This is a genomic window from Ruegeria sp. SATB027 (genome assembly GCF_059613825.1).
Window position 1 is genome coordinate 1 of record NZ_JBXWTH010000047.1, and the last position, 54,925, is coordinate 54,925.

At 57.1% G+C, this 54,925-nt stretch carries 58 protein-coding genes (1 of these 58 cut by a window edge); 29 read left to right on the forward strand and 29 right to left on the reverse strand.

All coding sequences use genetic code 11. The annotated features are described in order from the left end of the window. Positions 1-26: 26 nt before the first annotated feature. The gene (locus AC2FPW_RS13645; RefSeq protein WP_496814134.1) at positions 27-443 is read right to left on the reverse strand and encodes a hypothetical protein; all 417 of its coding nucleotides are present in this window, start codon (positions 441-443) and stop codon (positions 27-29) included. 2 nt (positions 444-445) lie between these two features. Then, positions 446-1,648, reverse strand: coding sequence for a pyridoxal phosphate-dependent aminotransferase (locus tag AC2FPW_RS13650; protein WP_496814136.1), 1,203 nt, complete (start codon positions 1,646-1,648; stop codon positions 446-448). A 92-nt stretch (positions 1,649-1,740) separates the two neighbouring features. Here AC2FPW_RS13650 and AC2FPW_RS13655 point away from each other — a divergent pair, with 92 nt between their 5' ends. The 3 genes from AC2FPW_RS13655 (at position 1,741) to AC2FPW_RS13665 (ending at position 2,963) form a co-directional block, all read left to right on the forward strand. Further along, on the forward strand, positions 1,741-2,133 hold the full coding sequence (locus tag AC2FPW_RS13655) for a helix-turn-helix domain-containing protein (protein ID WP_496814137.1): 393 nt from the start codon (positions 1,741-1,743) through the stop codon (positions 2,131-2,133). Between the two features lie 29 nt (positions 2,134-2,162). Then, a complete protein-coding gene (locus tag AC2FPW_RS13660; RefSeq protein WP_480558342.1) occupies positions 2,163-2,387 on the forward strand; it encodes a succinate dehydrogenase assembly factor 2 in 225 nt (74 codons plus the stop codon). Between the two features lie 78 nt (positions 2,388-2,465). Next, complete coding sequence (locus tag AC2FPW_RS13665; RefSeq protein ID WP_480484207.1) at positions 2,466-2,963, forward strand: MarR family winged helix-turn-helix transcriptional regulator; 498 nt, start codon at positions 2,466-2,468, stop codon at positions 2,961-2,963. Here the strand turns inward: AC2FPW_RS13665 and AC2FPW_RS13670 are convergent, their stop codons facing one another. The 3 genes from AC2FPW_RS13670 to AC2FPW_RS13680 are packed head-to-tail and all read right to left on the reverse strand — an operon-like array spanning position 2,964 to position 4,800. Then, on the reverse strand, positions 2,964-3,677 hold the full coding sequence (locus tag AC2FPW_RS13670) for a DUF1194 domain-containing protein (RefSeq protein ID WP_480909799.1): 714 nt from the start codon (positions 3,675-3,677) through the stop codon (positions 2,964-2,966). Then, a complete protein-coding gene (locus tag AC2FPW_RS13675) occupies positions 3,674-4,375 on the reverse strand; it encodes a DUF1194 domain-containing protein (RefSeq protein WP_480564108.1) in 702 nt (233 codons plus the stop codon). The genes AC2FPW_RS13670 and AC2FPW_RS13675 overlap by 4 nt, the downstream gene beginning before the upstream one ends. Next, on the reverse strand, positions 4,372-4,800 hold the full coding sequence (locus AC2FPW_RS13680; protein ID WP_480504605.1) for a VOC family protein: 429 nt from the start codon (positions 4,798-4,800) through the stop codon (positions 4,372-4,374). The genes AC2FPW_RS13675 and AC2FPW_RS13680 overlap by 4 nt, the downstream gene beginning before the upstream one ends. Before the next feature lie 176 nt (positions 4,801-4,976). On the opposite strand from AC2FPW_RS13680, the gene thyX reads away from it, so the two are divergent. Both thyX and AC2FPW_RS13690 read left to right on the forward strand, forming a co-directional pair. Next, the gene (gene thyX / locus AC2FPW_RS13685) at positions 4,977-5,885 is read left to right on the forward strand and encodes an FAD-dependent thymidylate synthase (protein WP_480484204.1); all 909 of its coding nucleotides are present in this window, start codon (positions 4,977-4,979) and stop codon (positions 5,883-5,885) included. A 61-nt stretch (positions 5,886-5,946) separates the two neighbouring features. Beyond that, positions 5,947-6,255: a hypothetical protein gene (locus AC2FPW_RS13690; RefSeq protein WP_496814139.1), complete on the forward strand. Its 309-nt coding sequence runs from the start codon at positions 5,947-5,949 to the stop codon at positions 6,253-6,255. Between the two features lie 84 nt (positions 6,256-6,339). Here AC2FPW_RS13690 and AC2FPW_RS13695 read toward each other — a convergent pair whose 3' ends face one another. After that, positions 6,340-6,546, reverse strand: coding sequence for a cold-shock protein (locus AC2FPW_RS13695; protein ID WP_008758035.1), 207 nt, complete (start codon positions 6,544-6,546; stop codon positions 6,340-6,342). 214 nt (positions 6,547-6,760) lie between these two features. On the opposite strand from AC2FPW_RS13695, the gene AC2FPW_RS13700 reads away from it, so the two are divergent. Both AC2FPW_RS13700 and AC2FPW_RS13705 read left to right on the forward strand, forming a co-directional pair. Further along, positions 6,761-7,078, forward strand: coding sequence for an ArsC/Spx/MgsR family protein (locus tag AC2FPW_RS13700; RefSeq protein WP_496814141.1), 318 nt, complete (start codon positions 6,761-6,763; stop codon positions 7,076-7,078). Between the two features lie 41 nt (positions 7,079-7,119). Continuing rightward, the gene (locus AC2FPW_RS13705; protein ID WP_480564117.1) at positions 7,120-7,488 is read left to right on the forward strand and encodes a hypothetical protein; all 369 of its coding nucleotides are present in this window, start codon (positions 7,120-7,122) and stop codon (positions 7,486-7,488) included. Position 7,489: 1 nt separating this feature from the next. Here the strand turns inward: AC2FPW_RS13705 and AC2FPW_RS13710 are convergent, their stop codons facing one another. The 5 genes from AC2FPW_RS13710 to thrS all read right to left on the reverse strand — a co-directional run bounded on the left by AC2FPW_RS13710 (position 7,490) and on the right by thrS (position 12,175). Beyond that, complete coding sequence (locus tag AC2FPW_RS13710) at positions 7,490-8,008, reverse strand: DoxX family protein (RefSeq protein ID WP_480504609.1); 519 nt, start codon at positions 8,006-8,008, stop codon at positions 7,490-7,492. Continuing rightward, positions 8,005-8,766: an HvfC/BufC family peptide modification chaperone gene (locus AC2FPW_RS13715; RefSeq protein WP_480919971.1), complete on the reverse strand. Its 762-nt coding sequence runs from the start codon at positions 8,764-8,766 to the stop codon at positions 8,005-8,007. Before AC2FPW_RS13715 ends, AC2FPW_RS13710 begins: the two co-directional genes overlap by 4 nt. Beyond that, positions 8,763-9,620 carry an MNIO family bufferin maturase gene (gene bufB, locus AC2FPW_RS13720; RefSeq protein WP_496814143.1) on the reverse strand — a complete coding sequence of 286 codons (858 nt, stop codon included), beginning with the start codon at positions 9,618-9,620 and terminating at the stop codon, positions 8,763-8,765. Before bufB ends, AC2FPW_RS13715 begins: the two co-directional genes overlap by 4 nt. Positions 9,621-9,692: 72 nt before the next feature. Beyond that, entirely contained in the window at positions 9,693-9,995 is a 303-nt protein-coding gene (locus AC2FPW_RS13725; protein ID WP_267365389.1) for a BufA1 family periplasmic bufferin-type metallophore, read from the reverse strand. A gap of 221 nt (positions 9,996-10,216) precedes the next feature. Further along, positions 10,217-12,175, reverse strand: a complete 1,959-nt coding sequence (gene thrS, locus AC2FPW_RS13730; protein WP_496814144.1) for a threonine--tRNA ligase — start codon at positions 12,173-12,175, stop codon at positions 10,217-10,219. A 211-nt stretch (positions 12,176-12,386) separates the two neighbouring features. Between thrS and AC2FPW_RS13735 the strand changes: the two genes are divergently transcribed. The 4 genes from AC2FPW_RS13735 (at position 12,387) to AC2FPW_RS13750 (ending at position 15,584) form a co-directional block, all read left to right on the forward strand. Then, positions 12,387-13,136 (forward strand): alpha/beta fold hydrolase, encoded by a 750-nt coding sequence (locus AC2FPW_RS13735; protein ID WP_496814145.1) that lies wholly within the window; start codon positions 12,387-12,389, stop codon positions 13,134-13,136. Further along, positions 13,136-14,128 (forward strand): alpha/beta hydrolase, encoded by a 993-nt coding sequence (locus AC2FPW_RS13740; protein WP_496814146.1) that lies wholly within the window; start codon positions 13,136-13,138, stop codon positions 14,126-14,128. The genes AC2FPW_RS13735 and AC2FPW_RS13740 overlap by 1 nt, the downstream gene beginning before the upstream one ends. 41 nt (positions 14,129-14,169) lie before the next feature. Then, complete coding sequence (locus tag AC2FPW_RS13745) at positions 14,170-14,784, forward strand: hypothetical protein (RefSeq protein WP_496814346.1); 615 nt, start codon at positions 14,170-14,172, stop codon at positions 14,782-14,784. Between the two features lie 83 nt (positions 14,785-14,867). After that, positions 14,868-15,584, forward strand: a complete 717-nt coding sequence (locus AC2FPW_RS13750; RefSeq protein ID WP_496814148.1) for an alpha/beta fold hydrolase — start codon at positions 14,868-14,870, stop codon at positions 15,582-15,584. On the opposite strand, the gene AC2FPW_RS13755 is transcribed toward AC2FPW_RS13750, so the two are convergent. Together AC2FPW_RS13755 and phaZ are read right to left on the reverse strand one after the other, a co-directional pair. Next, a complete protein-coding gene (locus tag AC2FPW_RS13755) occupies positions 15,575-16,162 on the reverse strand; it encodes a DUF6151 family protein (RefSeq protein ID WP_496814149.1) in 588 nt (195 codons plus the stop codon). The genes AC2FPW_RS13750 and AC2FPW_RS13755 overlap by 10 nt on opposite strands. Positions 16,163-16,167: 5 nt before the next feature. After that, positions 16,168-17,439, reverse strand: a complete 1,272-nt coding sequence (gene phaZ, locus AC2FPW_RS13760) for a polyhydroxyalkanoate depolymerase (protein WP_480473454.1) — start codon at positions 17,437-17,439, stop codon at positions 16,168-16,170. 111 nt (positions 17,440-17,550) lie between these two features. Here phaZ and AC2FPW_RS13765 point away from each other — a divergent pair, with 111 nt between their 5' ends. From AC2FPW_RS13765 to phaR, 3 genes are all read left to right on the forward strand, one after another. After that, on the forward strand, positions 17,551-19,353 hold the full coding sequence (locus tag AC2FPW_RS13765; protein WP_496814151.1) for a PHA/PHB synthase family protein: 1,803 nt from the start codon (positions 17,551-17,553) through the stop codon (positions 19,351-19,353). 131 nt (positions 19,354-19,484) lie between these two features. After that, positions 19,485-19,931: a phasin family protein gene (locus AC2FPW_RS13770; RefSeq protein ID WP_209503426.1), complete on the forward strand. Its 447-nt coding sequence runs from the start codon at positions 19,485-19,487 to the stop codon at positions 19,929-19,931. A 135-nt stretch (positions 19,932-20,066) separates the two neighbouring features. After that, positions 20,067-20,618: a polyhydroxyalkanoate synthesis repressor PhaR gene (gene phaR, locus AC2FPW_RS13775; protein WP_267365377.1), complete on the forward strand. Its 552-nt coding sequence runs from the start codon at positions 20,067-20,069 to the stop codon at positions 20,616-20,618. A gap of 48 nt (positions 20,619-20,666) precedes the next feature. Here the strand turns inward: phaR and AC2FPW_RS13780 are convergent, their stop codons facing one another. The 9 genes from AC2FPW_RS13780 to AC2FPW_RS13820 form a co-directional block, all read right to left on the reverse strand. After that, positions 20,667-21,881: a DegT/DnrJ/EryC1/StrS family aminotransferase gene (locus tag AC2FPW_RS13780; RefSeq protein WP_496814152.1), complete on the reverse strand. Its 1,215-nt coding sequence runs from the start codon at positions 21,879-21,881 to the stop codon at positions 20,667-20,669. A gap of 113 nt (positions 21,882-21,994) precedes the next feature. Next, positions 21,995-23,299: an NAD(P)/FAD-dependent oxidoreductase gene (locus AC2FPW_RS13785; protein WP_496814153.1), complete on the reverse strand. Its 1,305-nt coding sequence runs from the start codon at positions 23,297-23,299 to the stop codon at positions 21,995-21,997. Between the two features lie 8 nt (positions 23,300-23,307). Continuing rightward, positions 23,308-24,666, reverse strand: coding sequence for a glutamine synthetase family protein (locus AC2FPW_RS13790; protein WP_209596891.1), 1,359 nt, complete (start codon positions 24,664-24,666; stop codon positions 23,308-23,310). After that, entirely contained in the window at positions 24,666-25,346 is a 681-nt protein-coding gene (locus AC2FPW_RS13795; protein WP_480473448.1) for a type 1 glutamine amidotransferase, read from the reverse strand. The genes AC2FPW_RS13790 and AC2FPW_RS13795 overlap by 1 nt, the downstream gene beginning before the upstream one ends. A gap of 59 nt (positions 25,347-25,405) precedes the next feature. Further along, complete coding sequence (locus tag AC2FPW_RS13800) at positions 25,406-26,725, reverse strand: glutamine synthetase family protein (RefSeq protein WP_496814154.1); 1,320 nt, start codon at positions 26,723-26,725, stop codon at positions 25,406-25,408. 809 nt (positions 26,726-27,534) lie between these two features. Then, positions 27,535-28,779 carry a HipA domain-containing protein gene (locus AC2FPW_RS13805; RefSeq protein ID WP_496814155.1) on the reverse strand — a complete coding sequence of 415 codons (1,245 nt, stop codon included), beginning with the start codon at positions 28,777-28,779 and terminating at the stop codon, positions 27,535-27,537. Between the two features lie 10 nt (positions 28,780-28,789). Beyond that, entirely contained in the window at positions 28,790-29,053 is a 264-nt protein-coding gene (locus AC2FPW_RS13810) for a helix-turn-helix domain-containing protein (protein ID WP_496814157.1), read from the reverse strand. 226 nt (positions 29,054-29,279) lie between these two features. Then, positions 29,280-29,585, reverse strand: coding sequence for a pyocin activator PrtN family protein (locus tag AC2FPW_RS13815; protein WP_496814158.1), 306 nt, complete (start codon positions 29,583-29,585; stop codon positions 29,280-29,282). A gap of 54 nt (positions 29,586-29,639) precedes the next feature. Further along, positions 29,640-29,873: a hypothetical protein gene (locus tag AC2FPW_RS13820; protein ID WP_496814159.1), complete on the reverse strand. Its 234-nt coding sequence runs from the start codon at positions 29,871-29,873 to the stop codon at positions 29,640-29,642. 275 nt (positions 29,874-30,148) lie between these two features. Here AC2FPW_RS13820 and dusA point away from each other — a divergent pair, with 275 nt between their 5' ends. From dusA to AC2FPW_RS13840, 4 genes are read left to right on the forward strand one after another with little or no spacing between them, the layout of a single operon-like run. Then, positions 30,149-31,174: a tRNA dihydrouridine(20/20a) synthase DusA gene (gene dusA / locus AC2FPW_RS13825; protein WP_496814160.1), complete on the forward strand. Its 1,026-nt coding sequence runs from the start codon at positions 30,149-30,151 to the stop codon at positions 31,172-31,174. Positions 31,175-31,192: 18 nt separating this feature from the next. Beyond that, positions 31,193-32,017: a sulfite exporter TauE/SafE family protein gene (locus tag AC2FPW_RS13830; RefSeq protein ID WP_496814161.1), complete on the forward strand. Its 825-nt coding sequence runs from the start codon at positions 31,193-31,195 to the stop codon at positions 32,015-32,017. After that, a complete protein-coding gene (locus tag AC2FPW_RS13835) occupies positions 32,014-32,796 on the forward strand; it encodes a hypothetical protein (protein ID WP_496814162.1) in 783 nt (260 codons plus the stop codon). Before AC2FPW_RS13830 ends, AC2FPW_RS13835 begins: the two co-directional genes overlap by 4 nt. A 36-nt stretch (positions 32,797-32,832) precedes the next feature. Further along, on the forward strand, positions 32,833-33,561 hold the full coding sequence (locus AC2FPW_RS13840; protein ID WP_496814163.1) for a SpoIIAA family protein: 729 nt from the start codon (positions 32,833-32,835) through the stop codon (positions 33,559-33,561). A 621-nt stretch (positions 33,562-34,182) separates the two neighbouring features. On the opposite strand, the gene AC2FPW_RS13845 is transcribed toward AC2FPW_RS13840, so the two are convergent. The 3 genes from AC2FPW_RS13845 to ccmI are packed head-to-tail and all read right to left on the reverse strand — an operon-like array spanning position 34,183 to position 36,116. Beyond that, entirely contained in the window at positions 34,183-34,416 is a 234-nt protein-coding gene (locus tag AC2FPW_RS13845; RefSeq protein WP_496814164.1) for a DUF1289 domain-containing protein, read from the reverse strand. Between the two features lie 18 nt (positions 34,417-34,434). Further along, complete coding sequence (gene ruvX / locus AC2FPW_RS13850; protein ID WP_267365234.1) at positions 34,435-34,899, reverse strand: Holliday junction resolvase RuvX; 465 nt, start codon at positions 34,897-34,899, stop codon at positions 34,435-34,437. Beyond that, a complete protein-coding gene (gene ccmI / locus AC2FPW_RS13855) occupies positions 34,896-36,116 on the reverse strand; it encodes a c-type cytochrome biogenesis protein CcmI (RefSeq protein WP_496814165.1) in 1,221 nt (406 codons plus the stop codon). Before ccmI ends, ruvX begins: the two co-directional genes overlap by 4 nt. A 176-nt stretch (positions 36,117-36,292) precedes the next feature. On the opposite strand from ccmI, the gene AC2FPW_RS13860 reads away from it, so the two are divergent. The 5 genes from AC2FPW_RS13860 to AC2FPW_RS13880 all read left to right on the forward strand — a co-directional run bounded on the left by AC2FPW_RS13860 (position 36,293) and on the right by AC2FPW_RS13880 (position 42,407). Continuing rightward, positions 36,293-37,537 carry a sarcosine oxidase subunit beta family protein gene (locus tag AC2FPW_RS13860; protein ID WP_267365236.1) on the forward strand — a complete coding sequence of 415 codons (1,245 nt, stop codon included), beginning with the start codon at positions 36,293-36,295 and terminating at the stop codon, positions 37,535-37,537. A gap of 75 nt (positions 37,538-37,612) precedes the next feature. Next, positions 37,613-37,942: a sarcosine oxidase subunit delta gene (locus AC2FPW_RS13865; protein WP_496814166.1), complete on the forward strand. Its 330-nt coding sequence runs from the start codon at positions 37,613-37,615 to the stop codon at positions 37,940-37,942. A gap of 67 nt (positions 37,943-38,009) precedes the next feature. Beyond that, on the forward strand, positions 38,010-41,024 hold the full coding sequence (locus tag AC2FPW_RS13870; RefSeq protein ID WP_496814167.1) for a sarcosine oxidase subunit alpha family protein: 3,015 nt from the start codon (positions 38,010-38,012) through the stop codon (positions 41,022-41,024). Beyond that, complete coding sequence (locus tag AC2FPW_RS13875; RefSeq protein WP_496814168.1) at positions 41,017-41,583, forward strand: sarcosine oxidase subunit gamma; 567 nt, start codon at positions 41,017-41,019, stop codon at positions 41,581-41,583. The genes AC2FPW_RS13870 and AC2FPW_RS13875 overlap by 8 nt, the downstream gene beginning before the upstream one ends. Before the next feature lie 263 nt (positions 41,584-41,846). Continuing rightward, positions 41,847-42,407, forward strand: a complete 561-nt coding sequence (locus AC2FPW_RS13880) for a hypothetical protein (RefSeq protein WP_496814169.1) — start codon at positions 41,847-41,849, stop codon at positions 42,405-42,407. Between the two features lie 33 nt (positions 42,408-42,440). On the opposite strand, the gene AC2FPW_RS13885 is transcribed toward AC2FPW_RS13880, so the two are convergent. Next, positions 42,441-43,181, reverse strand: coding sequence for an FkbM family methyltransferase (locus tag AC2FPW_RS13885; RefSeq protein WP_496814170.1), 741 nt, complete (start codon positions 43,179-43,181; stop codon positions 42,441-42,443). A gap of 121 nt (positions 43,182-43,302) precedes the next feature. On the opposite strand from AC2FPW_RS13885, the gene AC2FPW_RS13890 reads away from it, so the two are divergent. Continuing rightward, on the forward strand, positions 43,303-43,902 hold the full coding sequence (locus AC2FPW_RS13890) for a superoxide dismutase (protein WP_170704218.1): 600 nt from the start codon (positions 43,303-43,305) through the stop codon (positions 43,900-43,902). A 4-nt stretch (positions 43,903-43,906) separates the two neighbouring features. After that, positions 43,907-44,785: a metallophosphoesterase gene (locus AC2FPW_RS13895; RefSeq protein WP_496814171.1), complete on the forward strand. Its 879-nt coding sequence runs from the start codon at positions 43,907-43,909 to the stop codon at positions 44,783-44,785. Positions 44,786-44,889: 104 nt separating this feature from the next. On the opposite strand, the gene AC2FPW_RS13900 is transcribed toward AC2FPW_RS13895, so the two are convergent. Further along, a complete protein-coding gene (locus tag AC2FPW_RS13900; RefSeq protein WP_496814172.1) occupies positions 44,890-45,441 on the reverse strand; it encodes an LOG family protein in 552 nt (183 codons plus the stop codon). Between the two features lie 127 nt (positions 45,442-45,568). On the opposite strand from AC2FPW_RS13900, the gene AC2FPW_RS13905 reads away from it, so the two are divergent. Genes AC2FPW_RS13905 through AC2FPW_RS13915 form a run of 3 tightly spaced genes read left to right on the forward strand, consistent with a single transcriptional unit; the run spans position 45,569 to position 49,314 of the window. Beyond that, the gene (locus AC2FPW_RS13905) at positions 45,569-46,975 is read left to right on the forward strand and encodes a LysM peptidoglycan-binding domain-containing protein (protein ID WP_496814173.1); all 1,407 of its coding nucleotides are present in this window, start codon (positions 45,569-45,571) and stop codon (positions 46,973-46,975) included. A 58-nt stretch (positions 46,976-47,033) separates the two neighbouring features. Next, positions 47,034-48,857, forward strand: a complete 1,824-nt coding sequence (locus AC2FPW_RS13910) for an ABCB family ABC transporter ATP-binding protein/permease (RefSeq protein ID WP_496814174.1) — start codon at positions 47,034-47,036, stop codon at positions 48,855-48,857. 58 nt (positions 48,858-48,915) lie between these two features. Beyond that, a complete protein-coding gene (locus tag AC2FPW_RS13915) occupies positions 48,916-49,314 on the forward strand; it encodes a DUF2147 domain-containing protein (RefSeq protein WP_480564186.1) in 399 nt (132 codons plus the stop codon). Between the two features lie 43 nt (positions 49,315-49,357). Here AC2FPW_RS13915 and AC2FPW_RS13920 read toward each other — a convergent pair whose 3' ends face one another. Further along, positions 49,358-53,137 carry an efflux RND transporter permease subunit gene (locus tag AC2FPW_RS13920; RefSeq protein ID WP_496814175.1) on the reverse strand — a complete coding sequence of 1,260 codons (3,780 nt, stop codon included), beginning with the start codon at positions 53,135-53,137 and terminating at the stop codon, positions 49,358-49,360. Further along, the gene (locus AC2FPW_RS13925) at positions 53,134-54,360 is read right to left on the reverse strand and encodes an efflux RND transporter periplasmic adaptor subunit (protein ID WP_480564192.1); all 1,227 of its coding nucleotides are present in this window, start codon (positions 54,358-54,360) and stop codon (positions 53,134-53,136) included. The genes AC2FPW_RS13920 and AC2FPW_RS13925 overlap by 4 nt, the downstream gene beginning before the upstream one ends. A gap of 225 nt (positions 54,361-54,585) precedes the next feature. Between AC2FPW_RS13925 and AC2FPW_RS13930 the strand changes: the two genes are divergently transcribed. Continuing rightward, positions 54,586-54,925 carry the 5' portion of a hypothetical protein gene (locus AC2FPW_RS13930; RefSeq protein ID WP_480480318.1) on the forward strand. 332 nt of this gene lie beyond the right edge of the window, so only the first 340 of its 672 coding nucleotides appear in the window; its start codon is at positions 54,586-54,588; its stop codon lies beyond the right edge, outside the window.

The following is a 54,925-nucleotide window of genomic DNA, read 5'->3' on the forward strand; positions in this document are numbered from 1 at the left end:
CGATGTTGTCCCATTCGGTGCCCCTTTCATGGACAGGGGTAAAGTACCCCAGTGTCCGGAAACAGGGACGAAGTCCACAATACCGTACGCAGGTCGTGCATGGCCATCAATAACCTGTCTGTCACATCCTCCAGCTGCGTGTCGCTTGCCTTGGACTGTGCCCATTGCGTGGTCAGATTCAGATAGTCGACCGCGCGATGGATATCGTCAATGTCGCGCTGGGCCAGCAGGGCCCGGCGCTCTTCCATCCATTGGGCAATCTCGGCCTGATCCCGGTCTGACAGCGTCCGCTGCCCGTGCGGCTTGACCTCGCCATTGCGGATATTGATGACGGCAATCTGGTCCATCTCGATCCGGCGCTGACGGTTTTCCGTATCGATCCGAAACACCGCAGCACCGTTTTCACGTATGCGAAAGTAATACTCAGGCAGTTCGGCGGACATGGTCACCTCAGAGAAGCACAAAAACGCTGGATGCGGCTGCAAGCTTCGGTCAGTGCCGCGTCGGACGTAGCATAGCTGACGCGGAAATTCGGCGACAGGCCAAAGGCGGCGCCAAATACAACGGCCACGTCGGCCTCTTCCAGAAGTGCGGTTGCAAAGGCTTCGTCGTCTACCAGAACTGTCCCGGCGGGCGTCGTCTTCCCGATCAATCCGGCGATAGACGGATAGACATAAAAGGCCCCTTCGGGTGTGGGGCAGGTGACGCCGTCAATCTCGTTCAGCATCCGAACCACCAGATCGCGTCGGCGCCTGAATGTCTCGTTATTCGGGGCCAGAAAATCCTGAGTTCCGTTCAGGGCCTCGACGGCAGCCCACTGACTAACCGAGCAGGGGTTCGAGGTGGATTGCGACTGGATCTTGCGCATGGCCGCGATGATTTCGACCGGACCGGCAGCATAACCAATGCGCCAACCGGTCATGGCATAGGCTTTTGAAACCCCGTTGCAGGTGAGGGTTCGGTCAAATAGACCGGGTTCAACCTCGGCCGGGGTGCAGAACTCAAACCCGTCATAGGCCAGATGTTCGTACATGTCGTCCGACATGATCCAGACATGCGGGTGACGCATCAGAACATCGGTCAGCGCCTTCAGTTCATCCCAACTGTACCCTGCGCCCGTCGGGTTCGAGGGCGAGTTAAAGATGAACCACTTTGTCTTGGGCGTGATGGCGGCTTCCAGTTGTTCTGGGGTCAGCTTGAAACTGTTTCCCAGCGTTGTTTCGACCACAACAGGGGTGCCCCCGGCCAAAAGCACCATATCGGGGTAGCTGACCCAGTACGGTGCAGGGATGATCACCTCGTCGCCTTCATTCATCGTCGCCATCAGAGCATTGTACAGCGTTTGCTTGCCACCGGTCCCGACCGAGATCTGGGCCGGCGAATAGTCCAGCCCGTGGTCACGTTTCATCTTGGCACATGCCGCTTGTTTCAGCTCGGGGATGCCGTCCGGCGCGGTGTATTTGGTTTTGCCTGCTGCGATGGCCGCAACAGCGGCGTCTTTGATGTTCTGGGGCGTGTCAAAATCCGGCTCACCAGCGCTTAGGCCGATGACATCACGTCCGGCGGCCTTCAGCTCGGCTGCCTTGGCTGTCATGGCGATGGTGGGTGAAGGTTTGACGCGTGACAGTGTCGCAGACAGAAAACTCATGCTCGGCCTCGGTTTGTATGTTCAGCCCGACTGTCATAGGGTGCGTCCGAGTGACGATCAAGCAGTATAGACAATGTGAGATGGAGACCCGAATGAATGATAAAAACGACTGGTACGGTCCGGATTCTGCGACATTCGGAGACCGTCTGGCAGGCGCACGCGAAGCCGCGGGAATGACGCAGGCGCAACTGGCGCGGCGTCTTGGGGTCAAAAAGGCGACAATTTCAGATTGGGAAAACGATCTGTCCGAACCCCGGGCCAACAGGCTGTCAATGATGGCGGGCATGGTCAATGTCTCAATCATGTGGTTGTTGACCGGCGAGGGCGACGGCATGGATGCGCCCGTGGATGAGGGCGAAGGCGGTATGGAACTGTCCTCTGCCGTGGCCGAACTGCGCGCCATCCGCGCTGAGATGCGCGCCTGTTCTGAACGCGCAGCGCGTCTGGAAAAGAAAATGCGTCAGATGCTGGAGCAGAAGAATTGAGCGAACCCCGGGATGTGCGCATCAAGCGCATGCAAATGCGGTCGATGCGACGCGGCATCAAAGAGATGGACATTATCCTGTCCGCCTATGCCGGTCGCAATCTGGCCGACATGGATACCGCCGGGCTGGATGTCTATGACGCGCTGTTGCATGAAAACGATCAGGACCTTTATCAATGGGTTACAGGGCAGGTGCAGCCTCCGGCGCGATTTGCCAGCCTGATTGCAGACATAGCGCAAACCTTTCAGAAATAAGGCAAAGTTCCGCTTAACCGATTTTTCGGATTTTCGGTTCATCGTGTGTCAAACAGCGCGACTGAATCGGAGGGTCGGATGAGTATGGAAATGCAGGTCTCCACACCAGAGACCAAGGGCTTCATAACCAGCTATCTTGAGGCGCTGGCCCTTGTGGAGCGACTGCACCGGTTGTTGCTGGATGTCATCAAGGATGAGTTTGAGCGCGTCGGCGTATTGGAAATCAATGCGGTTCAGGCGTTGTTGCTGTTCAATATCGGTGATCACGAAGTCACGGCAGGCGAGCTGAAAAGCCGTGGGTACTATCAGGGCAGCAATGTCAGCTATAACCTCAAGAAACTGGTTGAGATGGGCTATATGCACCACCAAAGATGCGAGATTGATCGCCGTTCAGTTCGCGTGCGCCTGACGCCGCAAGGCAGGGAAATCCGCAATATCGTGTCCAAGCTGTTTGCACGTCACGCCGAAGGCCTGCAAGGCAGGGGGGTGCTTGGGCTTGAAGGCATCGAAGATATCACCAGTTCGCTGCGTCGCGTTGAACGGTACTGGACGGATCAGATAAGGTATATCTATTGATCAGTGGCGGGCGTCAGACAGGACAAGACTGTCCAGCTCACGAAGAAGTTTGCGAGTCATGGCCTCTTCATACGCCTCAAAGCCCAGTGCCACTTCTACGAACGCGTTTGGCCCCAAAATGACCCAGGCTGAATAATAAGCTGAAAGTTCACCCACCTGAACATATCTTCGATCACCTTCTTTCGGATCGTCAGCGCCGATCACCAGCCCGTTAATTGTGATTCCGTCATGTCGTAAACTGGCTTTCACATCCCGTGGATGCGGTCCAAGGTTATGTTTACCATCTCCGGACAGATCCAGCGTACGGCGCCAGCACTCCCTTTGCTGATCAAGCAGGGAAGAGCCAAATAACATGGCCGACCCTACCGCCGTTCCTTGCGGTGCTGTGCTGCGCGAGGTCCGGATCAAGCGATCACTGATTGCGATCAGGTCGGCGGGGGACCGTACTTCTGTCCACTCCAGCAGCATCCGTTCATGTCCCCGCTCGCTCCATTCGAAGATCGCCAGACGTAAGGAGGTTGCGCCGTCCGACAACATCAGCTGGCTGACTTCGGGGCGGCTCAGGGCCGACGCCAGCCCGTCCAGTTGCAGCCTGTATTCCCGGCTGTCCACCGAACCCGACACATCCAGCCCCAGCGCAAGGGCCTGCCGGCATTCGCCAAAGGCAGGTCCTGATATCAGGCAAGCCAGAAAGACGACCACCTGACGTATCATGGGCCTTCATTCCGTAATGCACCGATTTGCAGACCGCTCAGTTCCCGTTTCAGTTTCTTTCGCATGGCGCGCTCGAAATCTTCAAACCCGGTGGCAATTTCCAAAAAGGCGCCGGGCCCGTGCAGGACATTATTTTCGAAGAAAGGGATCAGGAACAATTCTCCCTCGAAATCGGCTGCGTTGATCACAAGCCCATTCACGACAGTGTTTTGAAAGGGAAAGTGCCGATAGGCGATCTGCGGCCCATAGCCATCGTTGTTAGTGCCGTCGCCGGACAGGTCAATGGTTTGAAACAAGCATTGCGGCGCTTGCTCCATAAGACTTGCACCGTATGCCAACGCATAGCCCATAGCTGTTGCCGATCCGCTGTCAGATCGGACGGATTGGCTGACCTGGCTGGATGCGAACAGCAGATCACCCACGTCATCGATCATTGTCCAGTTCAGGACGACATTTTGGGTTGAGCGGCCACTCCACTCATATACCGCCAGGGCAACGGGCATCGGTGAAGAAAAGAAGGCCTCCTGCACTTCGGGCGCAATCAAGGCGGCGGCCAACCCCTGCCGTTGCAACACATCTTCAGCCTCATCGACTGAAACGGAAATATCCATCGCCAAGGCCAGCGCCAAGCGACATTGCTCGGCCTTAACAGGGCTGGCCTGAACGACCAGCCCAAACGCTATCAGCCAACGGATCACCAGTGACCACTGCTCTCCATGCTGGCCCAGGGTTCGGCTGGTTCCAGTGCTTCTCCATTCTGCAAAAGCTCAACCGAGATGTTGTCGGGCGATCGAACAAAAGCCATGCGACCATCCCTTGGCGGGCGATTGATCGTAACGCCATTGTTCTGAAGATGTTGGCAAACCTCGTAGATATTGTCGACACCGTAGGCCAGATGGCCGAAGTGGCGGCTGTCGGCTGGCAACGCGTCATCGCCGTCCCAGTTGTACGTCAACTCGATCGGCGCGTCTTCCTGTCCCGGAGGGGCCATGAAGATCAGAGAAAATCGCCCGGCTTCACTGTCATACCGACGTGTTTCTTTCAGACCCAGAAGCTCGTAAAATGCCATGGATTTTTCCAGATCCTTCACGCGGACCATGGTGTGAAGATATTTCAGCGCCATTTCGGCCATCCTTTTTCGACTCACATTGCCAAGAGCTTAGCGCTCAGCCTCGATGTGTCGATAGAGCCCTCGGCAGCAATTTGTTTTTTGCGCCCGCTGCGGCATATATCGCGGTTCCTGTGTCGAAATTGGCGATATATAGTAGGGGGCGACTCATTGCCAGAAAGGAAGATTCGATGCCGCTGTCCCCTGATCAACAGGCCGAGATCGACGCGCAACGCGCGCAATCGCATCCCACGCGTCGAGTTGTCTCGGCGGGAATGGAAGACCACCTGTACACAGCGCATCAGGTTCTGGATCATGGCTTTGTCCGCGTGATCGACTATATGGGGGACGATGCCGCCATCTGTCAGGCTGCGCGCGTTTCATACGGCACAGGCACCAAATCCGTTCAGAATGACGAGGGGTTGATCCGGTATCTGATGCGGCACTGGCATTCCACGCCATTCGAAATGTGCGAAGTCAAATTGCATGTGAAATTGCCTGTGTTCGTGGCGCGGCAGTGGATCCGGCACCGGACCGCCAATGTGAATGAATACTCGGCACGGTATTCAATTCTGGATCGGGAGTTTTATATCCCAGCCCCAGAACATGTGGCGGCACAGTCCGAAGTGAACAATCAGGGCCGTGGGGCAACGTTGGAAGGCGAAGAGGCCGCGCGCGTATTGGAAACCCTCAAGGCCGACAGCACGCGGTGCTATGACAATTACGAGTCCATGATCAGCCAGGACGGGCAACAGGGGCTAGCACGTGAACTGGCCCGCATGAACCTACCCGCAAACGTTTATACGCAATGGTATTGGAAGGTGGATCTGCATAATCTGTTCCACTTCCTGCGCCTGCGGGCCGACCCGCATGCTCAGTATGAAATCCGCGTTTATGCCGAGGCGATGTGCAAGATCGTCGCTGATTGGGTGCCGTTTGCGTATAAGGCGTTCGAGGATTACCGGCTGGGTGCGGTGAACCTGTCTGCCCAGATGGTCGAAAGCCTGCAACGCATGCTGGCAGGAGAGGCGGTCACGCAAGAAAACTCGGGGATGACAGCGCGCGAGTGGCGTGAGTTCGAGGCGATCATTCGCAAATAGAGCTGACGATCTGCATAGCTTTTGTCTATACGTGTAGTCATGGAATTGTTACACTTGTTCCATGGCCCGCATTTTGCATCTTGCTCTGTTATGTCAGTTTTTTGGTCTCGCCTTGCCTGCGCAGGCCAAGTCCCCCATAGCTGAGGTTTTGTGCGAACCGACGCCCCGGTTGCACCAGAAACTGGAAAGGCAGTTCGGTGCGCGGCGCGTGGCATCGGGTGTTCGCGGGCCGGAACAGATTATGGAAGTCTGGGCAAGTCAGCACGGGGACTGGACACTGGTTGTCACCTACGCAACGGGCACATCCTGCATCGTTGCCATGGGCGAAAACTGGAATACCCACGCCGACGCAAAGCCCGCGCGAGGGTAATGGAACGAAACCGGTGGGGGATGGATAACGGCCGGAAATTGGCCGTCATCCTTAATGATCTACCGCGTGTTTAGCGGGATGTCGTTACAGTGGTTTCAAATCAGCTGCCATTTGGCGGCCGTCGCGTCCGTCCTGCAACTCGTACGAAACTTTTTGGTTGTCTGCGAGTCCGGTGAGGCCGGACCGTTCTACGGCCGAGATATGTACAAACACATCTTTGCCCCCTTCGTCAGGGGCAATAAATCCATAGCCTTTAGTGGTATTGAACCATTTCACGGTGCCGGTTGGCATGTCCCGTGTCTCCTTCTACTTACGCATTGTCCCACAAATTGGTGGGGGCTGTGGTCAGCGTCACCACGAAAAAGTTGTTTTGGCACTGGCTGAACAGTCCAATTCGTGTGTTTCGCCTTTTTCAACATTGCACGGTGAAGTAAAAAATCAAGAATAACCGCAAGAAGCGGGCAAGATTGCTTAAAAAGGAAGCAAGGGCAGGAGCGTCAAAGACATGCAGCTTTATGGATTGAAAAACTGTGACGCCTGTCGCAAAGCATTGAAATCGCTGCCAGACGTCAAATTTTCTGATGTACGCAGCGACGGTGTGCCGGATTCGGTGCTGTCACGGGCCTTTGCCGAGTTCGGCAATGACTTGCTTAATACCAGATCGACGACATGGCGCGGATTAGACGAAACCCAGCGTGCCAAGCCCCCTTTGGAGCTTTTGAAAGAGCACCCGACCCTGATGAAACGCCCATTGATCGAAGTCGATGGCAGGCTGTTGTTGGGTTGGACAGCTGAAACCCGTGCTCAGCTTGGCATTTCCTGAACGGGTGCTTATCTGCGTGAAAGCTACAATGAGGATTTTCAATGCGTAATGCCGCAATGTTATTGGGTGTAATCGCCGGGTTGATCGGAATGATCGTCGGGTTCTTCGGCTATGCGAAGGTGGTCGTGGTCGACCATGTCGGTGAAATTGACGGAGTTCTAAGCCAGGTCGACAATCCCGATATGGTACAAGCCATTTCGATTATCGCGCCCTTGCTTGCAATCGCGGGCGGGGCCATGGCGCCAGCGCGCGCGTTGATTGGCGGGGTCTTGTTGCTGGGGTCAGCGGCTGCGATGTACTACGCCTTTGGTTTTGGTGTTTTCACCATGTTCCCGATCACATTTGCCGGGATCGCCGGGATACTTGGACTGGCCGCGGGAAAACCGGACCAGCCCAAGGCACATTTCTAAGTTACTTAAGGCGCAGGATCCGGTCGAGCGAGATCGGCCCTGCGCCGTTGATGACGATCACCAGCATCAGGAAGGTCCACATCGTGCGCTGATCCATCAGGGACGGCGCCGCGTCGAACAGGCTGCCCAGTTTCACGCCATGGCCGGTGACGTCGACAAGTGTCTGTACCCAGATAAAACCGATCATGCCCAAAGCCGCCAGACGCGAGAATAGTCCAACCAGAAGAAGGGTCGGAAGAACAAATTCGGCAATTGTTCCCATGAAAATGACGATGCGTTGGAAGAACGTCATTTGGGAGACGTCATAAAGAACAGCCTCGGCCGCTTTTGGGAATATCTGACCAAAGGCACCTGCCGAAGGCGAAAAGATCGATCCGTCGATCTTCAGCATGGCTGAGTTCCAGTAATAAACCAGAAGAACCGCAACAAAGACCAGTCGTGCCAGCGTAGGGGTCAACCAGCCAGACGCAAGGTCCAGTTTTCCCATGGTGTTATTGTAGGTTGAGATCAAAGCAGTCATGTCTCCAGCCTTTCGATAGTCACAGAGGTTATTGCACCGCCCTGCAACAGCAGTGCCAGAGTGGTTCCAAGATCAAATTCAGGCAGTTCGGCAGTCGTTTTTTCAAATGCTTCACCGATTGTGTCGCCGCTCAGCATATGGGCGATCCAATCTGCACCACCTGCCGGAAGCAGATTGGGTGTGGGATCAAATTCGGCGCGGGTGATCAACACATCCTCGGCCCGTGCATCCGGTTTCGGAGCATTGGTTTCCATGTTGAAGCGCCAGATTGCGTGAATGGGCCAGTCCGAGCGGATCAACTGCATGGCCGGTGCAAACTGCAACCGGGCCTGCATGACCTGTTCGGGCTCGACGGCTAGAACATCTGCCGGTGCAGGTTCGCTGTCGGCGGCGTGGTAGGACTTGCGCAAGGCAATCTCCAACCGGGCCACGTCCGGCAGGTATCCAAGGTGGGAAAGTTGAGGCATTCCGGCCAGAAAATCAGGAAACGCCTCGCCATAAAACATCATCAGCGGAGAGGAGGGCGGATGTTGACGCAGGAAAATCCCGGCCAGCCCATCCATGTTCTGCGCCCCTAGCAATTTGGCAATCACGGGAAACGCCTGATGCATCGCCTCGGTCAGCGACACCGCAACATTGTTGCGGTACACGCTGAACCTGCGACCGGCAGGGCGCGCGCCGCCATCCAGTAATCCACCGGGAACGGGCGCTGACGCATCCATCATGGCCGCGCGGAATTCAGATTGCGAAACGCTCATACCGGTATCCGGTCCAGTGCGGATTGCGCGCGAACGGCCTCATCCCGCAGAACGGGCCAATCCGGCACATCCGTGTCCCATTCGATCAGAACGGGTTTTCGCCCCGAACGCTCCAGCACATAATCCAGCAGAGTCCACACCGGGTCGACCACTTCTCGTCCGTGACTGTCGATTAGCAGCGGATGACCGTGATCGTCTTCATCCTCATCATGGCCGCCAAGGTGAATTTCCGACACTTTTTCAAGCGGATAAGCGTCAATATAGCCTTGCGGCGAGAAATCCAGATTGGTGGCTGAGACAAAGACATTGTTTACGTCAAGCAACAGGCCGCATCCGGTGCGCTTGGCAATCTCCCTCAGGAAATCAGGTTCGGACCAGGTGCTTTCCTCGAAGGCCAGATAGCTGGACGGATTTTCCAGCAGCATCTGCTGCCCGACAGTGTGCTGGACCTGATCGATATGTTCACAAACCCGCGCTAGAGTTTCGTCTGTATAGGGCAGGGGCAGCAGGTCGTTGTAGAAATGGCTGTCATGGGTGGACCAAGCCAAATGTTCGGAAAAGCTTGCGGGGTTCAGCCAGCCGACCAAGTGTTTCAGCCGGGCCAGATGATCGGGGTCCAGCGCGCCTTCACCGCCAATGGACAGGCCAACGCCATGGACCGAGATTGGGAAATGTTCGGAAAGGTGCCGCAGCTGCGCCAAGGGCCGCCCGCCGTCGCCCATATAGTTCTCGGCATGGATTTCCAGCCATGCAACGGGCTGTGCGTGTTCAAGTATCTGAGCAAAATGCTGCGGCTTGTAGCCAACGCCCGGTGCTGCGGGCAGGCGGTTTGACCGGTGGGTGTCATCCAACATGGGCCAGTTCCTTGATCACGAAAGGGAAAGGGCGGGCGATGGTGCCCGCCCCTTGAAATCGTCAGGCCGATCTTATGCCGGCAGGTCGCGTTCCAGCGCTTCCAACGAACCTTTGCGCGGCGTGCCGTTTGCTTCCGCAGGCAGTTCAATGTCGGCGCAAGTGCCTGCGTCAACCAGGGTCCATGCGTTGCCCTGATAATCAACGGTCGAGGTGCCTGCGCAGGTGGTGCCGGGGCCTGCGGCACAGTCGTTCTGACCGGCCAGCGATACACCATAGCACTTTTCTTTTGCTTGTGCGCTGGCTGTGGTTGCGGCACCCGATACGGCGGCTGCGACTGCGGTTGCGATAACCAGGGATTTAGCTGTTTTCGACATCTCGGTAATCCTCTTGATGACTGGGTATGTCTGCTTGTGACAATGACAAAGGTAGTGGCTTGGTGGGCAGAGTTGAATTCACGAGCCCGTGTCTCACAAGCGCGTCATGGGGCGGCCTGCCCCCTTGCAGCGTAATACACTGTTTTTGATGAAGAAAGGGTGAAATGTTACAATCCGACCCCATATGAGGGGTCGGATTTTTTTGGATATGGCGCTGTTTGTTACAGCAGATCTGGCGGGGTGGCGGCGCGTGCCAGCTCATTTGTTACAGCATCAAGCGGTTGTACCTGGGTCTGTTTTTCACCCAGTCGCCGCACGCTTACGGTGCGTTCGTCAACTTCGCGGTGACCGACGGCCAGAATGACAGGTACTTTGCCGACCGAATGCTCACGGACCTTGTAGTTGATCTTTTCATTGCGGATGTCAGCCTCGGCCCGCACACCCGCAGAACGCAGGGTTTCGACCACTTCGGCGACATAGTCGTCCGCGTCGGATGTGATGGACGCGACGACGACCTGACGCGGGGCCAGCCAGAACGGCAATTTGCCTGCGTGTTCCTCGATCAGGATACCGATAAAGCGTTCGAAGGATCCCAGCGTGGCGCGATGCAACATGACAGGACGGTGCTTGGCCCCGTCTGCGCCGATATAGGTGGCGTCCAGCCGTTCGGGTAGAACGAAATCGACCTGGAAGGTGCCGCATTGCCAGTCACGCCCGATGGCGTCCGTCAGCACGAATTCCAGTTTCGGCCCGTAGAATGCACCTTCGCCCGGGTTCAGTTCCGGTTCGATCCCGGCGGCACGGGTGGCGGACAAAAGCGCTGCCTCGGCCTTGTCCCAGACCTCGTCCGATCCGGCGCGGGTTTCGGGGCGGTCAGAGAACTTCACCGAAAAATCCTCGAATCCCAGATCCTTGTAGATCACGCTGAGGAAACGGATGAACTCGGCGGTCTCCGCCTCGATCTGTTCTTCGGTTGAAAAGATATGGGCGTCGTCCTGCGTGAACCCACGCACCCGCATGATGCCATGCAATGCGCCAGACGGTTCGTACCGGTTGCACGATCCGAACTCGGCCATACGTAGCGGCAGGTCGCGATAGGATTTCAGACCTTGCTTGAAAATCTCGACATGGCAGGGGCAGTTCATCGGTTTGAGCGCGTTGACGGCCTTTTCGCGGGCATGCTCCTCGTCGACTTCGACAATGAACATGTTTTCCTGGTACTTGTCCCAGTGGCCTGAACGTTCCCACAGCTTGCGGTCAACGACCTGCGGGGTGTTCACCTCGACATACCCACCTCTGCGCTGCTGACGGCGCATGTAGTCCTGCAACTGGGTGTAGATGGTCCAGCCATTGGGGTGCCAGAAAATCTGACCGGGGGCTTCTTCCTGCATGTGAAACAGGTCCATCTCGCGGCCCAGTTTGCGGTGGTCGCGCTTTGCGGCCTCTTCCAGCATATGCAGGTGGTCTTTCAGCTTTTCCTTGCCGGTGAAGGCCACGCCGTAAATGCGTTGCAACATCGCGCGGTTGCTGTCGCCGCGCCAATAGGCGCCAGCGATGGACATCAGCTTGAACGCATCACCGGGAACCTGACCGGTATGTTGCAGATGCGGACCGCGGCACAAATCCTGCCAGTGGCCGTGCCAGTACATGCGCAACGGCTCATCCCCGGGAATGGCTTCGATCAGCTCAACCTTATAGGGCTCATTGTTGGCCTTGTAGAACTCGATGGCCCGCTCGCGATCCCAAACCTCGGTGGTGACAGGGTCGCGCTTGTTGATGATCTCTTTCATCTTTTTCTCGATGAGGCCAAGATCTTCGGGCGTGAACGGTTCTTCCCGGTCGAAGTCATAATACCAGCCGTTTTCGATAACGGGGCCGATGGTGACCTTGGTCGCAGGCCAGATTTCCTGCACGGCGCGGGCCATGATGTGGGCCAGATCGTGGCGGATCAGTTCGTTGGCCTGTGCGTCATCCTTCATGGTGTGGATGGCAATCTGTGCATCGGCTTCGATCGGCCATTGCAGGTCCCAGTGTTTGCCGTCAACGGTGGCCGAGATGGCCTTTTTGGCTAGCGAACTTGAAATATCGGCAGCCACCTGCGCAGGCGTAACCCCTGCGTCATAAGAACGTGCATTGCCATCTGGGAAAGTGAGAGAGACGGATTTTGAATCCAGGGCCATGTCGGCTCTCCTCGTCGGTTTGGCGCCCACTGAACGCCCGGTTGCGGGTTATTTGCGTCTGGCTGATGTGGCAGGTGGATATGCCTGTGTCAAGTGTAGGGGCGAGGGGCCAGCCCCTCGCGCTCCCCGGAGTATTTGAAAAAAGATGAAGTGGGCGGAATTGCACTCGGGGGTGGGGCGTGCATGATGCAGTAAAAGGAAAGAAGGTTTCATGGCAGCGACGAATTTTCTGGAGACGCCGCAGGGGCGGCGACTGGCTTATCACAAGACCGAAGGGGCAGGGCCGACCATCGTTTTTCTGGGTGGGCTCATGTCGGATATGGAAGGCACAAAGGCAGTCCATCTGGAAGCTTGGGCGCAGGCGCGGGGGCGGGCCTTTTTGCGGTTTGATTATTCCGGTCACGGCGAAAGCTCTGGTGCTTTCACGGATGGCTGCATTGGGGATTGGCATGAGGACACTGTTGCTGCGGTCGATGCCTTGACCAAGGGGCCGCTGATCGTTGTCGGCTCGTCCATGGGCGGGTGGCAGGCGCTTTTGCTGGCCAAGGCCATGCCGGACCGGATAGCAGGTATGGTCACGATCGCCGCCGCGCCGGATTTTACGGAAGATGGTTATTGGGCTTCACTCAATGATGACCAGAAAGCCGCCCTGGAAACGGTCGGGCATGTCGAGTTGCCGTCCGATTACATGGAGCCTTATATCGTCACCAAACGGATGATCGAAGATGGGCGGCAGCGTCTTGTTCTGCGCGACACGTTGAACCTGCCGTTCAAGGTTCGTTTCCTGCAGGGAACAGCGGATACAGCGGTATCGACTGAAACGGCCGTTCGGTTGCTGGACCACGCAACAGGGCCGGACATGCAGCTTCTTTTGGTCAAGGATGCCGATCACAGATTCTCGGATGATGCATGTCTTGGCTTGATCGAGGCGGCGGTTCTGGACGTGTTGGGAGACGCGTAATGCGGCGTTTGGGACGGCTTCTGGGGCGCTTGTTCCTTGCGTTGATTGCCCTCGGCGGCCTTGTCTACTGGTTTGGTCCGCGCGAGGTGGTGAACCTGAGCCCAAGCTTTGATCCGCGCAAGTTTGGTGAGGGCGTACAGGTTTACTTCGAAAGCACCGAAGCCGCGTTTGACGATATCGTTCCGGGTGTCGAAAAACGAGTAATCTGGCAAGATGGCCATAACGAGCGGCGCACCCCGTATTCCGTTCTTTACATCCATGGCTTTTCAGCAAGTTCCGAGGAAATCCGGCCAGTACCAGACCTTGTAGCAGACGCGTTGGGGGCCAATCTGGTTTACACACGTCTGCAAGGTCACGGGCGAAGCGGATCAGCGATGGCGGAAGGCACTGCCTCGGGCTGGATGCAGGACACCGCCGAGGGATTGGCAGCCGCGCGTGCTGTTGGGGACAAGGTGATTGTGATCTCAACGTCGACCGGTGCGACGCTTGCAGCCGCCGCCGCTTTGGATGCCAGCCTCAGCGAAGATGTTGTCGGCATGGTCTTTGTCTCTCCCAATTTCGGGGTCAACACGTCTGCGGCCTGGATCCCCACTTTGCCATGGGCAAGGGATTGGTTACCGGTCCTGATGGGGGACGAACGCGATGTATCGGGGCCAGACCCGGAAAAGAACAAATATTGGTCTACCGTCTATCCGTGGGAGTCGGTCGTGCCGATGTCCGTTCTGGTTGAGAAAGTCTATGCGCTGGATTTCTCGAATGCCCTGGTGCCCGTGCTGTTCTGGTTCTCGGACAACGATCAGGTGGTGCGCCCTGACCGAACCCACGAGGTCGCCAAAGTGTGGGGTGCGCCAACATCCGTCAAACTGGTGACAATGGGCCCCGAGGATGATCCGTCATCTCATGTCATAGCTGGCCGCCTGATGTCTCCAGGGCAGACCGACGCGGCTGTGGACGGTATTCTGGATTGGCTAAAAGGGCTGGGGGTGGAATGATGGCGGCCTCGGGTCGTGGGACGATGCGAAAGCCGGGCAGTATGTGGAGCCTTGAGACGTTGGGGCGCGTTCGTCTGTCCCGGTATTTCTTCATGCGCGATTTCCTCTATTCCGAGATCGGGAACTTTCACCAGAAACAGAACATTCCAGACAACCCGGATCTGGCTATCGAGACAGGACGTGCGTTCTGTGAAACTCTGCTGGACCCTCTGGAAGAGACCTTTGGCAGGATCGCCGTGCGCTCGGGCTATCGCTCACCGTCGCTAAACAGGTTTGGCAATGAAAACAAACTGAACTGCGCCCGGAATGATCACCCGTTGGAATGCCACATCTGGGATCGTGGGGCCGGTGATGCGCGGATTGCCGGGGCGTCTGTTGTAATTCCCTGGTTCGCGGATCAGTATGCGCAGGGCAGGGATTGGCGGGATCTGGCATGGTGGATGCATGATCACCTGGATTACTCCGAGATCTGGTTTTTTCCGAAACTCTGCGCTTTCAATCTGGTGTGGCGCCCTAAACCGCAGCGCCGGATTGACAGCTACATTGCGCCACGCGGATGCCTGCTGAAACCGGGCGCTGAGCCCGAGGAAAGTGCAGCTTCACGACGGTCCCGCTATGCTGACTTTCCGGCTTTTCGGGCAATCGCCTATCCGTGACGTTCCGCTGGTTTGAATGTGATAAACTCTCGACCTGACTACAAACCCAAAGGCTCGGAATACCGAGCGCATGGAGGCCCCGTGTGATCGAGCCGCTGGTACTGCTACCTGGACTGATGTGCGATGCCCGACTGTATCGCCCTCAGATCGAGGTGTTTTCGCGGACGCGACCCGTAACCGTTGCGCCGATTTCCGCAGGTGAGCGTATCGAAGAGATCGCCTCGGGTCTGCTGGACCAGCTTCCACATCGGTTTGCACTGGCTGGATTAAGCATGGGTGGTGTGGTGGCGTTAGAGCTGATCCGCCGGGCACCGGAACGTGTGTCACGCCTGTGCCTGATGGCCACTGATGCACAGGCGGACACGCCTCAAATGGCTGCCAGTCGCGAAGACCTGATCATTGGCGCGCAGGGTGGCCGGTTGGAGGAGGTCATGCGGAAACTTGTGGGGTCCGACACGCTGGCACCGGGCCCGCAGCGTATTCCCATCCTGAACGGCTTGTTGGCAATGGCACAGGATTTGGGTGTTGAAACCTTCGTGCGTCAGATGCGTGCTCTGCAACGCCGCCCGGATCAACAAGCCGCATTGCGTCGCATCAAGGTTCCCACGTTGGTTCTGTGCGGTGCGCATGACACTCTGACACCGGTCAAACGGCATTCTTTCATGGCAGAGCTCATACCCGGAGCGGAACTGCTGGTTGTTGAAAAGGCTGGTCACTTGCCGCCCCTCGAAACGCCCGACCTCGTCAATGAGGCGCTGCAAACCTGGTTGGACGCCCAGCAACGGTTTGATTATTGGTAAAGCGTCGCGCGTTCGGTCTTTGAAATGACGTTTGGCGTCACCACGGGTTTACCAGTTTTTTGGTCGAAAAACGGTGTGTTCTTCCACCGCCCGGACAGGCGCGATCCGGCGGCCCTGCGCAACAGCCCAAGAATGGCGGGGCCAGGTTTTTCGTGCTTCTGCTTTCCGTCCGGTTGGGGAACAAACCCACGTGTCGTGACGGGTCCCAGCGCCGAAGCTCCACCCGCAACCCGGCCGACGATAACGCCAGCAAACGGGAATTTCGCGGTTTTGGGCGTTGCTGCCAAAGGTGCGTTACAGCAACTGGCGTACCAACGCAGCATACCCTTGGGGCTGAGTTGCATCGCCGCAAGATACTGTTTTCCGGTGCTGATTTCGATCTCATCCGGTGCGATCTGAAAAATCTCGACAGGCCCGGGTGCCGGGTCCGGCTGCTTGAAAAATAGTTGAGCGGCCCGGCAATCATGGCAGAAACACTCAACATGTGTACCTTGCCGAACACCGCGGGGTGAAATACGCCCCTGCAACGCGCCGCATTGGCAGGAAAAGGTAAGGCCCTCTTGCGCTGACCCGCTCATGTCGCTTAGGCAACCTTGTTGGAATTGGCCGCGCGACGGTTTGGTTTTCGCGCATTTTCGTTCATGAAATCAATCACAAGGGGACGAATGTTGTCGCGCCAGCTGCGGCCTGCGAAGATACCATAGTGACCGGCGCCGGGTTCGACGTGGCTTGCCTTTTTGCTGTCGGGCAGGCCGGTGCACAAATCCAGCGCGGCAATACACTGGCCGGGTGCAGAGATGTCATCATTTGCACCTTCGACAGTCTTCACCGCAACATCAGTAATCTTACTGATGTCCACCTTGTGACCCGCGACCACGAACTCGTTTCTCGCAATCTCTCGATTCTTGAAGACCCGCTCGACCGTCGAAAGATAGAACTCGGCTGTCATGTCCATCACGGCCAGGTATTCATCGTAGAAACGGTTATGCGCATCCTGATCCGAGGCTTCGTCCCGCATGACGCGCTGGATCTGGTCGGAAAACGCTTTAGAGTGACGATCTGCATTCATGGACATGAACGAGGCCAATTGCAGCAGTCCCGGATAGACCATGCGCCCTACGCCCTTGTACTTGAAGCCAACGCGCTGAATCATTGTTTCTTCCAACTGGCCCATAGTGACGCGACGGCCGAAGTCTGTCACATCGGTCGGCGTGGCGTCCGGATCGACGGGGCCACCAATCAGCGTCAGGGTGCTTGGCTGGGCTTTGGGTTCAATCTCGGCCAGGTACGCCGTTGCAGCCAATGTCAGAGGCGCAGGTTGGCAAACGGCAACAACATGGGTGTCTGGCCCAAGCTCTTTCATAAAATCTACAAGATAGAGCGTGTAGTCTTCGACATCGAATTTGCCTGCGGATACAGGGATGTCGCGCGCATTATGCCAATCTGTGATGTAGACTTCACAATTGACCAGAAGGCTTTTCACCGTCGAGCGCAGCAACGTTGCATAGTGCCCGGACATCGGTGCAACCAACAGCACTTTGCGCGGTTGTTCTTTCCGGCCATTGACGCGGAAATGCACCAGATCACCAAAAGGGCGTTCCAGAACAGTCGTGATTTCAACCAGGTGGTCCTTGCCATCTTCGCAGGTGAATGTGCGAATACCCCAATCGGGCTTTGCAACCATCCGCTGGAACGTACGCTCGGTCACTTCACCCCAGGCGGCCATCCAGTTGAATGCGGGGTTCGGCACCATGGAAAACATCGGATAAGACGCCATCGCGCTGGCGGTTGCACCAAGCCACTGGTTGGTGTTTCGCGCAGTTTCCATCAGGTCGTAGGTCATCATGTAGCGCATAAATGGGGCCTCCTGAGTGTCAGCCTGATAGTTCGGACCATTCGTCGCTTTGCCCCCCAGCACCCACGACGTTATTCTGCATAGCAGCGAGGTTAGGGGGGAATTGTTAAAATGACAACTAGTGAAGACCACATGCCAGACGTATCCGAAGAACACATTGAACGCCTTAAAGAAAATATGGAAAAGGTTGAGAAGTTGTCGAAGCGCCTGATTGAGGTCATGGCTGTAAAACGGCCCCACACGCCCGCGCTGGACGGCCCGAATCAAGAGCTTTTCGCACGAGCAGCAAGTGCCTATTGGGCCGAGGCTTGGCAAAATCCCGCCAAATTGCTGGAACAACAGATAGAATTTTGGGGCAAGTCAGTGTTGAACTTTGCCGAGGCGCAGAAAGCGCTGACTGCGTCTGACGCGGAAAGCGAAGCACCCAAGCCAGAAGACAAGCGATTTTCGAACCCCCTTTGGGAGACCAATCCCTATTTCCGTCTGATCCGCCAGCAATACCAGACCAATGCGCAAGCAATCGCGCAGGCTGTTGCGTCCGTGGATGATCTGGATGCCAAAGACAAAAGGCGGCTGCAATATTTCTCGCAACAAATCGTCGACATGATGGCGCCGACAAATTTTCTGGCGACCAATCCGGATGCCTTGCAAAAAGCGGTCGAAACCGAGGGCCAGTCACTGATCAAGGGGTTGGAAAACCTTGTGTCAGATCTGGAGGCCAATAATGGAGAATTGGTCGTCAAACTGGCAGATGAAAGTGCCTTTGAGGTCGGCGGTAACCTGGCGACGACGCCGGGGGAGGTGGTTTATCGCAACCGGATGATGGAACTGATTCAGTACAAGCCAGCGACCGAAACGGTCTACGAGACTCCGATTGTCCTGTTTCCGCCCTGGATCAACAAGTTCTATATTCTGGACCTGAAAGCCCAGAACAGCATGATCAAATGGATTACCGAACAGGGGTATACCCTGTTTGTTGTAAGCTGGGTCAATCCGGACGAAAGCTATGCCGAAACAGGCATGGAAGACTACATTCAGGACGGTTTCCTCACCGCAATCGAGACGGCCAAGAAGATTTGCAAGGTCAAACAGGTCAACGCTGTGGGGTATTGCATCGCGGGCACCACCCTGAGCCTGACGCTGTCTCTGCTGAAACAGCGAGGAGACAAGTCGGTCAAATCGGCGACCCTGTTCACCGCATTGACGGATTTTTCCGATCAGGGAGAGTTCACGCCCTTCCTTCAAAACGATTTTATCGACGGAATCGAAGAAGAAGTGAAAAAGGAAGGTGTGCTGCGGTCGTGGATCATGGCGCGCACTATGTCCTTCCTGAGATCACGTGACCTGATCTATGGCCCGGCCATTCGCAGCTATATGATGGGTGAAGTGCCCCCGGCCTTTGATCTGCTGTACTGGAACGGTGACGGAGCCAATCTGCCTGCGAAAATGGCGGTTGAGTACTTGCGTGGACTATGCCAGCGAAACGAATTTGCCACCGATGGCTTTGAGTTGCTGGGGCATAAGCTAAAGCTTGGTGACGTTGATGTGCCCCTTATGGCCATCACATGCGAAACCGATCACATCGCGGCGTGGAAAGATTGCTATCGCGGTGTGCAAAAGATGGGCTCGCGATCAAAAACTTTCGTGGTTTCCGAGTCGGGTCATATTGCGGGTATTGTGAACCCGCCCAGCAAGAAAAAGTACGGGCATTACACCAACCCGGATTTGAAACCAGACGCCGCCACCTGGTTGAAGGAAGCCGACTTTCATGAAGGGTCATGGTGGCCCATGTGGGATGCCTGGCTGAAAAAGCGGTCGGGCAAGCAGGTACCGGCCCGCAAACCCGGCGATTCGAAGCACCCGAGCCTGGCTGCGGCACCCGGAACGTATGTAGTGGCAAAACCAAACGCCTGATTTCATTCTGAAACTTAAATTTTTCTGCAATGCAGCAAGAAAAAACTTGCAATGCTGCATTGCAGCAATCATATTGTCCTCAAGCTGATGAAACCCGGGGTGGGCCCGGACTGGCTAAAAGGATTATGACAATGGCTAAGACCCAAGACTTTACCGCGATCATGAAAGACATGATGGGTGCATTCCCTGTGGACACAACCGCAATGGAAGGCGCATTCAAATCGACCGCTTCGCTGAACGAAAAGCTGTCGGGCGTTGCTTTGGAAGCAGCTGAGAAATCGGCAGAGATCTCGAGCAAATGGACCAAAGACACGCTGGCCAAACTGACCGAGATGTCGAAAGCCAAGGCAGAGCCTGCCGACTACGCAAAAGCAGCAACCGATTTCGCAAGCGCGTCCGCTGAAGTTGCAGCCGAGAACATGGCCGCTTTCGCAGAAATCGCAAAAAAAGTTCAGACCGAAACCGTCGAACTGCTGATGGCTGCTGGTAAAGAAGCTGCGGAAGAAGCATCCGCTGCTGTTAAAAAAGCAACCAACGACGTGACCACAGCCGCTAAAAAAGCTGCTGCTGCGAAGTAAGAAAAGTCAGCGAAACGCACCCGACCCTCCCTATAGGTGCAATCGCGTTGGGCAGGTCCATTGACCTGCCCTTTCTTTTTGTGCTGCACTCGCATAACCTGTGCTGCAACGCATCATCCTTGGGGAGGGAACCCGGTGTCGGACCAAGAAAAACCGCTGCTGATCAAGCGCTATGCCAGCCGTCGGCTGTATAACACCGAGACCAGCGATTACGTGACGCTCGAAGATATCGCGGGATTCATCCGTGACGGGCGCGAAGTACAGATCATCGACCTGAAATCCGGCGACGACCTGACACGGCAGTATCTGCTGCAAATCATTGCTGAACATGAAAGCCGCGGCGAGAATGTGCTGCCGGTCAATGTTCTGAACGATCTGGTGCGCAGCTACATGCTGCCGGGCGGGGGCATGATGCCGCAATTCCTGCAAAGCTCGTTCGATATGCTGCGCGAAAGCCAAAGCAAGATGATGGAAAACATGAACGCCATGAACCCGATGTCCCAGATGCCGGGTTTTGAAGCGTTGCAAGCACAGCAGCAGGCATTTCTGAAGGCTATGACAGGTGGGTTGTCTGGCAGATGGTCCTCGCCAGAGAAGGAAAGTGAAAAGTCAGAGCCGAAAGAGGATCTTGACGATATCAAGAAGCAGTTGGCTGAACTTCAACAGAAGCTTTCGAAACTGAATTAAGGTGAGCCGGAGGAAAAGGCCCACCATTTAAGTGGGCCAGTTCTAGTCTCAGGTACCGTAGACCGGCATTGGGCCGGTCACTTCGCCAACGGCGGCCAGCAAAATATCTGCAATCACGTCCAGCTCTGCGCGCGTCAGGCGTACGGGCAGTCGGACGTCACACGCTTTCATCAGCATGTCACGTGTTTGCGGAAGCTCGAACGTTTCCGGCAGGAATTGCCAGTTCCAGAAGGCGCGCGCATTGTCCTGGCTCAGGCCAAAAACCTGAACTTTGACACCGCGTGCCTCGGATGCGGCGGCAAATGCGCGAATCTCGTGTTCCTGCAACCCAACCAGATTGAACTGAATCGAATCCGGCGCGCGCTGCTCGGGGAGCAAGGGCGCGGGCACGTTGATATGGGGTGAGGTATTCAAGCGTCCGGCAACATAGTCGTGGTTCGCCAGACCGTCGCGAACACGACGGGCCAGTTCCGGGATTTGCGGGCGGATCACAGCGGCGCTCAGGTTGTTCAAACGCAGGTTATAAAGCGGCAACTTGTTCTGCCAGCGAGCGAAGGCCTCTTCCAGCTCGGACGAGTTGTCGCCGTGCGGTCCTTTGTGTTTCTTCCAGTTATGTTCGTACGCGCCCGACATGATGACGGCACGAGCCACCAGATCAGCATCGTTTGAGATCAGAATACCACCTTCGCCCGCATTGATCATCTTATAGGACTGAAACGAGAAACAGCCGACCTTGCCGATGGTTCCGATATTTTTGCCATGCCAGGTCGTGCCCAGCGAATGCGCAGCGTCTTCGATCACCGGGATGTCACGCGCGTCGCACAGCGCCATGATCGCGTCCATATCAGATGTGTGGCCGCGCATGTGGCTGATGATCACCGCATGAACGCTGTCGAGCTTGGCCTCGAAATCGGGCATGTCGATGCGATAATTCTCACCCACTTCGCACAGAACCGGGATGCAGTCCGCGTGAATGACTGACGAGGGAACTGCGGCAAATGTGAAGCCGGGGATCAGGACGCGCGCATCGCGCGGCAAACCCAGTGCCTTGAGTGACAGAAACAGCGCAGCAGAACAGGATGAAACAGCGAGAGCGTATTTTGTGCCCAGAAGTTCGGCAAACTCGGCCTCTAGCAAAGACACCGGGGCATCTTGCGGGGCGGTATAACGAAACAAGTCGCCCGACTGCATCAGGGCGTCGATGGCTTCTTTTGCTGCTTCTGGGATGGGTTCGGCGTCATGAACGTTTGGTGGAAGCGTCATATTTGGATTTCCCGAATTCTATCTTTGGTAAAGATAAAGCTATTCGGGTGGCAATCCAAGCCCTCAATCGCCGCGCCAGCGGAAATTCACCAATTTGTCACAAGTAACGTGGATCAAATCCCAAGCCGGTCCCGCAAGGCGAACCATGTCATTGCCAGCACTAGCAGCGGGTTGCGCAGGGCGGATCCGCCGGGGAAGGGCAGGGTTGGCACGCGGGCCATTGTATCGAACCCTTCTGCCTGTCCCTGAATGGCCAGCGCCATCAATTGCCCTGCATGGGTTGCGGTGCCTACACCATGGCCGGAATAGCCGGAAGCAGACAGAATATTGGGTGCGATACGCACCAGATAAGGCATCCGCCGCATGGTAATGGCCAGCGTCCCACCCCAAGCGTAGTCGATTTTGACATCGCGCAGATGTGGGAAAATCTCGGTCATCGGCTTGCGGACCTTCGCAGCGACATCCGCAGGAAAACGATAGCCATAGCTTTCGCCGCCACCGAACAAAAGCCGGCCATCGGCGCTGAGGCGGAAATAGTTCACCACGAACTTGGTATCCGCGACCGCGACATCCTGCGTCAGGACCCGCGCAGCCTCGCTACCAAGGGGTTCGGTCGCTGCGATGAAGTTGTTGATGGGCATGACACGGGCCGCGACGGTCCGGTTGAGATTGCCAAGATAGCCATTGCAGGCCAGCACAACATGGTCGGCCCTGACGTTCCCCCTGGCGGTCCGGATCAGGGCAGGCCGGGTTTCGTCAATTTCGATGACTTCGGTGCCCTCAAAAATGCGAACACCCGCTTTGGCCGCAGCCTGCGCCAACCCCAGCGCAAAGTTCAATGGGTGCAGATGAGCGGCCCCCATGTCCAGATACCCGCCCTTGTAAGCGGGTGAGGGGCACAGTTTGTGGCCTTCTTCTTCATCCAGTAGCTTGATCTGGTCATAGTGATACCGGTCGGACAGATGGTCTGCATGGTTATGCAGCTCTTTTCGTTCTGAAGCTGACAGACCCAGAACCGCGACACCGGGTTGCAAGTCGCACGCGATCTGATGCTTGGCGATCAGTGATTTGACTAGATCCTTGGCGTCTTCGGCCAGGTCCCACAGCTTTGCGGCATCCGCGTCTCCGACAAGACGCTCGAGGTCTTCCTGATCCATCCGCTGCGCGCTGCCCAGTTGGCCACCATTGCGCCCCGAGGCACCAAATCCGACACGGTGGGCTTCAAGCAGAACGACATCTAACCCCGCCTCGGCCAGATGCAATGCTGCGGACAGGCCTGTGTAGCCGCCGCCCACAACGCAGACATCCGCCGTAATATCTTCGGCCAAAACGGGAAAGCGTTCCGTTGGGTTTGCCGTCGCGGCATACCAGCTGGCAGGATATTCGCCCTTGCGGTCATTGGAATAGAGCAGGTTCACGAAAAGTCTCAGACGTTGATCAGCAGATGTTCCCGTTCCCACGGAGAGATGACCTGCAGAAATTCTTCATACTCGGCCCGTTTTACGATGCCATAGACACGGGCAAACTCAGGGCCAAGGATTTCGTGCAGGGCGGTGGCTTCGTCAAACAGATCCAGCGCATCGCCCATGACCTGCGGGATATCCCCTTCGCCTTCATAGGCGTCACCATAGAATTGACGACGCGGGCGTTCCTGTTCAACCAGACCCAGATAGCCGCACGCCAGCGACAGGGCGATGCCCAGATACGGGTTGCAATCCATACCGGCGATGCGGTTTTCGACACGGCGCGATTCAGGTCCGGACAGAGGAACGCGAATGCCTGTAGTGCGGTTGTCGCGAGCCCATTCCAGATTAATCGGCGCCGCGTGGTCTTTCACGTAACGACGATACGAGTTCACATAAGGTGCCATCACGGCCAGACCGGCGGGCAGATGGTTCTGCAACCCGGCAATGAAGTGATAGAACGCGTCCGTTTCGCCGCCCTGCGGGCCCGAAAAGATGTTCTGGCCGGTCTCCATGTCGATAATCGAATGATGGATATGCATGGCCGAGCCCGGCTCTTCCTCGATCGGTTTGGCCATGAAGGTTGCAAAACAATTATGCCGCAATGCCGCTTCGCGGATCAGGCGTTTGAAGTAGAAAACCTCATCAGCAAGTTTGACCGGGTTGCCGTGGCGCAGGTTGATCTCCAACTGGCCCGCACCGCCTTCCTGGGTGATGCCATCGATTTCGAACCCCTGATGTTCGGCAAAGTCATAGATATCATCGATGACCGGGCCGAATTCGTCCACCGCAGTCATCGAATACGCCTGCCGCGCCGCAGCCGGGCGGCCAGAACGCCCCATCATCGGTTTGATTTCCTGTGCGGGATCGACGTTGGGGGCGACCAGAAAGAACTCCATCTCTGGTGCAACAACCGGTTTCCAGCCTCGGTTGTGATACAGCTGGACCACGCGTTTTAACACGTTGCGTGGGCTGTAAGGGATCGGATCACCATCCCGGTCATAGGCGTCGTGGATCACCTGCAGCGTCCAGTCCCCGGTCCAGGGCGCGGCTGAAGCCGTCGAATAGTCGGGCTTCAGGATCATGTCCTTTTCGATGAACCCGTCGTCACCCGCGGCTTCACCCCAGTCCCCCGTGATGGTCTGGAAGAAGATGCTGTCGGGCAGGTGAAAATAGGATTGCTTGGCGAATTTCGTCGCAGGCACGGCCTTGCCGCGTGCAATTCCGGGAAGGTCCGAGATGATACATTCAACCTCGTCCAGCCGCTGTCCGTGGAAATAGGCTTTGGCGGCTTCCGGCAGTTTATCAGTCCAATCAGCCATCAGGCTCTCTCTTTCTTTAAAAACTCGGCCATATGGCGCGCGATTGTGGCGTTGTCATCCGGAGCGGTTTCGCGATTTGCGGCCTCGCGCATCAGGTCTTCGGGGACGACGCCTTTTCCCCGTGTGCGCATCAGGCCCGCGACAAAACCATTGGTGAATTCAGGGTGGGCCTGAACTGTCCAGATCGTGTCTCCATAAGCCAGCATAGCGTTTTCGCAAAATGCGTTCTGACCCAGAACGCGCGCCCCTTCGGGTAGCTCGACAACCTGATCTTGATGCCAGGCATTCAGCCAGACAGTGTTGCCGTCAAACTCGTATTCAGTGCGTCCAACGGCCCATCCGCCCTTGAATTTCTCGACCTTGCCGCCCAGTGCCTGCGCGATAATCTGATGTCCAAAGCATACGCCGATCAGTGGCTTTCCGCTTTGCTGTATCTCTCTGACCAAGTCTTCCAGTGGGGCGATCCACGGCAGGTCTTCGTACGCGCCGTGGCGCGAACCGGTAATGACCCAGCCATCTGCGTCATCCGCGCCGCTTGGGAATATGCCGTCGACCACGGCGAAGGTCTGGAACTCGAATCCGTTGCCACCGAGAAGTGCAGGAAACAGCTCATCATAGTCGCCGAATTCGCCATGCAACGCATCTGGTGTGTGGCCGGTTTGTAATATGCCGATTTTCATGTGTCACCAAATTTGATCAAATTCACTCTAGCTGAGTCCGAATGAGGCGGCAAGGGGGGTCAAACCGCCTCGAGATAGCTCAGCCAGTGATCTTCAGGAGTGATGCGTTCAAATCGTTCAACTTCCTGTCGCTTGGTCATGGTCAGGTACTGGATCAGGTCAGCCGAGAAAAGTCGGGAGACCAGAGGGTCGGTTTCAAACCTGTCAATTGCAGTTGCCCAGTCCGGCATCAGTTGGGGCAGGTCTTCAATATCGTAAGCATTGCCTGTGATCGGAGCAGGGGGGTGCAGGCTGTCTTCGATCCCGACAAGGGCTGCGCCCAATACCGCGGTCAGCATCAGGTAAGGGTTGATGTCACCACCCGCGACGCGGTGTTCGATGCGCCGCGCTGCTGGTGCCCCGCCCGGGATGCGAATTGCGGCTGTTCTGTTCTCATAGGCCCAGCAGGCCCCGGTCGGCGCATGCGCACCCGGTACAAGCCGGGTGTATGAATTGCCATGCGGAGCAAAAATCAACGTGCTGCCTGGCATGGCCGCCACACAACCCGCGACAGCGGAATGCAGAATGCTGGTCCCTTCAGGCCCGCCATTGTCGAACACATTGCGCCCGCGTTGGTCCAGCACTGAGAAGTGCACATGCATCCCATTGCCCGCATCATCGGCATAGGGTTTTGACATGAATGTTGCGGCAAACCCGTGTTTGCGCGCCAGGCCGCGCGTCAACGCCTTGAAAAGCCACGTATCGTCGGCGCAGCGCATGGCATCCTGATGATTCAGGTTGATTTCGAACTGGCCAACGCCACTTTCCGAGATGGCGGTTTGCGCGGGGATGTCCATGGCGGCGCAGCCATCGTAAAGGTCTGTAAAGAAATCCTCGAACGCGTCCATTTCAGCGACCGACAGAACGGATTCGTGCAGCAGGCGGCGCCCGGTGATCGGGTTCAACGGAGGTTGCGGTTGCGCGCCCGAGGCATCGATGAGTGTGAATTCCAGTTCGGTCGCCGCGACGACCGACCAACCGCGTTTGGCATATCGGTCAAGAATGGCAGACAGAGCGTGACGCGGATCACCCGCAAACGGAGTGCCTGCATCGTCATACAAGCTCATCGGAACCAGCGCCGTTTCTTTCGGAAGCCAGGGGACAGGCACCGGGCCCCGGTCGGTTGGTCGCAGCACGCCATCCGCATCGCCGGTTTCAAACACCAGCGGGCTGCCGTGAATGTCCGCGCCCCAGAGATCGACATTGAGCGCCGAGAACGGCATTCGCACTGCACCTTTCTCCAGCTTGCTCGCATATTCAGGGGGCACGCGCTTGCCCCGCATCTGACCGTTCAGGTCACAGGCAGTCACACGAAAACTGTGCAGGGCGCTCAGGTCCATTTGGGGCTCCGTCAATTCTGTTTCCCCGTGATGTACTTCAATGGATCGGATTTGTCACCAAATTTGATCAAATTTTGATTTTTGGGTCAGATGTGGCTGCTCGACATAGATTTTTAGTTGAGTGCAAAAGTGGTCCTGCCGACAAAGCTCGCGTCTCGCATTTCCAGCAGTGAAAACATCATGGGAGTATCTGTTAATCCATTGAACATATTCCACAATGGCGTTGTCTGCGGCAAGTCAGAGAGTGGTTAGATTTTCCCAGTGTTGAAAGCGCGGCGATCGGATTTGATGCGACGCCTGAACCCGCAAAGCAGCTTCTTTTGACCACTCCTCAAAAATTGGCTTATTTCGACGATTTTTCTATGATAGCTGCGGGTTTCGTACTCTTGAGGATGGTTGAGTTGACTGCACGTGGAAGAGATAACATTCAACACCATGCCATACTGAGCATTGCACCCATGATGGATGGGATGGGGGCTTTCTGAAAGCCCTTGTTTTACTGGGGTTTCGAAGCGCCTTTGAACTTTGTAGCATTGATTGTAGCACCGGGTTTTGTCGGGTGAAGATTCGGGTTGTGTTTTTCAGCACGGATTGGCGGTCAGCGCCCCAACATAGTAAGCCAGTTTTCCTGAGCCGTTGAACTTTCTAGTAAGGATGAAAAGAAGCATCAGGTCCTTCGGCTCGTTTCAAAGCTATCGGCAGGGGCAGCACTCCTCATTGCAAAGCCAACGGTAGCAGTCGCAAGTGCAGTTCATTTTCACCGTTGGTTCGTGCAAATTGCCTGCAACCGGGGTTGGCGCAGCAAACGGCTATTGGTCCAGACCATTCAGAATGGTCCGGCTTCTCCTGGCGACAGCTTCTTCGATTTGACCAAGAAGCGCGTGGCCGCCCGCGGGCATGGCCTCGACCATCTTTCGGGCTGGTTCCGCCTGCTCCAGGACAGCCCGGGAAAGTGCTTCAACGCGTTGGACAGCTCCATCAGGCCTCAGGCCACATTTCTTCGCTTCGCGTTCCCAATGGCGTCTTTCGAGGTAGTCGCCGTCTCGTATCCCTCCGATGTCCAGTGCGGAGTTCCTGGTGATGCCGTCCCAGACAGCGGCACAAATGACATCATAGATCGGGGTCAATTCGATCCCGTCACCGGCAATCAGGATCGAATAGTTCTTCATATGTGCATCCGTATTACAGCACAGAATGTTGAGGACCATCGCGTCCCAGAGCTTCAGGACTTCACCTGCTCCGGCAACCTGTCGCAACCGATCCGCCATCATGGCGAAATTTCCCGTGGGGCCGCGGAATTGGGAATGCTGGTATTTCGCGGACGGCGGTAAGCCAAGAGCCTGACAGAAGTCCTCCTGGTGCAGCCGCCGAAGGGCGCCACCCTGGTCCAGACGATCGTATCGTCCGACAAGAAGGTACGTGCGTGATCCGGCGATGCCTGTTGTCACGGGGGGAGTGGGGATGCCAACCAGATTGGCAAGTGTCATGCAAAAGGCCTCGTTGTGGACACTGCCCCAAAGGTTCTTGCTGTCTGGCTTCAGGATGTGGCTGGATGCCGCGCCATCTACGGGAATTGCGATCTGGCCGTTATCCAGGACACGTACTGCCAGCTTGGTCTGAACCCCGGCAAGAGACATCGACACGCCATCGTCACCTGCCAGAAAGGGTTTTTTGGGAAGGTCGTTGATGATCCGTTCAAGCGCGTCTTCACTTTCTACCGGAATGACCTTCAGATCCGTCGCGCCGCGCTCGGCAAACGAAATGGCCCCTGAGGTATCCCGGCCGACCTGCTGCAACAGCCCAAGAACATCGGTATGTGGGACATCAAGGATTCGGGCGATCTGTCGAATGGCGTCGTTGTCTTCCGGAAGGAGGTTGAGCAGCCACGGGCCGAGCAAGTCCCAGCCATGAGGGTGCTCCCGGATGGGCATGGTCGTCGAAATCGGGAAGGCCCCGTGTTGATTGATCCATTCCGGTGCATATTGAAAGACAGGAGGTTCCTTCCCGTCTTCCACGATTTCCCCAACCGGGTGCCGTTCGAAGTAGATCTTCAATATCCGGTCCTCAAAGCGGGGGCAGTTTCGTATTCGATGGTCTTGCCGTCGGTTCGAACAGGGTCGAGATGTTCAGACCCAGAGCCTCGGCAGCTGCCAGCGAGGGGGCGAGGTAGCTCGTTCCCTTTCCGCTTTCCAGTTCGCTGATGAACCGGCGGTTTGATCCAATCATGGATGCCAGTTTTTCCTGCGTGTATCCAAGTTTCTTCCTCCGGTTTCGAATGCCGTCCCCGAATGCCTTGGCAAGCCTTTGCTCTGCGGTGCTTAGTTCCATATTCATTGCTCTCGGCTGTTACATCTCTGTAGCAATTCTTCCAGCTATGAGGTCTTGATACAAGTCTGTATCATTTTCTGGCCGAGTCACCCAGAAGTTACGTCCTTGTAGCAATTATGGCCTGTCCTGGAAATTGATACAAGTCTGTAACATGTATGTGGCTGTTTTTGTTTTGCCTGTTCCGTTCCCATGAACAGCAAGTCTTTCTTCTCGCTCTCGCACCTTGTCACAACAAGCTCAATCTTGCCCATACTCTATCATTCTGGCGATCGCCGTAGCCCGTCTTTCCTGAATGTACTTCGCCAAATGGGTATGGGGTATCTACATATTCAGCCAAATCCATCGAATGCACCCCTTTGGCACATTTCTGGCTTTCCTCTTCCATGAGCACGAGCGGAATCCTGATTTCGCCTGACCGGATTTTCTCATGAAACTTCCCGACAGAAAGTTTGAACCAATCGCGTACGACCGTTTCTGAATTGATGATCGCCTGGGCGTTGTACATTGCCATCATCATGATTGCCGTATTCATTAGATATCCTCACCTTCGAACGAAAAGCGGCCTAAACGAGCACTTGGGGCGGCATCAATTCGCGACAGGTCCAGCAACGCTTTTGCGCGTCTTTGCCTTTACGGCGCGTTCCAGGCCGCCCGGCTTTTTCAAGGCGTCTTCATGACACTTCAAACAGCTTCTTGCAGCCTGCTCCGAGGTAAATGTCTCGACCAGGTTGAGGATGACCTTTCCGTTTTTCTTCTTGCGAATCTGGACGGTTAAGCTCGGTTTGCCATTGGCCTTGAGGCGTTCTGTGATAGTTCCCATGGGTGTTCCTTTCAGTCACGGGTTTTCCATGGCCGGGACCTCTGATCGTTTGATTTTTTCTGAAGCCGGTTTGACTGGGTTTGAAACCCAAATCGGGGGCGATCCAGCCGAATGGGGCGGGACTGATGGGGTAGGATGGCGGCCCGGCAGTGCTCGAACAGGAGTTCTGGAACTTGGGGCGAAAAAAGTGCTACACGGCGCCGTCGGTGCTACGTTCTGTAGCACCGCACCCGAAAACGGGGCTAAATCGGGCCAAAACGAGGAAAACGGTGAAGATGGCGGATTCGAAAAACCAAGAAAAATCAGGGTTTTCCGAAGTGAGGCGGTCAGCGCGCCTCTCCATTGCACCCATGATGGATTGGACCGACCGCCACTGTCGGTATTTTCATCGGCTGCTTAGCTCGGAAACCTTGCTGTATACCGAGATGGTAACCGCACCGGCGCTTGTTCGGGGTGGGGCGCTGCATCTGTTGGACCATTCACCGCAGGAACATCCCGTGGCTTTGCAGTTGGGTGGGTCCGATCCGGAGGAGCTGGCGCAAGCGGCGCGTTTGGGTGCTGATGCAGGATATGATGAGATCAATCTGAACTGTGGATGCCCGTCGGACAGGGTGCAGTCTGGTACTTTCGGGGCGGTTCTGATGAAAGATCCGGCGCGGGTTGCAGAATGCGTCGCAGCAATGCGCGACGCGGTGACTGTGGATGTCACGGTCAAATGCCGTATCGGCGTGGATGATCAAGAGCCCGAAGAAGTTCTGTCTGCGTTTCTTGAGCAAATCAGTGCGGCAGGTTGTCAAAGAGTAACGATCCATGCGCGCAAGGCGTGGTTGCAGGGGTTGAGCCCCAAGGAAAACCGCGATGTTCCACCGCTTGATTATGACCTTGTGCATCGGATGAAAGCCGCGTTTGCGGATCTGCATATATCGATCAATGGTGGTATCGCCAGCTTGGACGAAGCAGCAGCACATCTGGACGCGGGTCTTGACGGCGTCATGATCGGTCGGGCGGCCTATCATCAACCCGGTGATATCCTGGCAGATGCCGATCGGCGCATCTTTGGCGTTGGAGCCATTCGCGATCCGATGACGGTTGTTCAAGAAATGGTGCCCTATATTGAGATGCACCTTGCCAATGGCGGGCGTTTGCACCAGATCACACGGCATATGCTGGGTCTCTATGCGGGGCGTCCCGGTGCGCGGGCATGGCGGCGCGCATTGTCCGAAGGGGCCGTGCAGGAAGGGGCCGGGCCAGAAGTCATGCTACAGGCCCTGAACCACATAGCGCCGATGGTCGAGGTTTAGACGGCAAAAGGGGGGACGATGCCCGAGACAATTTTGCTGGCCCAGATGATGGGCCTTTTGCTTGTGATCGGCGCGCTGGCCGGTGTGCTTGCCGGGCTGTTGGGAGTGGGCGGTGGTATCGTTTTGGTCCCCGCGTTCTTCTATGCGTTTCAAACGCTTGGCTATGGTGGTCCGCAATTGATGCAGCTCTGTCTGGCGACGTCGCTGGCCACGATCATTGTAACGTCTATGCGGTCGGTTCTTGCCCACAACAAGAAGGGTGCGGTGGACTGGGATATCCTGCGCGGTTGGGGTCCGGGTATTGTCGTCGGCGCAATTGTCGGAGTGCTGGTCGCATCGGCCCTGCGGACCGAGGCTTTGCAGGCACTGTTCGGAATTCTGGGCATGGTGATCGGTGCCTATCTTGGGTTGGGTCGCGCAGAATGGCGGTTGGGCGACGCAATGCCCGGCGGTATCAAACGGGCCGTCCTATCCCCGCTGGTCGGGTTTCTTTCCGTTCTGATGGGCATCGGCGGCGGCAGCTTCGGTGTGCCGCTGATGAGCCTCTATAACACCCCTATCCACCGCGCGGTCGCGACCGCGGCCGGGTTTGGGGTGATCATCGCCGTACCGTCGGTCATTGGGTTCTTGTTTGTGGATATCGCGCCCGATCATCGCCCCCCGTTGACCATTGGCGCGGTTAATCTTGTGGCCTTCGGGATCGTTGTCGCAATGACAATGATCACCGCGCCCTGGGGGGTAAAGCTGGCCCATGCAATGGACCCAAAACCGTTGAAACGTGTCTTCGCCGTGTTCCTGACGCTGGTCGCGCTGAACATGCTGCGCAAGGCTGTAGGCCTATGAGCGATTTTTCGGCCCGGGGCTGGGTGAAGTTCCCGTATGATCCGGTGCTGGCCGAATGGGTGAACCACGCTTTGCCTGCCGCACGGGCGTCTACAAAGGATCCGGTCCACGCGGAATGGTTGGATTGCGAAGGGACGTGGTTCATCGGTGTCGACGCACTGCCCAATGACACGAAGGGCAGGGTCGGGCAGTCCGGGCCGTTGATCGGCAAGGCCATGGCATTCATCGACAAACACTTTGGAGATTTACCGCTGCACAAGGGGCAGATTTCTGTTGTATATCCGGGTTATCCGCGCCCGCGCCGGGGTGAGAATGAAGCGGCCACCCGGTACCGTCGAAACAGGGATGCGGCCCATGTGGACGGTTTGCGCCCAACAGGGCCGGATCGCCGCCGCCGGGTTGATGAACCTCATGCCTGGATTCTGGGCATTCCACTGACCGAGGCCAGCGCAGACGCGTCTCCGATGGTGGTGTGGGACGGCAGTCATGACATTCTACGGGCCGCGTTCAGGCAGGCGCTAGAAGGGATGCCGCCTGAGGTCCTGCACGACGTTGACATAACGGATATCTACCAATCCGCCCGTCGCGAGGTGTTTGCGACCTGCCCAAGGATCGAGGTGCCTGCAAAGCCGGGAGAGGCCTATCTGCTGCACCGCCATTGCCTGCACGGGGTTGCACCTTGGGCCGCAGGGGCGACGGCGGGGCAGGATGGTCGAATGATCGCCTATTTCCGCCCCGAATGCTCCGGTGGAGTAGCCGAATGGATCGAATCCGCCTAACGTCCTGTCATTAATTGGCTTTGGAGGTTTTGACCGATGATGACGGTTCATACGAATTCTGACGGTGCACTCATAGAAGTCGAGTTGTCGGGGCAAGTGACCAGCGCCGATTACGCCAATACTCTGGTTCCCGCGATCGAGGCTGCACTGACCGAACATGACACGGTTCGGCTACTGGCGATAATACAACCTGAATTCCAGGGGTACGATCTGGGCGCGGCCTGGTCCGACACCAAGCTGGGGTTAAGCCATTGGCGCGGGTTCGACCGGATCGCAGTTGTTGCTGACCAGGGCTGGGTGCAGACAAGCGTTCGTCTGGCGGCCCCCATCCTGCCCTGTCCGGTTCAAGTGTTTGATCTGACCGAGCTTGAGGCGGCCCGACGCTGGATGCGTGAGTCCCTGGGATCGATCCACGTGACTGACCTGAGCGGCCCATGTGTTCAGATCAGCCTATTGGGCAAGCTGGACCCTGAATGGTACAAACAGGCAGAACGTGATCTGGATGCATTGTTACAGGACCGGCCAGGGTTTCGCCTGCTGATAGACCTCAGGGAGTTTGACGGCTGGCAAGGGCTGTCAGCGCTTGCGGCGCATTTTCGGTTGGCCAGCCGGCACATCGGACAACTGGACCGAGCTGCCATCGTTGGGGACAAAAGCTGGCAGCGTATGGCGCAGAAGGTCGTGAGCCATGTTTTAGGAACCCGGACTCAGTTTTTCCCGTCTGAAGAATACGACAACGCCAGGGCATGGCTTGCCGCCGGATAAAACCCTCGACTGTGAAACGCCTGAGCAGGCATCACCCAATCGGTCAAGTTCGTGACGCAGCCACTGATCCGGTTGTGCGATGTCAGGCATGATTCGGCTACTGACCGCGGATTTTCACAGCTTCAGCCCCAACTTTCCCAGTCTTGGCAAAGTCGGATCGAAAAGTGACGTAAGGAAATTATGTGCTTTTGTGAGTTTTTCTTGATTGAGGCGTCAAAAACGATCAAAGGCCGCGTGTTTTCCCCCTACTTGTGACGGGAAATACCTTTAGCCACACCCTGTCGCTGCGGGTTACCACTCACGTTGAACCACAATGTTCAAGAGCTAGACCCCCTCGGAGCTCGAACTCGACCCGCAGTGGCACGGTTACTGGAAACGGGACGTCCGCAATGCCACTTAAGACTTTGATCGGAAGACTCACTAATACCAGAAAGACCAAACGTGCGGCTGACGTGCTGCAATCGGAATGCGTGCGCAATGATGATCGGCGGTCCAAAACGAGCCAATCCGAGATTGCACTTCTGTTTCAGAAAGAATTGCGGGGCACCGCGCCGAGCGCGCCTATCCCGAGGCGGGTCACACAGCCGGCAGAAATGTCATCAAAACGTCTACGCTGATCGGTCAGGAGCCATTCATGCGAGAGGCACGCCCGCCGCGCCGCTTGCTGAGCCGCGGTTTACGAGACGGCAGGTCGTTCATGATTTCAGCGCGTTCGCTGCTGTCCATCCTGGACCAGCGAGAGATCTCGTCAATCGTGCGGTAACATCCGGTGCAGATACGCTCGGCTGGATGGACAACACAAATCTGGACACAAGGGCTTTCGACCTCATTGCGCTTCCAAACCATGTTCGTCATCGATCGGTCTCCGACCTGTTACAAAAAGCGCAGCCTGTCCAGCGCTCCCTGCAAGATATAACCTGCTGCAACGTGATCAATAACCTGTCCGCGACGTTTTCGTGACGTATCCGCCTCAAGCAGTGCTTTTTCTGCCGCAACCGTACTCAGCCGTTCATCCCAGAATCCGATAGGTAATTCCGTCAGACGGGACAGGTTTCGCGCAAATGCCCGCGTAGATTGGCAGCGCGGCCCCTCTGTGCCATCCATGTTTTTGGGAAGACCCAACAGAATGCCGCCAATCTCGCGATCCGTAGCAATTTCAATCAACCGGGCGGAATCGAGTGTGAATTTCTTGCGCCTTACAGTCTCCAACGGGCTGGCCACGCCCCGCATCCGGTCGGAAACTGCGACACCGATGGTCTTTTCGCCCAGATCCAGCCCTATCAGCGCTTGCATCGGGGGCAGCGCCTTGGCGAAGTCTTCGAAAACGTCGTGGATCATTTCGCAATCCCGGCTTGCAGGGCTGCGGCATCAATGATCTGCAACGCCTCGGTGTTTCCGGCAAACACCTCCAGCGCCTCATTGTGGATATCCATGGCCCGTTGGCCCTGACCCAGAACACCCAGTGCGGCGATCAAACGAGCCCATTCCTCGGGCGCGCCGCCTTCTGTCGCCAGGCGGTCGGACAACTGATCCACCATTCCCTGAATCATCTGCTGCCGTTCCTCGGGGCTCATTTCCGCTGCTGCGGCCATGTCTTCGCGACTTGGGCCGGACGGAGCGCTCAGGTCCGGTGCGTTGAAAACCCCTGCCCGAAAGGCCAACTCATCTATCTGATCCCGGATCGCGCCTGCCCATGGTGCGCCTGTTGGGGCTTCCCTCAGCGTTTCAACCCAAATGCGGTAGGCAAGGTCTGGTCGTCCGGTCTGAACCAGCATTTGCCCCCAGTAATACCGGGCCGGACCGTGATGAGGATCGCGTTTCAATGCTTCGGCGAGGGCCTGTTCAGCTCCGGGCGACACATATCCACCCGCAGCCAGGATCATCATCTCGGCAAAATCCGCGTAATGCTCGGCTGTGGCTGCGTCGCCTGACAGTTCGATCACCCTTTGTTGCGCGGTATATCCGTCCTTGAAGTTCCCTGAATTGGTCTCATGCTGCGCCAAAAGCATCTGCCCCTGCAAATCATCTGGGCGGGCCGCAACGGTCTCTCGCAACTGCTTGAGAAGGGACGCGTAACTTTCGTCAAGCTGCGCCGCTTGAGGTGGGGTTGCCAGTTCTTCTGCGGCGTTCTGGGACGGGCGATTGGCACGGACCTCCTCGGCCAGTTCCAGTCGCGCGGTCAGGGGCATGTCGGGCAACCCGACGGCGCCAATACGATGATACATCGCCATCGCGCCCCCGATGATGATCAGCATGACAACCGGGATTGTCACAATCGAGACGGTCCGAGATGGCCCGGCACCCAAGCCACCCTTTTTCATCTGTTCGTCAGCGGCAAGAATTCGTCGGGAGATTTCGGTGCGGACCCGTTCCGCATCTGCCTCACCAATCACCCCGCGCGCCAGATCCCGGTCCACACCGGTCAGCTGTTCGCGATACACCCGCAGATCGTACGCCGCCGCAGGCTCATCCCCACGGCGTTTGCGCAGCAATGTGAAGCTCAGAAATGCCGCAATCAGAAGCGCGACAAGAAAAATCAGAACCCAGAACGTCATGGCCCCTCCGAAGATACTGCCCTGACTTAGACCTGTGGGGCGTCCGACAAAAGGGACAAATGGCCGCGAATGAACGACATGTCGCAATAGTGCGATATTGCGGCGTTGCGCGGCGCGGTTAAACTGTCGCCGCGCGGCATATCTGCGCGCAATCACCGAACCGGATGGATTCGCTTATGAAACACTACTCAGCCTTTGCTGTCGCGCGGGAGGCCCTGCGCTATCACACCGGATGGGAACGCGCCTGGCGTTCACCCGAGCCCAAGAAACGTTATGACGTCATCATCATCGGTGCTGGCGGGCATGGTCTTGCGACCGCGTATTACCTTGGCAAGAACTACGGCATTCAGAATGTCGCGGTGATCGAAAAAGGCTGGCTGGGTGGTGGTAACACGGGTCGAAACACAACGATCATCCGTTCGAACTACCTGCAGGATCCTTCAGCGGCGATCTACGAGAAAGCACGTGGCCTTTATGAGGATCTGAGCCAGGATCTGAACTACAACATCATGTTCAGCCCGCGTGGCGTGATCATGCTGGCGCAGACCCAGCATGAGATTCGCGGCTATCAGCGCACGGCCCATGCAAACGCCCTTCAAGGTGTGAAGACCGAATGGATCGGGCCTGAACGCGTCAAGCAACTTGTGCCTATCATCAATCTGGACGGTCCCCGTTATCCGGTTCTGGGCGGGCTCTGGCAGGAACGCGGGGGCACTGCGCGTCACGATGCCGTGGCGTGGGGCTATGCGCGCGCCTGTTCGGCGATGGGTATGGATATCATCCAACAATGCGAGGTCACCGGCGTACGCTCGGAAAACGGTCGTGTCGTCGGCGTAGACACCACCAAGGGTGCCATCGATTGCGACAAGCTGGGTATCGTCGTTGCGGGCCACTCCGGTCAACTGGCCGAGATGGCGGGCTTCCGTCTCCCGCTGGAAGCCGTCGCATTGCAGGCACTGGTATCCGAACCCATCAAACCCTGCATGGACGTGGTCGTGATGGCCAACACCGTTCACGGCTACATGTCGCAGTCTGACAAGGGCGAGATGGTGATCGGTGGTGGTACCGACGGGTTCAACAACTTCACCCAACGTGGCAGCTTCCATCATATCGAGGAAACCGTCCGCGCCTTGGTCGAAACCTTCCCGATGATCTCGCGCCTGAAGATGCTGCGCCAGTGGGGTGGGATTGTGGACATGACCGGTGACCGCTCGCCTATCCTGTCGAAAACTCCGCTGCAGGGCTGCTTTATCAATGGGGGCTGGGGCACCGGCGGCTTTAAGGCAATCCCTGGCTCGGGCTGGGGCATGGCGCAGCTGATGGCCACAGGTCATTCACCTTTGACCGAGGCCTTCTCGCTGGACCGCTTCAAGGAAGGCCGCTTCATCGATGAAAGCGTGGCCGCCGGGGTGGCCCACTGAAGGTGGGTCCGAGGTTGCCAAGAAACAGAATTCTGGTTGGCCGCTGCGCCAACCAACCGCCAAAAGGATGACAACATGCTGATCCTGAATTGCCCTTACTGCGGCGTTGATGCCGAAGAAACAGAACTGGCCGCCGGTGGCGAGGCGCATCTGAAGCGTTTTGGTCCCGGCTCGTCGGATGACGAGTTCCACGGCTACCTGTTCATGCGCGAAAACCCCAAAGGCGTACACTTTGAACGCTGGCGCCATGCCAATGGCTGTGGCAAGTGGTTTCACGCGGCGCGCTGCACAAGCACGCTAGAAGTGTTTGGCACTTACACGGCTCAGACCTCCGAGCCACCGCAGGACATCAAAGAGGCCATCGCCGCAAAGCGTCCCGGATGGACCTGGAGAGAGTTCTCCTGATGCTTCATCTTTTCAAAAATACTCCCGCCGGAGGCTCCGACGCCTCCACCCGCGAAAGGTCCGCACAATGAGCACCCGTCTCGCAAAACAAGGCCGGCTGATTGACCGGTCGAAAAAGGTCACATTTACCTTCAATGGCACGTCGATGCAGGGCTATGAGGGCGACACGCTTGCCTCGGCGCTGCTGGCCAACGATCAGATGATGATGGGCCGGTCGTTCAAATACCACCGCCCCCGCGGCGTTGTCGCCAGCGGTGCGGAAGAGCCAAACGCTCTGGTCGGGCTGGGGCAGGGCAACCGGTTTGAACCGAACCAGCGCGCCACCACGACCGAGCTGTTCAACGGCCTGACTGCGGTTTCGCAAAACCATTGGCCAAGCCTTGAACACGACATCGGCGCGGTGAATACGGCATTCGCCCGGTTCCTGCCGGCTGGCTTCTACTACAAGACGTTCATCCACCCCAAACCGTTCTGGAAGCACGTCTACGAGCCGTTCATCCGTCAGTCTGCCGGTCTGGGCAAAGCGCCCGACAAGGACAGCCGCGATGCCGATACCTATGAGCACTTCTATGCCTTCACCGATGTTCTGGTCATCGGTGGCGGTGTGGCTGGCCTACAATCGGCAAAGGCGGCGGCAGCTTCGGGTGCCAAGGTTCTGCTGATTGAGCAGAGCGCACATTGGGGCGGTCGCGCTCCGGTTGACGGCGGCACAGTCAATGATGAGCCTGTGGATAAGTTCGTGGAGCAATTGGTTTCCGAACTCGAAACAATGGACAACGTCACCATGCGCTCTCGCTGCATGGGCGCGGGTGTTTATGACCATGGTTACGTTCTGGGTTATGAGCGCCTGACAGACCACACGCCGGGCGTGCAGGGCCCGCGCCACCGCCTTTGGCGTATCCGCGCCAAGCAAATTGTGACTGCAACCGGCGCAATTGAACGCCCGTTGTCCTTTGCGGGTAACGATGTTCCGGGTGTGATGCTGGCCTCGGCCATGCGCGATTATGCCGTGAACTGGGGTGTAACCCCGGGCGAACGTGTCATCGTCGCCACCAACAATGACGACGCCTATCGCACCGCGATTACGCTGAAGCAAGCGGGTGTGGATGTTTTGCGTATTGTTGACGCACGGGCAACGGCTGGACCTTTGGCAGAGGAAGCCCGCCAGTTGGGTATCCGCGTCGATCCGGGCAAGGCCATTGCCAAGGTCAAGGGCGGCAAGCGCGTCAAAAAAGTCGCCATCTGCAACCAGGAAGGTGTTGGAGGCGCTCGTGAAGAGGTTGAAGCAGATGCAGTGGCCATGTCGGGCGGCTGGTCGCCGGTCGTTCATATGTGGTCTCATTGCGGTGGCAAGCTGACCTGGGATGACGCGAATGCCTTTTTCCGCCCCGATCCCTCACGCCCGCCGCTGGGCGCAAATGGTGAGGGCTTTGTTCTGGCCGCCGGGGCATCGAATGGCGCGTTGGCGCTGGGCGATGTTCTGACTGACGCCCACACTGTAGGAAAAGCAGCAGCCAAGGCGGCCGGGTTCAAGCCGAAAAACATCAAGGCTCCGGTTGGCGAAACCACTGCAGAAGCACCGATGGAGGCTGTCTGGCTGATGCCGGCAAACGCCGAAATCCAGCTGCGCATGAAATCCTGGCTCGACTTCCAGAACGACGTCAAAGTCTCGGACGTGCAGCTGGCCGCGCGCGAGGGCTATGAGAGTGTTGAGCACACCAAGCGTTACACCACACTTGGCATGGCGACGGATCAGGGTAAGTTGAGCAATATCAATGGCTTGGCGATTCTGGCTGATGCGCTGGAATCCGAAATCCCGAAGGTCGGCACCACGACCTTCCGCCCGCCTTATACCCCCATCTCGATGGGCGCGATCGGCGGTGAAGCGCGGGGTGAAGTGTTCCAGCCGATCCGTCAGACCCCAATGCACAACTGGCACGACAAGAACGGCGCGGACTGGGAGCCGGTCGGCCACTGGCGCCGGACCTACGCCTATGTCCGTCCTGGTGAATCCGTGCATGACGCCGTGAACCGTGAGGTGAAGAACACCCGCGAAAACCTTGGCCTGCTGGACGCCTCGACGCTGGGCAAGCTGATCGTTAAAGGCCCCGACGCAGGCAAGTTTCTGGACATGTTGTACACCAACATGATGTCCACGCTGAAGGTCGGCAAATGCCGCTATGGCCTGATGTGTTCGGAAAACGGCTTTCTGATCGACGACGGCGTGGTCGCCCGCATCGATGAGGACACCTGGCTGTGCCACACCACCACCGGCGGGGCCGAGCGTATCCATGGTCACATGGAAGAATGGCTACAAACCGAATGGTGGGACTGGAAAGTCTATGTCGCCAACGTGACCGAGCAATATGCTCAGGTCGCTGTGGTCGGCCCGAACGCCCGCAAGGTTCTTGAAAAGCTGGGCGGTATGGATGTCAGCCGCGAGGCACTGCCCTTCATGGAATGGCGCGATGGCAAGATCGGCGCGTTCGACTGCCGCGCCTATCGTATCTCGTTCTCGGGCGAGTTGTCCTACGAAATCGCCGTTCCTGCCTCGCAGGGTCAGGCGTTCTGGGACGCCCTGGTGGAGGCAGGCAAGGAATTCGGTGTGATGCCTTATGGCACCGAATGCCTGCACATTCTTCGGGCCGAGAAGGGCTTTATCATGATCGGCGACGAGACCGACGGCACCGTGATCCCGCAGGATCTTGGGCTGCACTGGGCGCTGTCGAAAAAGAAAGAGGACTACCTCGGTAAACGCGCCCATTCACGGACCCACATGGCCGATCCAGAACGCTGGAAATTGGTCGGTTTGGAGACTGTGGATGGATCAGTTTTGCCGGACGGTGCCTATGCGGTGGGCGAGGGCGTGAACGCCAATGGTCAGCGCAACATGATCGGGCGTGTGACCTCGACCTATTACTCGGCCAACCTCGGTAAAGGGATCGCTATGGGCCTGATCAAGCACGGCCCGGACCGGATGGGTGAAATCGTCGAGTTCCCGGGCACGGACGGCAAAACCTACAAAGCCAAGATCGTGGACCCGATCTTCTTCGACAAGGACGGGGAGAAACAGAATGTCTGAACCCATCAGCGCATTGAACCACGCCAGCTATGATGGCATCGCCAATGTCAGGGAATGTGGCCTGCAAGGTATGATCACCCTGCGCGGCGACTTGTCCGACAAAAGCCTCGCCAAGGCCGTAAAGGATGCGACTGGACAGAACGTACCCGGTCAGCGCGAGGCGCTGGTCAGCGGCGATACCGGCGTATGCTGGATGTCACCGGACGAGCTGCTGGTGCTGGTCCCTTATGCCGAGGTCGAGACCAAACTGGCCGCAATGGTCAAAGCTTTGGGAAAAACTCACGCACTGGCCGTGAACGTCTCGGATGCCCGCGCGGTATTCACGATATCAGGCGCCAGCGCACGAGAAGTGTTGGGCAAAGTCGCCCCGGTTGATCTGTCGGCCGAGGCCTTCCAACCCGGCCAAATCCGCCGCTCGCGCCTGGCGCAAGTGGCAGGTGCGTTCTGGATGGACGATGCCGAAACCTTCCGCGTGGTCTGCTTCCGTTCGGCAGCGGATTACGTTTTCAAATTGCTGAAGGTTGCGGCGCAACCGGGCAGTGAGGTTGGCGTTTACTGACAGTTTCCTCGGCCCGAAAATACAAGACCGCCCGCTGATTGCGGGCGGTTTCTTTTTTCAGGACAGCCAACTCAATATTCCTTTTCAACCTGGGCTTACGATTATGAGCGCGACGGCCTTGCATCCATTTGGAGAAAGTGATTCAGTCTGTTCGCGCTGGATGCGAAAGAGCGTCTGACTTAAAATTTGGTTGCAAATCAAAGCACTTGGTTTAGCTGGCATGGTTATTTTCCCGGATAGGCCCTAATTTTCGCAAGGGCGTAATGACGAAGCATCATTATTCTCACAGCTCCTCTGTTCACCCCTGTGCTGCTAATGCAGGGCCGGTGGCCGAAGGGCGCGAGTTGAAAACAAAGAGAACACAAGAAATGGTAAAACTAATGAAACTAACTTCTTTTTTTCTGGCTTTTTGTTTGTTGGCTGCCGCCGCTCAGGCGGAAGTGCAAAGCTATGAATGCGACCTACATAGCACACAGGATCGGGGATGGATTCCACGCAAGGTGCTTTTGAGCGTTGATGCAGACGGCAAGCGCGCAAGAGCCTATGACGGAGCAATTCGTGCGTCAAATGAACTGGCAAATACTCCTGTTGAAACACCGGCAGACGCCAAATTCAAGAAAACGGGGAAAGGGGAATATCGGTTGTCGTGGCGTGTGACTTTGCCAGCTCAGGCAACAGGCGACTACAGGGTCGCGTATACTGCAACGCTCAATCCCAAGAATAATGCTATAATAATGAGGGTCAGCTTCCCGCACGCAAATGTGGGTCTGCGACCATATGGGACAGGCACGTGCAAACCAATTGCGTCTGCAGGCCTGTACTAGGCGAATACTAAGCCGTCGCGTCAATTGCGGCGCTTAACCTGTCAGCAAAAATGTTTTGAAGCCGGAAAGTGTCGAAGCTTTGGTCATACACTCAAAGCTTCGACAGGTCTCGTCACTTGTCTGGCAGTGAGTGTAGAACGAAAGTAGCTCAGCCAATTCCTCCATACGATCCAGTCGTGTCTTCGGCTCCAACAGTCCCGCATGTGTAGAAAGATAAAGGGCAGGGCGCTGTTGTTTCAGCCATGGCACCAGCGTCGGCAGCACCGAAAATTCGGCGCCTTCGATATCCATCTTCACCAAAGACACGGCGGACAGATCGTTCACTGCGGCGAACTGATCCCAGGCAATCGTCAGGGCATCGGTTCCGTGCGCGCCGTCGTGCAGAAGGGAGCTGGTAGAATCTCCGGGTTCGCCACGAACCGAGGCCATGCGGGCGACACCGAACTTATCCGACAGCGCGACACCCAAGGCGGAAACGTTATGAATGTCATTCAGGTCAAGGTTCCAGGCCAGGTGGCGGAACGCTGTGGGATCTGGCTCAAAACACCAGACATGGCGAGCCTTGCGCGCGCCGTATAAAACGGTCGGTCCGATCCATGCGCCGATATCCAGGTAATCGCTTTCAGGCGAAAGATACCGGTCGAGAACAGCAAAGGTTTCAGGCTCCCACTGGCCTGTGGAGGCTTTACGCCAGAACTTTGAATGATAAGGGTCCAGACGAAATGGCTCGCCGTTCAGGTTGCCCGCATAGTAACCGCGGGCGCGGTAGAACATCTTGCGCGCCTGTGTCAGCATCGCCTGCCTCCGGGTTTTCTTGTCTCGGCCCTTGACCTGCGGCGGCTGCCAAAGCATTTAACCTTGGGAACCGCAACTCAAATTTATACAGGGGGCCGACATGGCTTTTGAACTTCCTGATCTTCCTTATGCACATGACGCGCTGGCAGCCAAGGGTATGTCCGCGGAAACACTGGAATATCACCACGATCTGCACCACAAAGCCTATGTCGACAATGGCAATAAACTGATCGCCGGCACCGAATGGGACGGCAAGTCGCTGGAAGAGATCATCGTTGGCACCTACGACGCAAATGCCGTCGCGCAGAACGGTATCTTCAACAACATCAGCCAGCTGTGGAACCACAACCAGTTCTGGGAAATGATGGGCCCCGGCGACAACGCCATGCCCGGTGAGCTTGAGAAAGCTCTGACCGAAAGCTTTGGTTCGGTTGACGAATTCAAATCGCAGTTCAGCGCCGCTGGTGCCGGTCAGTTCGGCTCGGGCTGGGCGTGGCTGGTCAAGAATGCTGACGGCTCGCTGGCCGTGACCAAGACTGAAAACGGCGTGAATCCGCTGTGCTTTGGTCAGACTGCGCTGCTGGGTTGTGACGTTTGGGAACACTCATACTACATCGACTTCCGCAACAAACGTCCGGCTTATCTGTCGAACTTCCTCGACAATCTGGTGAACTGGGAAAACGTCGCGTCGCGGATGTAAGTCATTGAACCGACGCCGGTTTATCAAGGGCCTGCTGGCGGTGACGCTGGCAGGCCTAATCACATCAGTCTACGGGTTTTTCATCGAACCCGCCCTGCGGCTGCGCGTGCGAAAATGGCGCGTCCGGCGAGAGGATTGGACTGCGCCGCCGCTCAGGATTGCCGTACTGGCAGATTTGCATCTGGGCGAACCTTTGGTCGGGCTGGACCGAATAAAACAGGTGGTACGGCGTACGAATGCGCTTGCGCCGGATATGATCCTGCTTCTGGGTGATTTCTTCGCAAGCCACAAAGGCGTTTTGCGTCCTGTCGAAATGAAAGATCTGGCACCGGTTCTTGCCAACCTTGAGGCCAAGAACGGCGTCTTTGCTGTACTTGGCAATCACGACTGGTGGGATGACCGGCAGGCGCAGCGCCGTGGTGCTGGCCCCAACCAATATGTCGATGCGCTGGAGCAGAGCGGAATTACGGTTTTGTCGAATACCGCCATCAAGCTAGAAGCTCTTGGTTTCTGGTTGGCGGGTCTTGAAGATCAGCTTGCGATCTGGCGAAACGGTAAACCGCAGGGGCTGGATGATCTGTCGGGGACACTGGCGCAAATCACCGATGATGCCCCGGTTGTGATGATGGCGCATGAGCCCGACATCTTCCCTCAAGTGCCCGACAGGGTGGCTTTGACGCTATCCGGTCATACGCATGGCGGTCAGATTCGTCTGTTTGGCTGGTCGCCGATCGTTCCCTCTAGATACGGCAACAGATATGCTTATGGGCATGTGCGCGAAGGCGGGCGTGATCTGGTTGTGTCCGGCGGCATTGGATGTTCCATTCTTCCGGTTCGATTTGGTGTAACCCCCGAGATCACGGTTATCGAACTGTCTGCCTAAAGACCTGAGGCTTCACCAAATCGACCAGCCCAATGTCTTGCCCGCATATGTGCGGCAACGATGCACAGCTGCGTTCGGTCACACACCTTCGCGACCTGCCGGGTTTACCGCAGCTTGTCGCGCAGGGCCGTCATCGCTGTTTCTGCATCTTCAGCCCAAATGACAAAGTCACCCAGTGATCGATCTGCAAAGCCTTGCCCGATCACCTGATGCAACAGGGTTTTCAACGCATCCCAATAGCCGTTCACATTGACGATGACGATGGGTTTGTCGTGCAGGCCCAGCTGCCGCCAGGTCAGCGCTTCAAAAAGCTCGTCCAGTGATCCCGGCCCACCTGGCAGAACAACAACGGCGTCAGCGTTCATGATCATGACCTTTTTCCGCTCGTGCATGGTTTCGGTGATCACGAAATGGCTCAGGTCGGTCTTGCCGACCTCTCGTTTGACCAGATGCACCGGAATGACGCCAAAGGTCTCTCCACCGGCCTGTTGCGCGGCCCGGGCGACTTCGCCCATCAGTCCGACATCTCCGGCACCGTAAACAAGCCGCCAGCCTTCCTGCGCAAGCAGGCTGCCAAACTGTCGTGCGGTTTCAGAATAAGCCTTCTCGGCCCCATTGCGTGACCCGCAATACACACAGACGGATTTCTGAGACATGAAAGAGACGCTCCGGGGTTGTGTCAGAGGTTTTGACCCCTGATAGCGGGATTGATAGATTGGCTCAACTGTCCGCTGGAAGGCTTTTGAAGACAAAGCTTTTGTACGGCGGGGTGAAAGGAAAACAATGGACGCCAAATCGGGAAACGGAAGCTCGGGCAATTTTGTCTGGGGTGTGATTGCGGGTCTGGTTGCCGTGCTGGGCGTTGGGGGTTTGTATCTGTCCGGCGCTTTCACCAAAGCGCCAGAGCCTGAGGCGGGTGCACCGCAGGAACCCGCGTCCGTTGCAGCCACGCAACCGCAGGAACAAGCGGCCGAAGCGCCTGCGGAAACTACCACAACAGAACCAGCTGAGCAGGCCGCCGTGACACCGGATGAGGTACCAACCGCTGATCCCGCTGAAGATACGGCTGCGGCAACAGATGTTGTTTCAGACACAGATACCACAACGGCCCTGACGGAAGAGAATGCACAGGCACCCGCGCCCCCCCCGGTTTTGGATCAGATTTTTGTTGAAGCGGACGGAACGGCGCTTTTGTCAGGTGACGCTGAGCCGGGTAGCCAGATTGAGGTTCTGCTGAACGGTGAAACCGTGCATACATTCACGGTGGACAGCAGCGGGCAATTCGCCGAGTTCGTCTCGATCCCCTTCAGCGATGCCGCGCAGGGGCTAATCCTGCACAGCAAAAGCGGCGGGCAAACAACCCGGTCTGACGACTATCTGATCGCCGCTCTGCCGAAGCCGGTCGAGGAAGAGCCGGTTGCGCAGCAAACTGACGCTGTTGATCAGGGCGAAACAACCGAAGCTGAAGAACAGATAGCCTCGGCGGTTGTCGATCCAGAGACCGAAACCCCAGCTGAGACCGAAACATCAGACCCTGTGGCGACCGCGCCAGAAGCCAGCGAAGCGCAGGTTGCCGACCAGTCGGCAGAGACATCGGCAGAGACATCGGCAGAGACATCTGAAACGGGTCAGCAGATCGCGGTACTGCGGTCGGGCGAAGAAGGCGTTGAACTCGTGCAACCGCCCGTGGTTCGGGATACCCCGCCGGAACAGGTCGCGCTGGATACCATCGGGTATTCCGAAACCGGTGATGTCCAGTTGACCGGGCGAGTACAGGACGGGGCGGCCATCAGGGTGTATCTGGACAATCGTCTGGTTGCCGACCTTGCTCCGGAACAGGATGGATCCTGGCGGAGTGATCTGGACGGTATCGACCCCGGTGTTTACACGTTGCGTGTTGACGCGGTGAACACGGACGGGAAGGTCCTCAGCCGGGTCGAAACCCCCTTCAAACGCGAGCCTGTGGAAGTTTTGGAAGCAGCATCAGGTGGCGGTGACGGAACGGCCGCGCAGGACAATGCCCCGGCAATTCGGTCGGTCACTGTGCAGCGGGGTGACACGCTGTGGGCGATCTCGCGTGACCGCTTTGGCGATGGCATCCTGTATGTGCGCCTGTTCGAAGCCAACCGCGACTTGATCCGCGACCCGGATCTGATCTATCCGGGGCAAATCTTTACGATACCGGAATAATCAACGCGCTGGTCCTTTGCGGGCCAGAGCCTTTCTCTGACCGCAGACAAGGTACGTGATGAGACGAACATCTCCGATGGCCTCGAGTGACGGGGTGCAGAGCGGCGAGCGCAGTTCAGGCTGGCGCACAATCCGCAAGGTTGCGCCCTACCTCTGGCCGCAGGACGAGGTTTGGGTAAAGCGCCGCGTGGTTATCGCAATGGCGATGCTGGTTCTGGCCAAACTGATCGCGGTCTATACCCCGATCCTTTACAAAGGCGCCGTTGACTCGTTGGCAGGTGAAGGCGTGCCGCCGCTGGCGCTGGGCGCAGTGGGCGTGACGGTTGCCTACGGCGTGGCGCGCATGATGACAGTTGGGTTCCAGCAATTGCGGGACGCCGCCTTTGCCCCTGTTGGACAGCGGGCCTTGCGGGCGCTGGCACTGGAGACGTTCAGACATATCCATAACCTTTCCATGCGTTATCACGTCTCGCGCCGCACCGGCGGGTTGAGCCGTATCATCGAGAGGGGCGTCAAAGGCGTTGAATTCCTGCTGCGCTTCCTGCTGTTCTCGATCGGGCCGCTGATCCTTGAGCTGTTGTTGGTTGCGATCATCCTGATGTGGTTGTTCGACGTCTGGTATCTGGTGGTCGTCGCCGTCACCATCGGCCTTTACATCTGGTTCACCTTCGCGGTGACCGAATGGCGGGTAAAGCTGCGGCGTGAGATGAACGATCAGGACACCGAAGCCAATCAGCGCGCCATTGACAGTTTGCTGAACTTCGAAACCGTCAAGTATTTCAACGCGGAAGCCCGCGAAGCTGCACGTTACGACGTGTCGATGAAAGCCTATGCCGGGGCGGCGCTGAAAACCGCCTATTCGCTGGCGTTTTTGAACTTCGGCCAATCCTTCCTGATCACCTGCGGCCTGATCGGAGTCATGGTTCTGGCCGCAATTGGCGTTCAGAATGGGAACCTGACCGTGGGCGATTTTGTCATGGTCAACGCCTACATGATCCAGATCACCGTACCGCTGAACTTTCTGGGGACGGTCTATCGTGAGATCCGGCAATCGCTGGTTGATATGGGGCAGATGTTTGATCTGCTCGAACAACCTGCCGAAGTCACCGATCAGCCCGATGCACCCGAGCTTGCGGTCAAAGGTGGTGAGGTCACACTTGAAGATGTGCATTTTGGGTATGACCCCGAAAGGGAAATCCTCAAGGGTGTTTCCTTGATGGTTCCGGCCGGACAGACGGTCGCAATCGTCGGGGCGACTGGGTCTGGCAAGTCGACCATCGGGCGGCTGTTGTTTCGGTTTTACGACGTGACCAAAGGCGCGCTGAAGATCGACGGGCAGGATGTGCGGAATGTGACCCAGACCAGCCTGCATGCAGCGATCGGCGTTGTGCCACAGGATACAGTGCTGTTTAACGACACCATTCGCTACAACATTGCGTATGGGCGCGACGATGCCACCCCTGGGGATGTCGAGGCCGCAGCCCGCGCCGCCCAGATTCATGACTTTATCACTTCGCTGCCCGACGGGTACGACACCATGGTGGGTGAGCGCGGTCTGAAACTGTCCGGCGGCGAAAAGCAACGGGTTGGCATAGCGCGGACATTGCTGAAGAACCCTCCGATCCTGTTGCTGGACGAGGCGACCTCGGCCCTGGATACCGACACGGAACAGGACATCAAGGATGCGCTGGCGCGCGCAGGGGAAGGGCGGACCGTGATCACGATTGCCCATCGCCTCAGCACCATTGCCGAGGCTGATCGGATTGTTGTTCTTGAGGCCGGTGAGATCATCGAACAGGGCACACATGACGAGCTGTTGGCACGGTCTGGGCGATATGCTCAACTGTGGAACCGCCAGCAGTCGGACAGTGAGGCCGCCTGAGGGGCTCATCTTGCCCTGCGGAATGTGCTAGGATGCGCCGTGCATGAAGGGGAACGCCATGATCAATGGATTAGCAAGACGAATAGTACCTGTCGCTGTTGCGGTTCTTCTTCCGGCTATGGTCGCAGCTGACCCGATCGAGGGCGTTTGGAAGACCGAGCCTGATCGCAAGAACCTGATCTCGCATATCAAGATATCCGCCTGCGCGGGCAAGTTCTGCGGCACGATACTTTCGGCTTTTGATTCATCAGGCAAGGAGGTTCAAACGCCGAATATTGGGAAAAAGCTGTTCTGGGATGTGTCGAGCGAAGGCGGTGGAAAATACGGCGGGGGTGAGTTCTGGGTTCCCCTGATCGACGTTGACGCTGTTCCTCAGATGACGTTGCAGGGAAACAAGCTCATGGTCAAAGGCTGTGAACACGCGATTTGCGCGCACCAGACATGGTCCAGATTGTGACGACAGAAAACGAAAAGGACCGGAAATCCCGGTCCTTTCATTCTTATTCTGCGGCTTTAAGCGGCGATCCCGGAACCTGATCTATAGGCTCGTCTCGTGACCGGACTTCGGATTGTGACGGTTCGTCCCACACAATCTCGGTCGCCTGTAGTTTGCGGGCCGAGCGACCAATAGCCATGTCCTGCGCGATCTGACTGGACCGCCCCGCAGTCACACGGGCAAGCCCGCGGCTGAGCCAGACAGCGTAAGTTGTCACCCAGACACGCAGTGCCAGAAGCGACGGCGTCACGATCAGTGTAAGAACAGTGGCGATGCCAAGACCGAAGACAACCGCTGTGGCCAGCTGTTTCCACCACAGGGCAGTGGGACTGTCGATGGAATAGCCGCCATTGATAAAGTCCAGCGAAAGCCCAAACATCATCGGGGTCAGACCGGCCATCGTCGTCAACGTAGTCAGCAGAACCGGGCGGATGCGGGATTCCGCAGTGCGGACGATTGCATCGATCCTTGGCATATAGGCGCTGTATTCCTGATAGGTATCGATCAGAACAATGTTGTTGTTCACCACAATTCCCGCCAGCGCAACGATGCCGGTGCCGGTCATGATGATCGAGAAGGGTTGCTCCATCACGATCATGCCGATCAGAACCCCGGTGGTCGAAAGAACAACTGCCAACAGCACCAGCACCGAATTGTAGAACGAGTTAAACTGGGCCAGCAGGATCACGAACATCAGCCCCAATGCGCCCATGAAGGCGTTCACCAGAAATGCGCCGGATTCTTCCTGCTCTTCCTGATCACCGGTCCATTGCCAGCTGATCGAGTTGGCGAAGGGGCTGGTTTCCAACCATTCGGTCAGAACTGCGATCCGCTCATTCGGGTTGATCAGGGCGAACTGCGCGTCTCCTGCGTCAATCGTGCTACGCAGTTGGTCAATACTCTCTGCACCGGTCAGTTGAACCAGTTCGTAGGACTTTCCACCGTCGCCGTCCAGCACGGTGCCGGTAGGAGTATAACCGTCGGTCACCTCACGCATTACAGCCAGACGTTCTTCTTTCCCGTCCGGCCCTTTGGTCACAACCTTGCTCAGCCCCGGTTCGACATCCGCCTTGACGTCATAATAACGTTGCTGGTCGACACGGTTGATCTGGGCCAGTTTGGCCACGGGTTCCCGGGTCACGAAGTTCGACAGCGGAACCAACCCGTCCGGCGTGCGGACCTTGAGCGTGTCCAATGTCGACAGCACGCGATCCTGTTCCGGCAATCGGACACGGATCTCGATCTCTTCATCCGTGCTGTCGGGGCGCATCTCACCCAGCAGGATGCCGCGTGTCACCAGCTGCACCATGGCACCGACGGTTGCCACATCAGCACCGAACCGGCCGGCCTTTGCCACGTCGACATCAATCTGCCAATCGATGCCCGGCAAGGGTAGGGTGTCTTCGGTTTTGATCAGCCCCGGCGTTTCGTCAAAGACCTGGCGCGCGGTGACGGTGGCCGATGTCAGTTCGTCCCAACCGTCCCCCTTGATGCGCAGGTGAACGGGCTTGGCCGAGGCCGGGCCCTGTTCCAATGCCAGGATTTCAACAACGATACCGGGTATTGTCGCCAGTTTGGCGTTGAGATCGTCGATTACGTAATCGCCATCATATTCGGGTGCCACAAAGTGGCGCTCAAACAATCCCCACAAAGCGGATTCCGAAACGTTCGGGCGATCTTCCCATGGGATAATTTCAAACTGGACGCGCCCCACCGTGTCCGCCGGTGCCTGCGCGCCGCCGGTGTTCTGGTTCAGACCGCCTTCGCCTGCAAAGGAAAAGACGTTGATTACTGCCGGGTGAGATCCAATGATCTGTTCGGCCTGCAGCACCATCTCGTCTTTTTCAGCCAGTGACAGGTTGCCACGGGCACGGACGTAAGCAGTTGCCTGTTCCGGTTCGCTTTCAACAAAGAATTCGACACCTCGGGATTCCTGCGGGAACCAGACGAAGGTCACGAAATATACGGCAGAGAAAACTGCCGCCAGCGACACAATCGGCATAATCGGGTTGCCGACAAGGAACCCGATCACATGTCCGAAAGGTGTGTGTTCGTCCGCCGTGTGAACGTGGTTTTCTTCCGCCCGCTCGAACTTGGCTGCGCTCAGCGTTACAGACCCGGCAAAGGCCCCGAACAGGAACAGCAGGGCACCTGCGATCACTCCTCCGGGCAGCAGATAGTCAGGGTTCAGAACTTGCATCGCACCCAGGAAAATCATGTAGAGCGACGGGGGTACCATCACTGCCCGAACCCACCACCGGGTACGCGCCCGGAGCCAGTTCGAAGACCGGTCGAAAACGCGGCTCAGACGCCCCGAAACGCCTCCCATGACCGGCAGGTAGATCAGCGCCACAATCAGCGAAGCCGACAGAACAAAGATCAGCGTGACCGGCAGCATCCCCATGAATTCACCCGGAATACCGGGCCAGAACAGCATGGGCAGAAAGGCACATAGCGTCGTCGCGGTCGAGGATACGATGGGCCAGAACATACGTTGGGCCGCCTCGACATAGGCATGCATCGGGCCGACACCTTCCTTGATGCGTTTGTCTGCGTATTCCACCACCACGATGGCACCGTCGACCAGCATCCCCACGGCCAGGATGAGGCCGAACATAACGATGTTCGAGATACTGATGCCCATGACCGCAAGAAACGCGAAACACAGAAGGAACGAGGTCGGGATTGCAAAACCGACCAAAAGCGCGGCCCTCGTACCCAAAGAGGCCAGAACCACGATCATCACCAGGGCGATTGCGGTCAGAACCGAGCCTTCAAGCTGGCTGACCATCGAACCGACAATGCGGCTCTGGTCGTTCGATGTCCCAAGCTCGACCGCCGCCTGAAGCTCGGGCGGCCATTTGGTCTTGGCCTCAGCAATGGTTTCCTTCACCTGCGTAACGGTGTCGATCAGGTTAAAACCCTTGCGTTTGACAACCTGCAGCGCGACGGTCGCCTCGCCGTTGAAGCGGGCGGTACCTTCGCGATCTTCAAAAGTGTAGTTGATCTGTGCAAGCTCACCCAGCGTTACAACCCGGTCGCCATTGACCTTGACCGGCAAGGCATAGACATCCTGCGCCGTTTTGAATGACGATGGGATCTTGACCGAGAATGTACCCTGTGCGGTTTCGACTTCGCCCGCTGCGATCAACTGGTTGTTGTTTCGCACGACATTGATCAACTCGGCCGCGGTCACGTTGTATGCTTCAAGCCGCAGTGGGTCGATCACGACCTCAAGCAACTCGTCACGATTGCCCGCGATACCCGCTTCGAGAACGGAATCCAGCGCCTCAAGCTCGTCCTGCAAATCCTTGGCGACACGGGCCATTGTGCGTTCCGGAACGGCCCCCGTCAGGTTGACGATGACGATCGGGAACTCGGAAAAGTTGATTTCCGTCAGCGAGTATTGTTCCGCACCTTCAGGGAAATCAGCCTGGGCCGTGTTCATGGCATCGCGCACGTCCGCCATGATCGAGGTCTTGTCCCAGCCGAATTCAAACTCCAGCGCGACCCCGGCATAGCCTTCGGCCGCAGTCGAAGACATTTCCTTGAGCCCGTCGAGATCCGCCAGTTCGGTCTCCATTGGCTTGACCAGAAGGTTTTCCGAATCTTCCGCTGAAATCCCGGGAAACTGCACCGAAACGAAAAGGGCAGGGATTTCAATATCCGGTTCACCCTCTTTCGGAAGCGAGACGTAGGCAAAGCCGCCTACGACCAGTGAAATGGCGATAAACGCCATTACCATTCGGGCCCTGCCTGCGGCCCATGCGACGATACCCGTCATTGCGAGGCTTCCCGATAAGTTGGTGCAACGGTAACACCGCGGATCACGAATTCCTGCCCGACCACGATGATATCAACCGTTTCCGGTAGGCCGTCGATCCAGACACCTTCGGCGGTGTCGCGCAGGATGCGGACTGGCATGAAGTCAACAACGTTGCCTGCGCCAACTGTGCGCACACCCAATTTTCCTTCGTTGCTGAGTGTCAGCGCCGATTGCGGCAGCAGGTGGGCTTTCGTTCCTTCAGCCGCGATGAGGATGGTGGCGGTCTGACCGTCGCGAATGGTCAAGTCTGGGTTCGGAACGGTGATTTCCACCTCAAATGTACGTGTTGTCTCGTCCGCTGAACGGCTGAGGAACGTGACCCGACCGCCCAGTTGCCGACCGGTTACAAGTGTTGCCGATGCTTCGGACCCAACAAGCACCCGATTGACTTCGGTCTCGGGCACGAAGCCGACCAGCTTGATCGGGTCCAGTTGAATGACTGTCGCGCAAAGTGATCCGGGTTGCATCAGGCTGCCCAGTTCTGCAGTGTCGCTTTCCAGCAAGCCCTTGAAGGGGGCTTTGATGGTCAGGCGGCCAACCTCTCGCTGTGCGGCCTCGACTGCTGCTGCGGCGGCTTCGATACCTGCACGCGTGGCTTCCAACCCGGCTTCGGCTGTTTTCACACCTGCTTTCGCAGAGCTCATCACCGCTTCGCTGGAGATGCGGCGGGTTTCCGACGCATATCCGGTTTCAGCCAGTTTGCGCGAGGCAGTCAGATTGATCTCGGCCTCGGCCACAAGCGCATGTGCCTCTGTCAGGCGTGCTTCGGCTTCGGGGATGCGGCTCTGGGCTTCCAGTTTGCCCGCCATGGCTTCGGCCAGTTGTGCCGGGCGCGTGCCGGGATCAAGTTCGCATAATATGTCACCGGCCTCTACAAACGCACCTTTGCGTTTGGGCTCAGAGATAACGGTGGACGTGGTTTCTGAAAGCACTTCGACCTGCCGGTTCGCCTTGGTCTGACCACGCAGCAGCACGGCGCTGTCAATTTCGCGCGCTTGCGAGCGCACGGCGACAACGCCCACGGCAGAGATATCGGAGTTTTCGGTTTCTGCTGCTTCGTCTTGTGTTGCTTCCACGGCATCACCGCGTCCGGCAAAGGCGAACAAGGTGTCACGTTCAAACACCAGAAAATACAGTGCAACAATCACGAGAAGGGCGTTGATGAATGAAATCAAACGCATACAGTGTTTCTCCTAAGAATCTGCGCCATTAATACTTGGGCTGTCACGCCATGAAATGGGGTCTGTTCGGCATCTTTTCCATACTGAACTGAATAGTTCGGTTTGCATTTTTTCGCAAGAGGGAAGCAAAGCGGTCAAAATGTGCAAAATCGAACCCTTGGCTTGGCGTTGGTGCCGGGGTATGACATGGCGCACTTATACAAGATAGACAGCCCGGGGGCTTGGATGAGCGATATTGACAGTTTCATTGATGAGGTCACCGAAGAGGTGCGCCGCGACCGGATCTATCTGTTGCTGCGCCGCTGGGGCTGGGTGGGTGTCGTCGCCGTCGTGTTGATCGTAGGCGGTGCCGCTTTCAATGAATACCGCAAGGCGCGGGACACGGCGCAAGCTCAGCAATTGGGTGACACCATTCTTGCTGCGTTGTCCGAAAATGACCCGGCTGCAAGGGCTGCTGGTCTTGCGCAGGCAGAGGCGATGTCACCGGGCGGGAAAGCAGTGCTGGATATGTTGCTGTCCGCGTCACAGGTCGAATCCGGATCCCGAGAGGACGCGGTCAACAGCC

What these genes read in the sequence shown, in the direction of transcription:
- AC2FPW_RS13645 (WP_496814134.1), bottom strand. Translation starts at nt 443, where the DNA reads ATGTCCGCCGAACTGCCTGAGTATTACTTTCGCATACGTGAAAACGGT.
- AC2FPW_RS13650 (WP_496814136.1), bottom strand. Translation starts at nt 1,648, where the DNA reads ATGAGTTTTCTGTCTGCGACACTGTCACGCGTCAAACCTTCACCCACC.
- AC2FPW_RS13655 (WP_496814137.1), top strand. Translation starts at nt 1,741, where the DNA reads ATGAATGATAAAAACGACTGGTACGGTCCGGATTCTGCGACATTCGGA.
- AC2FPW_RS13660 (WP_480558342.1), top strand. Translation starts at nt 2,163, where the DNA reads ATGCAAATGCGGTCGATGCGACGCGGCATCAAAGAGATGGACATTATC.
- AC2FPW_RS13665 (WP_480484207.1), top strand. Translation starts at nt 2,466, where the DNA reads ATGAGTATGGAAATGCAGGTCTCCACACCAGAGACCAAGGGCTTCATA.
- AC2FPW_RS13670 (WP_480909799.1), bottom strand. Translation starts at nt 3,677, where the DNA reads ATGATACGTCAGGTGGTCGTCTTTCTGGCTTGCCTGATATCAGGACCT.
- AC2FPW_RS13680 (WP_480504605.1), bottom strand. Translation starts at nt 4,800, where the DNA reads ATGGCGCTGAAATATCTTCACACCATGGTCCGCGTGAAGGATCTGGAA.
- thyX (WP_480484204.1), top strand. Translation starts at nt 4,977, where the DNA reads ATGCCGCTGTCCCCTGATCAACAGGCCGAGATCGACGCGCAACGCGCG.
- AC2FPW_RS13690 (WP_496814139.1), top strand. Translation starts at nt 5,947, where the DNA reads ATGGCCCGCATTTTGCATCTTGCTCTGTTATGTCAGTTTTTTGGTCTC.
- AC2FPW_RS13695 (WP_008758035.1), bottom strand. Translation starts at nt 6,546, where the DNA reads ATGCCAACCGGCACCGTGAAATGGTTCAATACCACTAAAGGCTATGGA.
- AC2FPW_RS13700 (WP_496814141.1), top strand. Translation starts at nt 6,761, where the DNA reads ATGCAGCTTTATGGATTGAAAAACTGTGACGCCTGTCGCAAAGCATTG.
- AC2FPW_RS13705 (WP_480564117.1), top strand. Translation starts at nt 7,120, where the DNA reads ATGCGTAATGCCGCAATGTTATTGGGTGTAATCGCCGGGTTGATCGGA.
- AC2FPW_RS13710 (WP_480504609.1), bottom strand. Translation starts at nt 8,008, where the DNA reads ATGACTGCTTTGATCTCAACCTACAATAACACCATGGGAAAACTGGAC.
- AC2FPW_RS13715 (WP_480919971.1), bottom strand. Translation starts at nt 8,766, where the DNA reads ATGAGCGTTTCGCAATCTGAATTCCGCGCGGCCATGATGGATGCGTCA.
- bufB (WP_496814143.1), bottom strand. Translation starts at nt 9,620, where the DNA reads ATGTTGGATGACACCCACCGGTCAAACCGCCTGCCCGCAGCACCGGGC.
- AC2FPW_RS13725 (WP_267365389.1), bottom strand. Translation starts at nt 9,995, where the DNA reads ATGTCGAAAACAGCTAAATCCCTGGTTATCGCAACCGCAGTCGCAGCC.
- thrS (WP_496814144.1), bottom strand. Translation starts at nt 12,175, where the DNA reads ATGGCCCTGGATTCAAAATCCGTCTCTCTCACTTTCCCAGATGGCAAT.
- AC2FPW_RS13735 (WP_496814145.1), top strand. Translation starts at nt 12,387, where the DNA reads ATGGCAGCGACGAATTTTCTGGAGACGCCGCAGGGGCGGCGACTGGCT.
- AC2FPW_RS13740 (WP_496814146.1), top strand. Translation starts at nt 13,136, where the DNA reads ATGCGGCGTTTGGGACGGCTTCTGGGGCGCTTGTTCCTTGCGTTGATT.
- AC2FPW_RS13745 (WP_496814346.1), top strand. Translation starts at nt 14,170, where the DNA reads ATGTGGAGCCTTGAGACGTTGGGGCGCGTTCGTCTGTCCCGGTATTTC.
- AC2FPW_RS13755 (WP_496814149.1), bottom strand. Translation starts at nt 16,162, where the DNA reads ATGAGCGGGTCAGCGCAAGAGGGCCTTACCTTTTCCTGCCAATGCGGC.
- phaZ (WP_480473454.1), bottom strand. Translation starts at nt 17,439, where the DNA reads ATGCGCTACATGATGACCTACGACCTGATGGAAACTGCGCGAAACACC.
- AC2FPW_RS13765 (WP_496814151.1), top strand. Translation starts at nt 17,551, where the DNA reads ATGACAACTAGTGAAGACCACATGCCAGACGTATCCGAAGAACACATT.
- AC2FPW_RS13770 (WP_209503426.1), top strand. Translation starts at nt 19,485, where the DNA reads ATGGCTAAGACCCAAGACTTTACCGCGATCATGAAAGACATGATGGGT.
- AC2FPW_RS13780 (WP_496814152.1), bottom strand. Translation starts at nt 21,881, where the DNA reads ATGACGCTTCCACCAAACGTTCATGACGCCGAACCCATCCCAGAAGCA.
- AC2FPW_RS13790 (WP_209596891.1), bottom strand. Translation starts at nt 24,666, where the DNA reads ATGGCTGATTGGACTGATAAACTGCCGGAAGCCGCCAAAGCCTATTTC.
- AC2FPW_RS13795 (WP_480473448.1), bottom strand. Translation starts at nt 25,346, where the DNA reads ATGAAAATCGGCATATTACAAACCGGCCACACACCAGATGCGTTGCAT.
- AC2FPW_RS13800 (WP_496814154.1), bottom strand. Translation starts at nt 26,725, where the DNA reads ATGGACCTGAGCGCCCTGCACAGTTTTCGTGTGACTGCCTGTGACCTG.
- AC2FPW_RS13810 (WP_496814157.1), bottom strand. Translation starts at nt 29,053, where the DNA reads ATGGAACTAAGCACCGCAGAGCAAAGGCTTGCCAAGGCATTCGGGGAC.
- AC2FPW_RS13815 (WP_496814158.1), bottom strand. Translation starts at nt 29,585, where the DNA reads ATGAATACGGCAATCATGATGATGGCAATGTACAACGCCCAGGCGATC.
- AC2FPW_RS13820 (WP_496814159.1), bottom strand. Translation starts at nt 29,873, where the DNA reads ATGGGAACTATCACAGAACGCCTCAAGGCCAATGGCAAACCGAGCTTA.
- dusA (WP_496814160.1), top strand. Translation starts at nt 30,149, where the DNA reads ATGGCGGATTCGAAAAACCAAGAAAAATCAGGGTTTTCCGAAGTGAGG.
- AC2FPW_RS13830 (WP_496814161.1), top strand. Translation starts at nt 31,193, where the DNA reads ATGCCCGAGACAATTTTGCTGGCCCAGATGATGGGCCTTTTGCTTGTG.
- AC2FPW_RS13835 (WP_496814162.1), top strand. Translation starts at nt 32,014, where the DNA reads ATGAGCGATTTTTCGGCCCGGGGCTGGGTGAAGTTCCCGTATGATCCG.
- AC2FPW_RS13840 (WP_496814163.1), top strand. Translation starts at nt 32,833, where the DNA reads ATGATGACGGTTCATACGAATTCTGACGGTGCACTCATAGAAGTCGAG.
- AC2FPW_RS13845 (WP_496814164.1), bottom strand. Translation starts at nt 34,416, where the DNA reads ATGACGAACATGGTTTGGAAGCGCAATGAGGTCGAAAGCCCTTGTGTC.
- ruvX (WP_267365234.1), bottom strand. Translation starts at nt 34,899, where the DNA reads ATGATCCACGACGTTTTCGAAGACTTCGCCAAGGCGCTGCCCCCGATG.
- ccmI (WP_496814165.1), bottom strand. Translation starts at nt 36,116, where the DNA reads ATGACGTTCTGGGTTCTGATTTTTCTTGTCGCGCTTCTGATTGCGGCA.
- AC2FPW_RS13860 (WP_267365236.1), top strand. Translation starts at nt 36,293, where the DNA reads ATGAAACACTACTCAGCCTTTGCTGTCGCGCGGGAGGCCCTGCGCTAT.
- AC2FPW_RS13865 (WP_496814166.1), top strand. Translation starts at nt 37,613, where the DNA reads ATGCTGATCCTGAATTGCCCTTACTGCGGCGTTGATGCCGAAGAAACA.
- AC2FPW_RS13870 (WP_496814167.1), top strand. Translation starts at nt 38,010, where the DNA reads ATGAGCACCCGTCTCGCAAAACAAGGCCGGCTGATTGACCGGTCGAAA.
- AC2FPW_RS13875 (WP_496814168.1), top strand. Translation starts at nt 41,017, where the DNA reads ATGTCTGAACCCATCAGCGCATTGAACCACGCCAGCTATGATGGCATC.
- AC2FPW_RS13880 (WP_496814169.1), top strand. Translation starts at nt 41,847, where the DNA reads ATGACGAAGCATCATTATTCTCACAGCTCCTCTGTTCACCCCTGTGCT.
- AC2FPW_RS13885 (WP_496814170.1), bottom strand. Translation starts at nt 43,181, where the DNA reads ATGTTCTACCGCGCCCGCGGTTACTATGCGGGCAACCTGAACGGCGAG.
- AC2FPW_RS13890 (WP_170704218.1), top strand. Translation starts at nt 43,303, where the DNA reads ATGGCTTTTGAACTTCCTGATCTTCCTTATGCACATGACGCGCTGGCA.
- AC2FPW_RS13900 (WP_496814172.1), bottom strand. Translation starts at nt 45,441, where the DNA reads ATGTCTCAGAAATCCGTCTGTGTGTATTGCGGGTCACGCAATGGGGCC.
- AC2FPW_RS13905 (WP_496814173.1), top strand. Translation starts at nt 45,569, where the DNA reads ATGGACGCCAAATCGGGAAACGGAAGCTCGGGCAATTTTGTCTGGGGT.
- AC2FPW_RS13910 (WP_496814174.1), top strand. Translation starts at nt 47,034, where the DNA reads ATGAGACGAACATCTCCGATGGCCTCGAGTGACGGGGTGCAGAGCGGC.
- AC2FPW_RS13915 (WP_480564186.1), top strand. Translation starts at nt 48,916, where the DNA reads ATGATCAATGGATTAGCAAGACGAATAGTACCTGTCGCTGTTGCGGTT.
- AC2FPW_RS13920 (WP_496814175.1), bottom strand. Translation starts at nt 53,137, where the DNA reads ATGACGGGTATCGTCGCATGGGCCGCAGGCAGGGCCCGAATGGTAATG.
- AC2FPW_RS13925 (WP_480564192.1), bottom strand. Translation starts at nt 54,360, where the DNA reads ATGCGTTTGATTTCATTCATCAACGCCCTTCTCGTGATTGTTGCACTG.